The 57,671-nt window shown below is 44.1% G+C and carries 54 protein-coding genes (2 of these 54 cut by a window edge); all 54 read left to right on the top strand.

Annotated features, from left to right (window positions below; translation table 11 throughout):
• Positions 1 to 587, top strand: partial view of a flagellar biosynthetic protein FliR gene (gene fliR / locus BP97_RS0118525; protein ID WP_028550438.1) — the 3' portion only. 193 nt of this gene lie to the left of the window's left edge; the window shows 587 of its 780 coding nt (coding positions 194-780); its start codon lies off the left edge, out of view; the stop codon is at positions 585 to 587.
• Positions 588 to 606: 19 nt separating this feature from the next.
• The gene (gene flhB / locus BP97_RS0118530) at positions 607 to 1,698 is read left to right on the top strand and encodes a flagellar biosynthesis protein FlhB (protein ID WP_028550439.1); all 1,092 of its coding nucleotides are present in this window, start codon (positions 607 to 609) and stop codon (positions 1,696 to 1,698) included.
• Positions 1,699 to 1,721: 23 nt separating this feature from the next.
• Complete coding sequence (gene flhA, locus BP97_RS0118535) at positions 1,722 to 3,755, top strand: flagellar biosynthesis protein FlhA (protein ID WP_028550440.1); 2,034 nt, start codon at positions 1,722 to 1,724, stop codon at positions 3,753 to 3,755.
• Positions 3,752 to 5,065 carry a flagellar biosynthesis GTPase FlhF gene (flhF, locus tag BP97_RS0118540; RefSeq protein WP_028550441.1) on the top strand — a complete coding sequence of 438 codons (1,314 nt, stop codon included), beginning with the start codon at positions 3,752 to 3,754 and terminating at the stop codon, positions 5,063 to 5,065. The genes flhA and flhF overlap by 4 nt, the downstream gene beginning before the upstream one ends.
• Entirely contained in the window at positions 5,058 to 5,939 is an 882-nt protein-coding gene (locus tag BP97_RS0118545) for a MinD/ParA family protein (protein ID WP_028550442.1), read from the top strand. Before flhF ends, BP97_RS0118545 begins: the two co-directional genes overlap by 8 nt.
• Positions 5,940 to 5,987: 48 nt before the next feature.
• On the top strand, positions 5,988 to 7,112 hold the full coding sequence (locus BP97_RS0118550; RefSeq protein ID WP_028550443.1) for a protein-glutamate methylesterase/protein-glutamine glutaminase: 1,125 nt from the start codon (positions 5,988 to 5,990) through the stop codon (positions 7,110 to 7,112).
• Positions 7,113 to 7,169: 57 nt separating this feature from the next.
• Positions 7,170 to 9,218, top strand: a complete 2,049-nt coding sequence (locus BP97_RS0118555) for a chemotaxis protein CheA (RefSeq protein ID WP_028550444.1) — start codon at positions 7,170 to 7,172, stop codon at positions 9,216 to 9,218.
• A gap of 50 nt (positions 9,219 to 9,268) precedes the next feature.
• A complete protein-coding gene (locus BP97_RS0118560; RefSeq protein WP_028550445.1) occupies positions 9,269 to 9,730 on the top strand; it encodes a chemotaxis protein CheW in 462 nt (153 codons plus the stop codon).
• A 4-nt stretch (positions 9,731 to 9,734) separates the two neighbouring features.
• A complete protein-coding gene (locus tag BP97_RS0118565) occupies positions 9,735 to 10,355 on the top strand; it encodes a chemotaxis protein CheC (protein WP_028550446.1) in 621 nt (206 codons plus the stop codon).
• A complete protein-coding gene (locus BP97_RS0118570; protein ID WP_028550447.1) occupies positions 10,352 to 10,846 on the top strand; it encodes a chemotaxis protein CheD in 495 nt (164 codons plus the stop codon). The genes BP97_RS0118565 and BP97_RS0118570 overlap by 4 nt, the downstream gene beginning before the upstream one ends.
• Before the next feature lie 3 nt (positions 10,847 to 10,849).
• A complete protein-coding gene (locus BP97_RS0118575) occupies positions 10,850 to 11,275 on the top strand; it encodes a hypothetical protein (RefSeq protein ID WP_028550448.1) in 426 nt (141 codons plus the stop codon).
• Positions 11,276 to 11,293: 18 nt separating this feature from the next.
• On the top strand, positions 11,294 to 12,079 hold the full coding sequence (locus tag BP97_RS0118580; RefSeq protein ID WP_028550449.1) for a FliA/WhiG family RNA polymerase sigma factor: 786 nt from the start codon (positions 11,294 to 11,296) through the stop codon (positions 12,077 to 12,079).
• Between the two features lie 24 nt (positions 12,080 to 12,103).
• Positions 12,104 to 13,510: a DUF342 domain-containing protein gene (locus BP97_RS0118585; RefSeq protein ID WP_036746152.1), complete on the top strand. Its 1,407-nt coding sequence runs from the start codon at positions 12,104 to 12,106 to the stop codon at positions 13,508 to 13,510.
• Between the two features lie 29 nt (positions 13,511 to 13,539).
• Positions 13,540 to 13,863, top strand: coding sequence for a hypothetical protein (locus BP97_RS0118590; protein WP_028550451.1), 324 nt, complete (start codon positions 13,540 to 13,542; stop codon positions 13,861 to 13,863).
• 42 nt (positions 13,864 to 13,905) lie between these two features.
• Complete coding sequence (locus BP97_RS0118595; RefSeq protein ID WP_028550452.1) at positions 13,906 to 14,493, top strand: DUF6115 domain-containing protein; 588 nt, start codon at positions 13,906 to 13,908, stop codon at positions 14,491 to 14,493.
• Positions 14,480 to 14,983: a hypothetical protein gene (locus tag BP97_RS0118600; protein ID WP_028550453.1), complete on the top strand. Its 504-nt coding sequence runs from the start codon at positions 14,480 to 14,482 to the stop codon at positions 14,981 to 14,983. The genes BP97_RS0118595 and BP97_RS0118600 overlap by 14 nt, the downstream gene beginning before the upstream one ends.
• Before the next feature lie 205 nt (positions 14,984 to 15,188).
• Positions 15,189 to 15,887, top strand: coding sequence for a 30S ribosomal protein S2 (gene rpsB, locus BP97_RS0118605; RefSeq protein WP_028550454.1), 699 nt, complete (start codon positions 15,189 to 15,191; stop codon positions 15,885 to 15,887).
• A gap of 90 nt (positions 15,888 to 15,977) precedes the next feature.
• A complete protein-coding gene (gene tsf / locus BP97_RS0118610) occupies positions 15,978 to 16,628 on the top strand; it encodes a translation elongation factor Ts (protein WP_028550455.1) in 651 nt (216 codons plus the stop codon).
• Between the two features lie 199 nt (positions 16,629 to 16,827).
• Positions 16,828 to 17,553 carry a UMP kinase gene (gene pyrH / locus BP97_RS0118615; protein ID WP_028550456.1) on the top strand — a complete coding sequence of 242 codons (726 nt, stop codon included), beginning with the start codon at positions 16,828 to 16,830 and terminating at the stop codon, positions 17,551 to 17,553.
• Positions 17,554 to 17,558: 5 nt separating this feature from the next.
• Positions 17,559 to 18,113 carry a ribosome recycling factor gene (gene frr, locus BP97_RS0118620; RefSeq protein ID WP_028550457.1) on the top strand — a complete coding sequence of 185 codons (555 nt, stop codon included), beginning with the start codon at positions 17,559 to 17,561 and terminating at the stop codon, positions 18,111 to 18,113.
• 58 nt (positions 18,114 to 18,171) lie between these two features.
• A complete protein-coding gene (locus BP97_RS0118625; protein ID WP_028550458.1) occupies positions 18,172 to 18,939 on the top strand; it encodes an isoprenyl transferase in 768 nt (255 codons plus the stop codon).
• A gap of 20 nt (positions 18,940 to 18,959) precedes the next feature.
• A complete protein-coding gene (locus BP97_RS0118630) occupies positions 18,960 to 19,757 on the top strand; it encodes a phosphatidate cytidylyltransferase (RefSeq protein WP_028550459.1) in 798 nt (265 codons plus the stop codon).
• 21 nt (positions 19,758 to 19,778) lie between these two features.
• Positions 19,779 to 20,921 carry a 1-deoxy-D-xylulose-5-phosphate reductoisomerase gene (locus tag BP97_RS0118635; protein WP_028550460.1) on the top strand — a complete coding sequence of 381 codons (1,143 nt, stop codon included), beginning with the start codon at positions 19,779 to 19,781 and terminating at the stop codon, positions 20,919 to 20,921.
• A 172-nt stretch (positions 20,922 to 21,093) separates the two neighbouring features.
• On the top strand, positions 21,094 to 22,347 hold the full coding sequence (rseP, locus tag BP97_RS0118640) for an RIP metalloprotease RseP (protein WP_028550461.1): 1,254 nt from the start codon (positions 21,094 to 21,096) through the stop codon (positions 22,345 to 22,347).
• A 98-nt stretch (positions 22,348 to 22,445) separates the two neighbouring features.
• Positions 22,446 to 23,894: a proline--tRNA ligase gene (proS, locus tag BP97_RS0118645; protein ID WP_028550462.1), complete on the top strand. Its 1,449-nt coding sequence runs from the start codon at positions 22,446 to 22,448 to the stop codon at positions 23,892 to 23,894.
• A gap of 77 nt (positions 23,895 to 23,971) precedes the next feature.
• A complete protein-coding gene (locus BP97_RS0118650; protein WP_028550463.1) occupies positions 23,972 to 28,276 on the top strand; it encodes a PolC-type DNA polymerase III in 4,305 nt (1,434 codons plus the stop codon).
• A gap of 165 nt (positions 28,277 to 28,441) precedes the next feature.
• A complete protein-coding gene (rimP, locus tag BP97_RS0118655; RefSeq protein ID WP_036746156.1) occupies positions 28,442 to 28,918 on the top strand; it encodes a ribosome maturation factor RimP in 477 nt (158 codons plus the stop codon).
• A gap of 39 nt (positions 28,919 to 28,957) precedes the next feature.
• Entirely contained in the window at positions 28,958 to 30,055 is a 1,098-nt protein-coding gene (gene nusA, locus BP97_RS0118660; protein ID WP_028550465.1) for a transcription termination factor NusA, read from the top strand.
• A gap of 32 nt (positions 30,056 to 30,087) precedes the next feature.
• Positions 30,088 to 30,399 (top strand): RNase P modulator RnpM, encoded by a 312-nt coding sequence (rnpM, locus tag BP97_RS0118665; RefSeq protein ID WP_028550466.1) that lies wholly within the window; start codon positions 30,088 to 30,090, stop codon positions 30,397 to 30,399.
• Positions 30,392 to 30,718, top strand: coding sequence for a YlxQ family RNA-binding protein (locus BP97_RS36805; protein ID WP_036746157.1), 327 nt, complete (start codon positions 30,392 to 30,394; stop codon positions 30,716 to 30,718). Before rnpM ends, BP97_RS36805 begins: the two co-directional genes overlap by 8 nt.
• Positions 30,711 to 33,542 carry a translation initiation factor IF-2 gene (infB, locus tag BP97_RS0118675; protein ID WP_028550467.1) on the top strand — a complete coding sequence of 944 codons (2,832 nt, stop codon included), beginning with the start codon at positions 30,711 to 30,713 and terminating at the stop codon, positions 33,540 to 33,542. Before BP97_RS36805 ends, infB begins: the two co-directional genes overlap by 8 nt.
• Positions 33,543 to 33,547: 5 nt before the next feature.
• A complete protein-coding gene (gene rbfA / locus BP97_RS0118680) occupies positions 33,548 to 33,904 on the top strand; it encodes a 30S ribosome-binding factor RbfA (protein ID WP_028550468.1) in 357 nt (118 codons plus the stop codon).
• On the top strand, positions 33,901 to 34,905 hold the full coding sequence (locus BP97_RS0118685) for a DHH family phosphoesterase (RefSeq protein WP_028550469.1): 1,005 nt from the start codon (positions 33,901 to 33,903) through the stop codon (positions 34,903 to 34,905). The genes rbfA and BP97_RS0118685 overlap by 4 nt, the downstream gene beginning before the upstream one ends.
• Positions 34,902 to 35,828, top strand: coding sequence for a tRNA pseudouridine(55) synthase TruB (truB, locus tag BP97_RS0118690; protein ID WP_028550470.1), 927 nt, complete (start codon positions 34,902 to 34,904; stop codon positions 35,826 to 35,828). The genes BP97_RS0118685 and truB overlap by 4 nt, the downstream gene beginning before the upstream one ends.
• 37 nt (positions 35,829 to 35,865) lie before the next feature.
• Complete coding sequence (locus BP97_RS0118695) at positions 35,866 to 36,813, top strand: bifunctional riboflavin kinase/FAD synthetase (protein WP_028550471.1); 948 nt, start codon at positions 35,866 to 35,868, stop codon at positions 36,811 to 36,813.
• Between the two features lie 159 nt (positions 36,814 to 36,972).
• Positions 36,973 to 37,242 (top strand): 30S ribosomal protein S15, encoded by a 270-nt coding sequence (gene rpsO, locus BP97_RS0118700; RefSeq protein WP_028550472.1) that lies wholly within the window; start codon positions 36,973 to 36,975, stop codon positions 37,240 to 37,242.
• A gap of 259 nt (positions 37,243 to 37,501) precedes the next feature.
• Positions 37,502 to 39,604: a polyribonucleotide nucleotidyltransferase gene (gene pnp, locus BP97_RS0118705; protein ID WP_028550473.1), complete on the top strand. Its 2,103-nt coding sequence runs from the start codon at positions 37,502 to 37,504 to the stop codon at positions 39,602 to 39,604.
• A 143-nt stretch (positions 39,605 to 39,747) separates the two neighbouring features.
• A complete protein-coding gene (locus tag BP97_RS0118710) occupies positions 39,748 to 40,797 on the top strand; it encodes a polysaccharide deacetylase family protein (RefSeq protein ID WP_028550474.1) in 1,050 nt (349 codons plus the stop codon).
• 51 nt (positions 40,798 to 40,848) lie between these two features.
• Positions 40,849 to 42,099: a M16 family metallopeptidase gene (locus tag BP97_RS0118715; protein ID WP_028550475.1), complete on the top strand. Its 1,251-nt coding sequence runs from the start codon at positions 40,849 to 40,851 to the stop codon at positions 42,097 to 42,099.
• Positions 42,062 to 42,538, top strand: a complete 477-nt coding sequence (gene dut, locus BP97_RS0118720; RefSeq protein ID WP_197035488.1) for a dUTP diphosphatase — start codon at positions 42,062 to 42,064, stop codon at positions 42,536 to 42,538. The genes BP97_RS0118715 and dut overlap by 38 nt, the downstream gene beginning before the upstream one ends.
• A 128-nt stretch (positions 42,539 to 42,666) precedes the next feature.
• Positions 42,667 to 43,566 carry a dipicolinate synthase subunit DpsA gene (gene dpsA, locus BP97_RS0118725; protein WP_028550477.1) on the top strand — a complete coding sequence of 300 codons (900 nt, stop codon included), beginning with the start codon at positions 42,667 to 42,669 and terminating at the stop codon, positions 43,564 to 43,566.
• Positions 43,563 to 44,156 (top strand): dipicolinate synthase subunit B, encoded by a 594-nt coding sequence (locus BP97_RS0118730; RefSeq protein WP_028550478.1) that lies wholly within the window; start codon positions 43,563 to 43,565, stop codon positions 44,154 to 44,156. The genes dpsA and BP97_RS0118730 overlap by 4 nt, the downstream gene beginning before the upstream one ends.
• Positions 44,157 to 44,189: 33 nt before the next feature.
• A complete protein-coding gene (locus tag BP97_RS0118735; protein ID WP_028550479.1) occupies positions 44,190 to 45,230 on the top strand; it encodes an aspartate-semialdehyde dehydrogenase in 1,041 nt (346 codons plus the stop codon).
• 207 nt (positions 45,231 to 45,437) lie between these two features.
• The gene (gene dapG, locus BP97_RS0118745) at positions 45,438 to 46,655 is read left to right on the top strand and encodes an aspartate kinase (protein ID WP_028550480.1); all 1,218 of its coding nucleotides are present in this window, start codon (positions 45,438 to 45,440) and stop codon (positions 46,653 to 46,655) included.
• 23 nt (positions 46,656 to 46,678) lie between these two features.
• Positions 46,679 to 47,554, top strand: coding sequence for a 4-hydroxy-tetrahydrodipicolinate synthase (gene dapA, locus BP97_RS0118750; protein ID WP_028550481.1), 876 nt, complete (start codon positions 46,679 to 46,681; stop codon positions 47,552 to 47,554).
• 188 nt (positions 47,555 to 47,742) lie between these two features.
• Complete coding sequence (locus BP97_RS0118755) at positions 47,743 to 49,419, top strand: ribonuclease J (RefSeq protein ID WP_028550482.1); 1,677 nt, start codon at positions 47,743 to 47,745, stop codon at positions 49,417 to 49,419.
• Between the two features lie 215 nt (positions 49,420 to 49,634).
• The gene (locus BP97_RS0118760) at positions 49,635 to 50,372 is read left to right on the top strand and encodes a ClpP family protease (RefSeq protein WP_028550483.1); all 738 of its coding nucleotides are present in this window, start codon (positions 49,635 to 49,637) and stop codon (positions 50,370 to 50,372) included.
• Entirely contained in the window at positions 50,369 to 50,590 is a 222-nt protein-coding gene (locus tag BP97_RS0118765) for a YlzJ-like family protein (RefSeq protein WP_028550484.1), read from the top strand. The genes BP97_RS0118760 and BP97_RS0118765 overlap by 4 nt, the downstream gene beginning before the upstream one ends.
• A 109-nt stretch (positions 50,591 to 50,699) precedes the next feature.
• On the top strand, positions 50,700 to 53,213 hold the full coding sequence (locus tag BP97_RS0118770) for an FtsK/SpoIIIE family DNA translocase (RefSeq protein ID WP_442952373.1): 2,514 nt from the start codon (positions 50,700 to 50,702) through the stop codon (positions 53,211 to 53,213).
• Positions 53,214 to 53,367: 154 nt separating this feature from the next.
• Positions 53,368 to 54,156, top strand: coding sequence for a spore cortex-lytic enzyme (gene sleB / locus BP97_RS0118775; RefSeq protein ID WP_028550486.1), 789 nt, complete (start codon positions 53,368 to 53,370; stop codon positions 54,154 to 54,156).
• Between the two features lie 88 nt (positions 54,157 to 54,244).
• Positions 54,245 to 55,528: an EF-P 5-aminopentanol modification-associated protein YfmF gene (yfmF, locus tag BP97_RS0118780; protein ID WP_028550487.1), complete on the top strand. Its 1,284-nt coding sequence runs from the start codon at positions 54,245 to 54,247 to the stop codon at positions 55,526 to 55,528.
• A 3-nt stretch (positions 55,529 to 55,531) separates the two neighbouring features.
• Positions 55,532 to 56,818 carry an EF-P 5-aminopentanol modification-associated protein YfmH gene (gene yfmH / locus BP97_RS0118785; RefSeq protein ID WP_028550488.1) on the top strand — a complete coding sequence of 429 codons (1,287 nt, stop codon included), beginning with the start codon at positions 55,532 to 55,534 and terminating at the stop codon, positions 56,816 to 56,818.
• Positions 56,815 to 57,573: an elongation factor P 5-aminopentanone reductase gene (ymfI, locus tag BP97_RS0118790; RefSeq protein ID WP_442952374.1), complete on the top strand. Its 759-nt coding sequence runs from the start codon at positions 56,815 to 56,817 to the stop codon at positions 57,571 to 57,573. The genes yfmH and ymfI overlap by 4 nt, the downstream gene beginning before the upstream one ends.
• Before the next feature lie 79 nt (positions 57,574 to 57,652).
• Positions 57,653 to 57,671, top strand: partial view of a DUF3243 domain-containing protein gene (locus BP97_RS0118795; protein WP_028550490.1) — the start only. Its footprint extends 230 nt past the window's final position; the window shows 19 of its 249 coding nt (coding positions 1-19); its start codon is at positions 57,653 to 57,655; the stop codon falls past the right edge of the window.

Consider the following 57,671-nt stretch of genomic DNA (forward strand, 5'->3'; position numbering starts at 1 on the left):
ACTTGCTGTCGGTCATAAGGGAAATATTAGTCGGTCTTATGCTTGGTTTTATCGCTTACATGTTCTTTCAGATTGTTCTTATTGCGGGGGCATTCATCGATATCCAGATGGGATTTGGTATTGCTAACGTTATCGATCCGATGACAGGCGCGCAAAGTCCGATCATGGGCAACCTGAAGTATATGATATCGATTCTGCTGTTCTTATCCTTTAACGGTCATCACTTGTTATTAAAAGCTATAATGGAGAGCTATGATTGGATTCCCTTATCGAATTCTCTGTTCGCCAAGATGTACAGTGGAGACATTGCCGAATTTATGGTCAGAACGTTTACCAGCGTGTTCAGAATTAGCTTTCAAATGGCAGCGCCATTGGTCGTCGCTCTTTTTCTTACGGATGTGGGGCTCGGATTTCTTGCCAGAGTAGCTCCTCAGTTCAATATCTTTGTAGTGGGGATGCCAATAAAAATCATCATTGGTTTTATCTTGTTCACCTTGCTGTTCTCTGGCTACCGATACGTCTACACAGATATGTTTACGTCGATGCTGGACTCCATGCAAAAATTTATAGGCTTGCTTACAGGATAAATGGGAGGACTGGAACGACTTGGAAACCTTTCGTTTGAAGCTGGATTTACAATTGTTTTCCCAAGAAAAAACGGAACCGGCCACCCCGAAGAAGCGGCAGGAATCCAAGCAAAAAGGGCAAGTAGCCAAGAGCATGGAATTACCTGCTGCATTTATCTTGTTTTTTGCCTTTCTTTCGTTTTACATATTCGGCGGTTATATGAAAGAACAGCTTGTACATGTATTTCGATCCATCTTCTATGATTACTTGACATGGGACATTACGATGGAAAATATTTGGGTGCTGTTCAAGCAATTGTTTATGCAGAGCATGCTGATCATAACCCCAATCATGTTGGTCACTGTGGTCACTGCGATTTTTAGTAACTACCTACAAATCGGTTTTCTATTAACAGGCGAGCCTTTGATGATGAAATTTAATAAAATCAATCCCATTGAAGGAGCAAAGAGATTATTTGCGATTCGAGCTTTGGTTGACTTTGTTAAATCGATCTTGAAGATGTCGATCATCGGTTACATCGTATATTCATCGTTATGGTCTGAGAAAAGCCAACTGATGGATTTGGCAAGATTGCCTTTGGAAAATGTAGTATTGTTTACTTCGTCCATCACATTGAAATTGGGAATTAAAATTGGGCTTGTGCTCATCGTTCTGGCGCTGCTCGACTACATGTATCAAAAGTATGAATTTGAAAAGAGCATTCGCATGTCCAAGCAGGACATCAAAGATGAATATAAGAAGACAGAGGGCGACCCTTTAATTAAAGGGAAGATTCGTGAAAAACAAAGAAGAATGGCTTTACAGCGGATGATGCAGGATGTACCCAAAGCTGATGTTATTATTACGAACCCGACACACTTTGCCGTAGCACTGCGCTACGATGCCAAGAACATGCAAGCACCTACCGTAATAGCGAAAGGAACGGATTATATCGCTTTGAAAATAAAACAAGTTGCAAAGGAACACCAGATTATAACGATGGAAAATAAGCCTTTGGCCCGGGCGCTGTATGCTCAGGTAGAAATTGGAGAAAGCATTCCAGCGGATCTATTCCAGGCTGTGGCCGAAGTATTAGCATATGTATACAAGGTTAGAGGTAAGGCTAATTAATGGAGGAAAGGAGGACATCTGCAATGAAAATGAAAGACTTAGTCGTGTTGATTGGCATCATCGGTATCATACTAATGATGGTTGTACCTGTACCCATATGGTTGTTAGATGTCCTGCTAATCATTAACATTTCGATTGCGCTAATGATTATCCTCGTAGGAATGAATACGCAGGATGCGCTGCAGTTTTCCATTTTTCCCTCTTTATTACTCATTACCACGCTGTTCCGATTAGCGCTCAACGTCTCGACAACCCGCAATATTCTTGCAAACGCCGAGGCCGGTAATGTGGTCAAAACCTTTGGTTCTTTCGTTGCCCAAGGGAACATAGTTGTAGGCTTCGTTGTATTTATTATCCTTGTGCTCGTTCAATTTATCGTTATTACCAAAGGTTCTGAGCGCGTTGCCGAGGTAGCTGCTCGATTTACCTTGGATGCTATGCCTGGTAAGCAAATGAGTATTGATGCCGACTTGAATGCCGGCTTAATTAACGAACAGCAAGCAAAAGAACGTCGTGAGAAGATCTCCCGAGAAGCGGATTTTTACGGAGCTATGGATGGTGCCAGTAAATTCGTTAAGGGGGATGCTATCGCAGGGATTATCATCCTGATCATTAACATTTTGGGTGGCCTCATCATTGGGATGACTATGAAAGGAATGGACATTAAGGAAGCAGGGTCCATTTATTCGATTCTAACAATCGGTGACGGTTTGGTCAGTCAAATCCCTGCATTGTTAATTTCTACCGCGGCAGGCTTGATAGTAACCAGGGCTTCCTCGGAGGGGAACCTTGCTCATGATCTGACATCTCAAATTTTATCGTACCCTAAACTGCTCTATATTGTTGCAGGAACCATTACTTTACTTGGTATCTTTACACCGATTCACTTATGGACAACATTACCAATCGCGGCGCTTCTAGCCTATGCAGCTACCAAAATGCAGCGTAATCTTGTGCTTAAGCAAGCTCAGGAGGATCAATTAGAAGAGGAACAGCAGATCGAAGAAGTTCGCAGTCCCGAAAGTGTTATCAGTCTGCTCCAGGTTGATCCTATCGAATTTGAGTTTGGTTATGGATTAATTCCTTTAGCAGATACACAGCAAGGTGGGGACCTGCTTGACCGTATCATCCTGATCCGTCGTCAGTGTGCTCTTGAATTGGGACTTGTCGTTCCAGTCATTCGTATACGGGATAACATCCAATTAAAGCCTAACGAATACGTAATCAAAATTAAAGGGAACACGGTTGCTCGAGGTGAGCTGCTGTTAAATCATTACTTGGCTATGAGTCCAGGAATTGATGATGACTCCATCACAGGTATCGATACGTTGGAACCGGCTTTCGGTTTACCGGCGTTATGGATTGATGAAGTGATGAAGGAGCGCGCAGAGCTTTCGGGTTACACAGTTGTTGATCCTCCTTCGGTTGTTGCGACCCATCTGACGGAAGTGATTAAGAAACATGCTCACGAGCTGTTGGGTCGTCAAGAGACGAAATCGCTTATCGAAAATGTCAGAGAAAGCTATCCGGCTCTCGTGGACGACTTGATTCCGAGCGTTTTGTCGATTGGCGATGTGCAGAAGGTGCTGGTCAAGCTGCTGCGTGAGAAGATTTCCATCCGTGATCTGGTCACTATCATGGAAACATTGGCTGACTATGGTACATACACGAAAGATCCGGAAATCTTGACCGAATATGTTAGACAATCGTTGTCACGGCAAATTACTCAGCAGTTCGCAACAGGTAGTGATTCATTGAAGGTAATCACTGTTGGGCCTTCATTAGAGAAGAAAATTGCCGAGTCCGTCCAGCAATCTGATCAAGGCAGTTACTTGGCGTTAGATCCTTCTTCAACACAAATGATTTACCAACGCATTACGGACCAAGTGACGAGACTCATTCAATCCGGTCAACAGCCTATCGTCCTGACTTCACCAACGATTCGGATGTATCTGAGACAGCTGCTTGAAAGAACCATGCAAGATATCCCTGTTTTGTCATACAGTGAGCTAGAACCCAACGTAGAAATTCAAAGCATGGGGGTCGTTAATCTATGAGAGTGAAGCGTTATGTCGTTGATTCCATGCCGGATGCTTTGCAAAAAATTCGATCTGACCTTGGTAAGGATGCTGTCATATTGAACACCAAAGAAATTCGCTCCGGCGGATTTCTAGGCATGTTCGCAAAGAAAAAAATTGAAGTGATAGCTGCCACAGATTCGGCGGCAGCTGCGGCATCGCCGACGATTAACAAAGATTCCGGTGACACAATCGTACCACTCTCAAAGCCGGTAGCAAATAAAGTTTCAGAGGTTATAACGTATACCAGACCGACCTCAATGAAAAAGAGTAACTTATCAGAGGATAAATCAAACTTAGCTTTTCCGGATGTACCTGATGTTCTTGATCCTGAGGCTGCTCCAGAGCCTAAACAAGTACCTCAGCCTTCGGTAATAAAGCCAGTTCAAGCGGCTAGTTCGCAGTCCAGAGATGACTTGCTGCTTCAGGAAATAAAGCAGATGAAGCAGTTCATGCATCAGTTATCCGTACAAGGTCATCCTGCCGTACCTATGGATCCTATCTTAGAACGACTGCAGCAGCGCCTGCTGGATCAGGAAGTGGATCCAGAAATTGTAGATCGTCTTATAGCAAAAGCAGCGGAAGAGGCTGAAGCGGGAGGCATTCCCCTTACGGAAAAACACGCACGGCTTTCTTTGGAAAGACAACTGAATGAGTTGTTTGTAACGGGAACGAACAAACGCTTGGATCATGATACGAAAGTAGCTCATTTTGTAGGTCCTACGGGTGTAGGCAAGACAACGACCATTGCTAAGCTGGCTGCAGAGCAAGTGCTGAAATATCATCGGAAAGTTGGATTTATTACTTCCGACACGTATCGAATAGCTGCTGTAGAGCAATTGAAAACTTATGGGACGATTCTCAATGTTCCATTAGAGGTTGTCTTTTCACCACAGGATTTACCGAGAGCTTTTGAACAAATGAAAGATCGCGACATTATTTTCATGGATACTGCGGGACGCAATTTTCGCAATGAAATGTATGTTTCCGAGCTGAACGCCCTACTTCAATCGGAAGGGAAGAATGAAACATTTCTAGTGCTGAGCTTGACGACCAAGTATAAAGACATGAAAGCTATCGCCGAGAACTTTACGAAGTTCAAGTTAGATAAAGTATTGTTTACGAAAATGGACGAGACGGATACTTATGGTTCCATTATTAATTTGGCGAATGATTTTCAGCTGCAGACGTCATATGTCACACATGGCCAAAGCGTTCCCGAAGACATAACGGAATTAGGTGAACAGCAGATCATTGACCTGATACTGGGGGTTGAGCAGGATGAATGATCAGGCTCAAGGGCTGCGAAATCTAATCCTGAATCAACATCAGCAGAGGCAGCGTGAGTCAACCAGGACACGAATCCTTACAGTGACTAGCGGTAAGGGTGGGGTAGGCAAATCCAACTTTACACTGAATTTTGCATTAACTTTACAGAAAAAAGGATTCAAGGTTCTTGTTTTTGACGCTGACATCGGGTTAGCCAATATAGATGTTCTGATGGGGGTCACAGCCAAATACAGCCTTTATCATCTCTTGAAAAAAGAAAAAACGATTTGGGAGATCATCCAGCAAGGTCCTAATGGATTGCAATTTATTGCTGGAGGCTCTGGTTTCCAAGATTTGATCCGGTTAACGGAGGAGCAGCTCGACTATTTTGCTGATCAGGTGCAGCAATTAAACGGAACAGTTGATTTCATTATTTTCGATACGGGCGCCGGCTTATCTAAGGAAACATTGAAGTTCATTTTATCAGCGGAAGAGACGATTGTTGTAACGACTCCTGAACCCACATCCATTACGGATGCTTATGCAATTATTAAAATGATAAGTTCAATGGAAGAGTCGATTCGTTTTAAATTGGTTGTGAACCGTGTGACCGATTGGAAGGAAGGAAGACAAACGGCGGATAAAATCAGCATGGTTGCAAAACAATTTCTGAAGCTGGATATACCAACCTTAGGCTTTGTTTATGACGACAGCAATGTATCCAAAGCAGTCAAAAAGCAAGTTCCTTTTACAGTTCAATATCCTTCCTGTCCTGCCTCACAATCGATAAGCAGATTGGCTGACGATTTTATTTCTAGACAGTCACAGTCGGAGCAGCCTGAGGGTGCAGTGAAAAATTTCATGTCTAAAATGATGAAATATTTGAGACATTAGCAGCCTCTTACTAACAAATCAGACAACCTGTGGGGGGAGAGACTTCGTATGAGAACCTATAACGTACTAGTTGTCGATGATTCGATTTTTATGAGGAAGATCATCACTGATCTGATCTCTGAGGATCCTCAGTTCCGGGTCGTAGCAACAGCCAAGAACGGCATGGAAGCTGTAGAAATGGTCAAAACGTTAAAACCCGATGCCGTCACTATGGATATTGAAATGCCAGTGATGAACGGGCTAGACGCATTGAAGAAAATTATGACGGAGCATCCGACTCCAGTAATCATGCTAAGCAGCCTAACTCAAGAAGGTGCTAGAGAAACGATCATTGCACTAGAGAGAGGTGCAGTCGATTTTGTAGGAAAGCCTTCAGGTTCCATTTCGTTAGACCTTCATAAGGTTAAAGTTTCGTTACTTGAAAAACTTCATATTGCTGTGAAAACAAACGCTGCCAAGTTTACAGCTAATCCATTAAGAAACACAATTTTCGATAGACTTAAGATGGCTAAAGAGATCATAACGAAGAAGGAGTTGGCTGCGGCTTCCGAGATTTCGAATCCATCCAAAACGAACTCGGCTTCAGCTACACAAGTACAGCAGTTAGTTGCAATTGGGACTTCAACCGGAGGGCCTCGTGCTCTTCATCAGGTCATCTCCAATATCCCGGCTGACTTTCCCGCTCCTATTGTTATTGTTCAGCATATGCCTCCTAATTTTACGAAATCGTTGGCTCAAAGGCTGGATTCGGTATCCGAGCTGCATGTAGTGGAAGCAGAGAATGGCATGGTTTTAAATAACGGATGTGCTTACATCGCACCGGGTGGTTTTCATATGATGGTTGCCCGGAATGGTCCAGGGATGTACAAAATTTATTTGAGCAAGGAAGATCCGAGAAACGGACATCGACCTTCGGTTGATGTATTATTTGAATCTCTTTTACCGTTGAAGGAATTAAAGCGTCACATTGTTTTGATGACAGGAATGGGTTCTGACGGTGCCAAAGGAATGCTTTCATTAAAACAGGCAGGAGCCGTAACCACGATTGCTGAGTCAGAAGACACTTGCATTGTCTATGGTATGCCTAGGGCTGCGGTAGAGCTTCAATGCGTTACACATATATTACCTCAACAGGAAATAGCCCAACAGTTAACACAGGCTGTGATTCATTAGTCCTTGTTCTTTGGGTGTACATATAGGGTTGGATTAAATTGACGGAGGTGTGTGGTTATGGAATTAAATCAATACTTATCGATGTTTATTGATGAATCCAGAGAACATCTGCAGGCGATGAACGACAATTTGCTAAGCTTGGAAAACAGCCCCGAGGATGTAAGCATAGTACATCATATCTTTCGCTCGGCGCATACGCTTAAGGGTATGTCGGCAACCATGGGATTTGAGGATTTAGCGTCCTTGACTCATGAAATGGAAAACGTACTAGACTTGGTTCGTAATCATAAGTTGAAAATGGACTCGTTTATTTTCGATTGTACCTTCAAGAGCTTGGATGCATTGGAGGCCATGGTAGAGGATATTATTCAAGGCGGAACCGGTAAGCTGGATGTTCAAGAGATTGTAGCTTCACTGAAATCTATCGTTAGTGGTGATTATTTAAAAGCCGGAGCAGCTTCAACTACTGGAGCAGTTAAGCAGGAGTCATCGCAAGAAGCGGCATTGGATGAATTCCAACTATCCATTATTCAACAATCGATAGAAGCCGGTTTGTCGGTCTGCCTCGTTGAAGTAGGGGTTCGTGAAGACTGCGTCCTTAAAGCAGCGAGAGCTTATATGGTTTTTAACATTTTAGAGCAAAACGGAGAGGTCATCAAATGTTCTCCTTCGGTTGAAGACATCGAGCAGGAACGGTTTGATAATCATTTCTCTGTATTCTTCATTTCTCACATCGATAAGGATAGTTTGGAAAAGCAAGTGGCCAGTGTTTCAGAAATTGAGAAGGCAACCGTCACTTTGTTGGATCAAGCTAAGCTGGATGAACTAATGAAGCCGCCTGTGCAGCAAGCACAGTTGGAAGTTGCGGCTGCGGTAGCTGAACCGGTGGCACATCCACCTGCATCAGCGAATACGGAAGCCAAAAAGCCAGCAGCAGCTGCCAACGCACCTGTTGCGAATCGGACGATTCGGGTTGATATTGAGCGTTTGGATGCATTGATGAATTTATTCAGTGAATTGCTGATCGATCGCGTTCGTTTGGAGCAGTTGGCCAGTGAAGTGAAAAGAAGCGACTTAACTGAAACCGTTGAGCACATGAGTCGTGTTAGCAGCGACTTGCAAAATATTGTATTGAAGCTTCGAATGGTTCCTATTGATACGGTATTTAACCGATTCCCACGTATGATTCGTGACGTAGCCAAAACGCTGAATAAAAAGGTGGATCTGATCATTACGGGAGCAGACACCGAATTGGATCGTACCGTTATTGATGAAATCGGTGACCCACTGGTGCATTTGCTTAGAAACTCTGTAGACCACGGCGTTGAGCCAATAAGTGATCGTACCAGTGCTGGGAAGTCGGAAACAGGAACGATCCATTTGCGAGCTTTCCATAGCGGAAACCATGTCTTTATAGAGATTGAGGATGATGGTCGAGGAATTAATCGTGAAAAAGTGCTAAGCATTGCTGTTAAAAACGGTGTTATTCCACAAGATCAAGCAGCTAAAATGTCGGATGAAGAAGTGTACATGCTTTTATTCGCATCCGGGTTTAGTACTGCAGATAAAATTTCGGATATTTCTGGTCGTGGAGTTGGATTGGACGTTGTAAAAACGAAGATTGAGAGCTTGGGAGGAACAGTACAGGTTGAATCGAAATGGGGAAAAGGCTCGAAGTTCTCTGTACAGCTTCCGCTTACTCTATCCATCATTTCGGCGATGCTAATCCGGCTGAGCAATGAGAAGTATGCGATTCCGCTATCTTCAATTGTTGAGACGGCTGCTATTAAGCAGGATCAAATTCGTTTCGTGCACGGCAACAAAATGGTTAATTACCGCAACAGTGTTATTCCATTAGTTTCTCTTGGTAAGCTATTCGACGTACCGAATACAGTTGAAGCGACTGAGGGTGAGACGCAAATCGTTGTCATCCGCAAAGGGGAGAAGCTTGCTGCTCTTGTAGTCGACGAGTTTATTGGACAACAGGAGATTGTTTTGAAATCTCTTGGGAAATATTTAACGAACTTGTTCGCTATTTCTGGCGCTACGATATTAGGAGACGGCCAAGTAGCTCTTATCATCGATACCAATGCATTAATTAAGTAATTAGTCATAGCGTTTCCTAATCGATACACATTCTAAGGGAGGCAAGGAATATGGGAGAAGAAATCAAAGTCATTGTTTTTGCTCTGGCACATGAGGAATATGGCGTAGAAGTAGAGAAGGTACGCACGATTGAACGGATGCAGCCAATGACAAGGGTGCCTAAGACACCTGAGTTTGTCAGAGGGGTCATTAACTTGCGAGGTGTTGTGACTCCAGTTATCGATCTACGTGGACGATTTGGATTCAAGGAAAGCGAATTTACGGATAGCTCACGGATTATCATTGTCGCTGTGAATGATATCGAAGTCGGATTAATTGTAGATTCGGCTAATGATGTTATCGATGTGGATACAGATAATATTGATGATCCGCCAGAAATTGTTGGCGGCATTAAAGCAAAATATTTACACGGAATTGCTAAGGTGAGTGATAACAGGTTGCTAATCCTATTAAATTTACAAGAAGTATTGAATAAGAGTGAAATTATCCAACTAGAAAGCCTAGAGGAGTAATCACGTGGAATTATTCAACCGACTAGCAGATTTTCAAATGGATGTTCTGAAAGAAGTCGGCAACATAGGTGCGGGGCATGCGGCAACGGCTTTATCCAAACTTTTGGATAAGCCCGTTGATATGCTTGTACCTAAAGTGCGAGTAGTTGCATTCGAAGAAATCGCTGACAGCGTTGGCGGTGCGGAAGAGGTCGTTATCGCTATTTTCCTTCGTGTAGAAGGGGAGACACCTGGTAATCTGTTTTTTATTATGACGATGGAGTCCGCAAAAAAATTACTTCGCAGTTTAGTAGGAATTATGGCGACTCATGACGAAAATTATACAGAGATGGAACTTTCTGCTCTATGCGAGATTGGCAATATTTTAGCAGGGTCCTATTTGTCCTCACTTGCAGATTTCACGCAATTGGCTATGTCACCTACGGTTCCTTCTATAGCTATTGATATGGCAGGAGCAATCCTAAGCTTTGGTCTCCTTCAATTCGGTCAAATGGGTGATCATGCATTATTAATTGATACGAAGTTTTTGGATGGTAATGAGGAAGTGAAGGGTCATTTCTTTTTAATTCCTGATCCGGAATCATTCGATAAAATTTTTAAAGCTTTGGGAGTAGAATCGCCATGATCCAGGACAATTACATCAAGGTGGGCATGGCTGACCTGAATGTTACTCACTTGACCGGAGTGTTGAAGACGACGGGTTTAGGATCTTGCGTAGGACTTACTCTATATGATGCTAAAGCAAAAGTAGCCGGAATGGCGCATGTGATGCTGCCGACCTCGGAAATAGCGAGGGAAGGAAAGCTCAATATTGCGAAATATGCCGATACGGCCGTTCCTGAGATGATTCAGAGAATGGAGGGCTTAGGCGCTTCTATTAAAAGAATGGAAGCCAAAATGGCTGGAGGCTCCCAAATGTTTGCATTTGGTGGGAACTCTGACACCATGAGGATCGGACCGAGAAACGTGGAGTCCTGCAAAGAAATGTTAAAGCGGTATTTAATACCTTTGAAGGCTGAAGATACGGGTGGCAACTACGGCAGAACGATTGAATTTGACTGTGAGACAGGCACTCTATTTATTAGAAGCGTTCAACAGGGAGTAAAGGAGCTTTAGCTTATGATTGGAACTATTCGATGGAACGTTATGCTTGGTCTTATTTCATTAGTTATAACGTTCCTAAGCTCTATCTCAACAAATGTTTGGATGACGAGCTTGCTTAGGAGTGTATACAGTTTTTTCATTGTTTTTTTTCTCGTCTTTCTGTTTCGGTGGATTCTTGGCACGATTGCAGGGCTAAACCAGTTACAAACTGAGCCGAAGAATACTGCTTTAGAGGATGAAAGCAAAGGTACCGCTTTCGATGTGCAGACACCAGATGACGAGGCATCCATTCATCAAATGTTAAAGGATTCGCTTGATCCTAAAGCACCCGCGATGGATTCCGGTTTTGCACCGTTGAATCCACCGAAGCTGTCCAGCAAGACTAACAGCATGGAACCAGGAGAGATGGCACAAGCGGTACGTCGTATGACGGAAGAATAAGGGTGGTGACAACCGGTTATGATTCAACAAAAATCGCATTTACAAAATATCGATGTATGGAAACAGTGGAAGGAATTCGGTGTAATTGAAGCAAAACAGTCACTGATTGAAAATTATTTGCCACTGGTCGAATATGTATCGAACCGTCTGTCTATCGGCCTGCCCAAAAATGTATCGAAAGACGATTTGGCTAGCTACGGAGTCATGGGTCTTATCGATGCTATTGAGAAGTTTGATTATGAACGCGGACTGCAGTTTGAGACCTATGCATCTTGGCGGATTCGTGGTGCTATCATTGATGGATTACGTCAAGGGGACTGGGTGCCTCGTTCGATCAGAGAAAAGTCCAAAAAAATTGAAGAAGCATATCAGATGCTAGAACAGCAATATTTGCGTTCAGTTACGGATGCAGAAATAAGCTCTTATCTGCAAGTAAGCGAGAATGAATTTCACCAAATGGTTCAGGAAATTGCGATTACAACGGTTTGCTCGATTGATGATCCCATACGTGAAGAAGATTCTGAGACCCGGCTGTCTCTATTGATTGACGAGAAGGCCAAGAACCCTGAGTATAAGGTCAATGAGTTTTACTTAAAAGAAACATTGGCAAAAGCGATTGAGCGTCTGACGGATAAGGAACGAACAGTCGTCTCTCTATTTTATTACGAGGAGCTATCTTTAAGTGAAATAGCGGAGGTCATGAGTCTATCGCCATCAAGAATCTCACAACTTCATTCCAAAGCGATTCTTCGTCTACGCGGCTCTTTAGGCCGGTTTAAGACACAGTTATTTCAAGAAACTTGATCGGAAAGAAAGTGGGGGAGAATAATGAGTGAATCTTCAATTCCGCTAAGTTATTATGCCGAGATTTCATTGTCGGATGATAAGGCGCAGGCTTATTTGCAATTTAAGCACAATGAAGAAGGTATCAATGTGTCATTAACTCAGTTGGAAGAGTTGCTCAATTCCTATAAAATTGTTCACGGCATTGATTTAGATATGCTCAGCGCGATTGCCCGCAATCCAAAAGCTTACTTTCAGGCCAAAACTTTAGTCGCGAGCGGAACGTCGCCTGTTGCTGGGAAAGACGGTTATATCAAACTTACATACGAAGTTGCGAATGAAACGAAAAAACCGGTTGAGCTAGAAAGCGGAAAAGTTGATTTTAGAGAAATTACAACGATCAGCAATGTCCGTAAAGGGCAATTGCTTGCCCAGAAAATGCCGGCAACCGCTGGAACTCCAGGAAAAGCGGTTACCGGTGAAGTACTTCCTGCAAAAGAAGGCAAGGAAGCCCGTCTGAAAATTGGTAAAAACGTTGTAGCAGATCCTGAACAAAAAGCATTATACGCAGCAATCGATGGCATGATTGTCAAAACCGAGCGGGATAAAATTAACGTATTTCCTATTTTTGAAGTCAATGGGGATGTCGATTACAACGTTGGTAATATCGACTTTGTCGGTTCCGTCGTCATTCGTGGTAACGTACTCAGTGGATTTAAAATTAAAGCATCAGGGGATATCCGGATTACCGGCAGCGTGGATGGCGCAGATCTTGAAGCGGAAGGATCTATTGAGATCAGTGCGGGGATTCTCGGTCATAATAAAGCTATAATTCGTGCAGGAAAAAGGGTTAAGAGTTCTTTCATCCAAGATGCTACAGTAATAGCCGAGGAAATCTTTGTTACGCAAAGCATTATGCATTCTAACATCCGAGCGTCCAAAAATGTAGTTGTAAAAGGAACTAAAGGATTAATTGTAGGCGGAATTATTCAATCGGGAGAGAACGTAGTAGCCAGAACGATTGGTAATTCTATGTCCACTGCAACCGTAATTGAAGTGGGAGTACTCCCTGAGCTGCGTAACGAGCTAGTCCAGCTGCGTGTTCAGCTTAGGGCCGTTAATGAGAACTTTGACAAAACGGAGAAAGCGCTAGCATTGCTCGATCAATTAGCGGCAGTGGGGCAGCTTAGTCCGGATAAAGTGGCTATGCGAATCAAACTTAACCACACAAAGAAGCAAATTGGGGAAGAACAGGCAGGCTGCAAGGAACGTATTTTCGAAATAGAACGCTCGCTTGAAGATTCCGATAAAGCTAAAGTAGAAGTTGTTTCTACTATATATAGTGGAGTTAAGATTGTTATAGGCAGGTACACCAAATTTATAAAAGATCATGTGTCCCATGTGAAGTTTCAATTAGCCAATGGAGACATTGCCATGATTCCTATTACATAATGAATGAACAAGCCTAGGGAGGGATTGCGATGAGCTTGAGGCCCGTAGAGCTGCAGTTTGTGTTACATAAGAATGATGAAGCCGGTTTGAAACAAAACCAGTTGAATCAAAAGCCAGTCCAAGATCAAGCGTTACTTGCCGATGATGCGTTGAAACATACGGAAAAAGAACGTCATTTAACAGGGAAAAGCGAAAATCCCCACAAAGCAACCCTTTTTGAGAAAGACAAGGAAAAATCAGAGCATCAAAATAAAAAGTCTCCTAGAAAAAAAGAGAGTGCTAGTTCATCGTCTACTCATCCAGAGAAGAGCGAGCACCCTTTTAAAGGAAAGCACATCGATTATTCACTATAAACAGCTCAGATGTAACGTGACTAGCAGAAAAAGGTGATTGGTATGTATCAACCTTGGGTATATATTGTTCTGGTGGGCCTAGTTCTTATTGTATATGCCACGCTTGTACCAAAGTCAAGCTCATCCAAAGCCAAGGCAGCTCCAGGCATAGACGAAATTGAACAAACCATGGAGCATTTTGCAGGAGAGTTAGAGGAACAAAATGAGGCATTAATCCGGCAACTGGCAGACATTAAGAAGGATAACGAAGTTCATCAAGCCAAGCTGTCCTCAAAAATGGAGACGTTGGAAAGTCAATTCGCACATTCTAATCAAGAGCTTATGAAGCTTGGTCTGGCTTATGATGAGCTTCAAAAAAAGCTGGATCAACAAATAGATTCGAGAGTTAGCAGTAGAAACGAAGTTGTAATGGTGCAACCAGATGAATTGGATGCTCTAGCAACTGATGACGAAGTACAGCCAGAAGCAACGGGAATGAATATCCGGAGTAGATATGCTGAATTGTTCGAGCTTTACGAGCAAGGTAAATCTACTGACAGTATTGCCAAAAAAATGAACATGAACAAAGGTGAGGTCAACCTGATCCTTCAATTAGCCAAGCAGGAGGAACAGTTGAATGCTCAAAAATAGATCATTGCTTCTTGGGCTGGGTACAGGATTGATAGCCGGCGCTCTATTGCTTCAAGTAATGAATATTGCAGCATCACCTGAGCAGATGGCTAAAGGCATGGAACTGCAGGAGATGGATAAGCAGAAGCTGAAGGAAGCCGCGGCTAAGTACTATCAAGTGAACGAATTGGATCAAAAATTATACAATCAGACGCAAGCGGATGCTCTTGTTCAGCAGAAGTTGAAGGAAGAGCAGGATAAGCAAGCAACGGCGGCTCCAGCGCAGACATCTAAAGAAACGATGAAGGAAACCTACATTTTTATATCTAAGGGCCTTACAGCGGGCAATGTAGCCGATTTACTGCAGCAGAGCGGAGTTATTGCGGATCGTAAAACGTTTGAGGATGCTATGTATAAACAGCAGCTCAATGATAAGATTGTAGCTGGAGTTCATGTATTTAAAGGCCCCCAAGACCTGACACAAGTGCTTACAAATTTAACTTCACAATAAGAGTCTAACCTTGTTTGAGGTTAGGCTTTTGTTCTAATAATAGAAGATGTTGCATACGATAATCAGTTGTGGTATATTTATTGACGGTGTTAAAACGCACGCAGGTCAATTCGCGTAATGGTGCTGCCGATTCCGGTAGTTTTATGTCGAAAATGCGACCTTGCGGAGGAGACCCAAAAAACCAATTTAGAGGAGGTGTGTGAAGATGGCAGTAATCTCCATGAAGCAGCTTTTGGAAGCTGGGGTACACTTCGGTCATCAAACCCGTCGTTGGAATCCAAAAATGGATCGTTACATCTTCACTGAAAGAAACGGAATTTATATTATCGACCTGCAAAAAACGGTCAAGAAAGTGGAAGAAGCTTACAACTTCGTAAAATCCGTTGCTGACGAAAACGGCACGATTTTGTTCGTAGGTACCAAAAAGCAAGCTCAAGATTCCGTTGCGGAAGAAGCTGAGCGTTGCGGTATGTACTACATCAACCAGCGTTGGTTGGGTGGTACACTGACTAACTTCCAAACTATCCAAAAGCGTATTGATCGCTTGAAACAGCTTGAGAAGTGGGAAGAAGATGGCACATTCGAAGTGCTGCCTAAGAAAGAAGTTATTATTCTTCGCAAGGAAAAAGACCGTTTGGAAAAATTCCTTGGTGGAATTAAGAATATGAAAGGTCTTCCGAGCGCATTGTTCGTAATTGACCCTCGTAAAGAGCGCATTGCAGTTGCAGAAGCTCGCAAATTGGGTATCCCAATCGTTGGTATCGTTGATACTAACTGTGATCCGGACGAAATCGATTATGTTATCCCTGGTAACGACGATGCAATCCGTGCGGTGAAATTGTTGACAGCTAAAATTGCTGATGCAGTTATCGAAGCACATCAAGGTGAACAAACAACAGCTTAATTGCTGAATAGGAAAGGGTGGTTCAAAGGTGCAAAATCCTTTCACCGCCCTTTTTTTAGGGTCATAGACAAATTATAAGGAGGCCAAATCATGGCGGTTAATGCAGCATCGGTAAAAGAATTGCGTGAAAGAACAGGAGCAGGAATGCTCGATTGTAAAAAAGCGTTGGAAGAGGCTAATGGTGATTTGTCCAAAGCAGCTGATATCCTTCGTGAGAAAGGCTTGTCCGCAGCGGCTAACAAAGCAGGTCGTATCGCTACTGAAGGCACTGTAGAATCCTACATCCACGCTGGCGGCCGTATCGGCGTATTGGTAGAAGTTAACTGTGAAACAGACTTCGTTGGTAAAACAGATCAATTCCGTGAATTTGTTAGAGACGTTGCTATGCATATTGCAGCTTCGAGCCCGCTGTATGTTCGTCGTGAAGAAGTTCCTCAAGATGCTTTGGATAAAGAGCGTGAAATTTTGACTGCACAAGCTTTGAACGAAGGCAAACCAGCTAACATCGTTCAAAAAATGGTAGAAGGCCGTCTTGGCAAATACTACGAAGAGTACTGCTTGATGGAGCAGCCTTTCGTTAAAGATCCAGACAAAACCATCAGCCAATTGGTTAACGAAAAAGTATCAACAATCGGTGAGAACATCACGATCCGTCGTTTCGCTCGTTTTGAACTGGGCGAAGGCTTGGAGAAAAAACAAGAGAACTTTGCTGAAGAAGTAATGGCTCAAGTGAAAAAATAATCGAGATACTTCATTCGACGTATCTTAGCTTATAGCTTTGGGATTTCATCTACGGTAAATGATAAGGTTTCACCAAAATGGAAATTTATCATTTACCGTACATAAATACGGAAAAGAAAAACGTGGGAACACTTAGTGTTCCTTCTTTTTTAAACATAAACAGGCAAGATAGCTGATTTACGAACGGGGGTAGTAAAGCTTGGTACAGCCAATCTTTAAGAGAGTCATATTGAAACTGAGCGGAGAAGCACTGGCAGGTCAGCAAGGATACGGAATCGATTCCGATATGATTTCCTCGATCGCAGCGCAAGTTAAAGAGGTTGTTGATCTAAATGTGGAGGTCGCTATTGTTGTAGGTGGCGGAAACATTTGGAGAGGAATCGCAGGTAGTGCCAAAGGGATTGACCGTGCTACGGCGGACTACATGGGCATGCTGGCAACGGTTATGAATTCCTTGGCTTTACAAGATGCATTGGAAACGATCGACGTACCGACACGCGTGCAAACATCCATTACCATGCAGCAGGTTGCAGAACCTTATATTCGCAGAAGAGCGATTCGTCATTTGGAAAAAGGCCGTGTTGTTATATTTGCTGCCGGCACAGGGAATCCTTATTTCTCTACAGATACGACTGCAGCTTTAAGAGCGGCTGAGATTGAAGCGGAAGTCATTTTAATGGCGAAAAATAAAGTGGACGGAGTATACTCTGCTGATCCATTTAAAGATGCAACAGCACAGAAATTCGAAACACTGACCTATATGGAAGTGTTAAGCAATAACTTGGGTGTAATGGATTCCACGGCTTCATCACTTTGCATGGACAATAATATTCCGTTAATCGTGTTTTCCATTACCGAGAGCGGCAACATTAAAAAGGTTGTTCTCGGAGAAAAAATAGGTACGATTGTAAAAGGGAGTGTTTAACGATTATGCCACAATCCATTAAAAAGAGTGCGGAAGACCGCATGGAAAAAGCAATCGGTTCATTAAAAAAAGAATTGTCCAGCCTTAGAGCAGGCAGAGCAACTCCCGCATTGCTGGATCGTGTTCAAGTTGAATACTACGGGGCTATGACGCCAGTTAATCAATTAGCTAATATCAATACACCGGATTCCCGTACTCTTATGATTCAACCATGGGATAAAAGCTCCGTTAGCGCTATTGAGAAAGCAATCATGAAATCGGACTTGGGCTTGACTCCTTCTAACGACGGTTCAATGATTCGTATCGTTATTCCTGCACTAACTGAAGAGCGTCGTTCCGAGTTGGTGAAAATGACACGTAAATTCGGAGAAGAAGCAAAAGTTGCTATTCGTAACGTGCGCCGTGATGCGAATGACGATATTAAAAAGCTGGAGAAAGCAGGCATCTCCGAGGATGAGTCGCGTAAGCATCAAGAAGATATCCAGAAGTTCACGGATAAATTTATCGGTGAAGTCGAAAAAGTACTAGCTGCTAAAGAAAAAGAAATCATGGAAGTATAATGATAGAAGACCCCCTTTCGAGGGGGCTTTTACACTTTCCTTATTGGAGGAAAAAGAAATGATGCCTTTCAAAAAATGGTTTGGAAGCAAGGCTCAGAATGACGAGTGGACAGAACGTATCGACGCCGATAATATTCCGAACCATGTTGCGGTTATCATGGATGGCAATGGACGATGGGCTCAGAAGCGGGGCTTGCCGCGCGTAGCAGGGCACCATTCAGGAATGAAAAATGTAAAGAAAATTACAATGGCAGCGAATTCAATCGGCGTGAGTGTGCTAACATTGTATGCTTTTTCAACGGAAAATTGGAAAAGACCCAAAGAAGAAGTCGAGTATTTAATGAAGCTTCCTCTTGAATTTTTCCCAAAAGAAATTGATGAGCTGATCGCGAATAACGTGCAAATTCGGATGACGGGATGGCAGGAGGGACTGCCAAGCTATACGTTGGAGTCCATTCAAAATGCGATTGAGCAAACGAAAAATAATACGGGCCTTATTCTAAATTTTGCATTGAATTATGGTAGCCGAAAGGAAATGCTATCTGGCGTCAAGAAGCTCACTGAGGATGTTGCAGCCGGGAAAATATCATTGAATGAAGTGGATGAATCGGTCTTTAGTCAATATTTATTAACCCACCCTCTACCAGATCCCGATCTGCTGATTCGTACGAGTGGTGAGCTTCGTATCAGTAATTTTATGATGTGGCAGTTAGCCTATTCGGAATTATGGTTTACGGACTTGTGTTGGCCAGAATTTTCGGAGAAGCATTTTTATGAGGCGATTCAGGAGTATCAACGACGGGCTCGTCGATATGGTGGATTGTAGCAGTTATTGGAGGAATGGATTTGAAACAGCGAATCATTACAGGAGTCATCGCCGGATTAGGGTTTATGATTCTGTTGTATCTAGGCACATATTGGTTTGCCGGATTGATTGTCATTCTGTCTCTGATCGGCTTTAATGAGTTTTTGCGAATGAACGGGCTCACAAAGTATAAAATAACCGCTCTTTTCGGGTACATAGGTACAGCTTGCTTAACGATACCTTGGAATTCGTTTGAACTCTCTTCAGTAGGTTCCATGGACCGTTGGATATGGTTATTTATGTTTATTTTATTGTGCGCTACAGTTGTTTCGAAAAATAAAGTAACCATAGATCATGTTGTCATGATGTTTCTAGGGATGGTATACGTCGGTATCGGTTTCCATTATATGATTGAGACTCGTGCTTTGGATCATGGGATGTTCTGGACACTTCTTGTCTTTTTTTGTATTTGGGGAACGGATTCAGGAGCGTATTTCACTGGATCGGCTATTGGGAAGCATCCATTGTGGCCGACGATTAGTCCTAAGAAATCCATTGAAGGGGCTATAGGTGGCGTCATTATTTCCATCATCGTGGCCATTTGTTTTTCATTGGTATCGCCTGAACTGCTGTCATGGCAGCAAGCACTGCTGCTTGGGATCATTATTGCGGTAGTCGGACAGATGGGAGATTTAATTCAATCTGCATATAAACGAGTAAAAGGTATTAAAGATACGGGGGCTATATTGCCCGGACATGGCGGTGTGCTGGATCGGGTAGACAGTTGGTTAATCGTATTCCCGATTGTTCATTTGCTGTCATTAATTCCCCCTGTATAAATCGATGGCTTGAGGTGAAACATGAAGCACATTTCCATACTTGGCTCCACTGGTTCGGTTGGAACACAGACGCTGGACGTTATCTCTCATTACCCGGATCAGTTTAAAGTCGTAGGTTTGGCAGGCGGACATAACGTGAAGCTGTTATTGGAACAAGCGAACAAATTCCGTCCCTCTAAGGTATCGGTAGCGACCAAAGAGCTAGCCGAAGAATTAAAGTTATGGATACCGACTGGTACCCAAGTGTTTTATGGGGATCAAGGACTTTTGGAAATTGCTGCAGGTACCGATGCGTCCGATGTGGTAACTGCTGTTGTAGGTAGCCAAGGTCTTCAACCTACGCTTGCAGCTATCCAAGCTGGCAAAAATATCGGGCTAGCAAATAAAGAAACCTTGGTTAGCGCAGGACATCTTGTTACGGCTGAAGCCAAACGTTATGATGTTAAATTGATTCCGATTGATAGCGAGCATTCTGCTATTTTCCAATGCTTAAACGGTGAATCCAAGAAAGACATTCGGAAAATTATGCTGACGGCTTCAGGAGGTTCCTTTCGTGATTTTACGCGCGATCAGTTAAAGAATGTAACGGTGGAACAGGCGTTAAAGCACCCTAACTGGTCTATGGGCGCAAAAATCACTATTGATTCTGCAACAATGGTCAATAAAGGCTTGGAAGTTATTGAAGCACATTGGTTGTTTGAGCTCCCGTATGAGCAAATTGAAGTTCTTGTACATCCGGAAAGCATCATTCACTCCTATGTCGAGTTCGCCGATTACAGCATTATTGCCCAATTAGGCAATCCAGACATGCGGGTTCCAATTCAATATGCCCTTACCTATCCGTCCCGGATGCAAACACCGACACAACCTTTGGATTTGGCGGCTATAGGGAAGTTAACGTTCCGCGAAATGGATTACGTACGTTTTCCTTGCCTTAAAATGGCGTTTGACAGCGGCAAAGCAGGAGGGACGACGACTACAGTATTTAATGCAGCCAACGAGGTTGCCGTTGCTCGGTTTTTAAAAGGTGAAATCGGATTTTTACAAATTGAAGATATTATTGCAGACGTGTTGGAAAAGCACGAAACCGTCTCACTTCCAAATCTGGAGCAAATCACAGCCGCTGACACATGGGCTAGACAGACAGCACGAATAGGAAGGTAATATGAATGAAATGTGAATTCCCTAGCATCATTTCATTGACAAGATAATATGTTCATAACATGGCTCGGCTTGTATTCATATCGCAAATAATGTTAATCTTAATGAAAAGAATGAGCCTAACCATGGAACTGGTCTTTGACTAATCGCGATGCTTAAAGGGAGGACGTTCGATTTGGCTACATTGCAAATTGCGTTTCAAATTGTTCTGTTATTTTTTGTTCTGGTGACGATACATGAGTGGGGACACTTTTATTTTGCCAAAAGGGCAGGCATCCTGGTAAGGGAATTTGCCATCGGTTTCGGACCAAAGCTGCTTTCGTTTAAAAAAGATGAGACTCGCTATACGCTGCGTTTGCTGCCTATCGGCGGTTTTGTGCGAATGGCGGGGGAAGATCCTGAGATCGTACAGATTAATCCTGGTCAACGCCTCGCTTTGGCATTGAACGGTAACCAAGTGACCCACATTTATTTAAATGATTTTGAAGATCGTTCTGACTCCGTTGTCGGTGTCGTCGAAGATATTGACTTGGAACGCCGTCTGTTTATTAAGCTGGATTTGGATGGAGAAATGAAACAGTTTTCCGTGCATCCTCAAGCAATGATGGTGAGTAAAGACAAAGAGACACAGATCGCTCCGTGGGATCGCCAATTCGGAAGCAAAACGGTGGGACAGCGTGCAATGTCAATTTTTGCTGGTCCTATGATGAATTTCATTCTAGCGTTCATTTTGTTTGTTACTGTTGCTTTTATGGCAGGGGTGCCTGACAAAGTGAAAATTCAAAGTACCGTTGCAGGTTCACCTGCGGAAAAAGCGGGACTAATGGCGAATGATATTATTATTTCCGTCAATAATGAGCCGATCGGATCAGATCGCAATAAATTAACTTCTTTAATCAAGCAGTCTGTGAACAAGCAGATGATTTGGATTGTAGAGCGGAATAAGGAACAGATCCGCAAAGAAGTGACTCCAGAAGATAAAGGCGGCGGCTTGGTTGGTGTCAGCCTTATCTCTGAGAACCGCGAAGCTTCGTTTACAGATGCAGTTAGTAACGGGTGGAGCAGTCTCTCGTCCGCAACGGTCTCTATACTCGATAGCTTTGGCAAGCTTGTTACTTTGCAGGTTAAAATGGATGATTTGGGCGGACCGGTCCGCATTGTAGAATTCACGAGTGAACAAGCAAGCGCAGGTTTGCCTCAATATACATTCTGGGCCGCCATTATGAGCCTATATCTCGGGATGTTTAACTTGCTGCCTTTCCCTGCTTTGGATGGAAGCCGATTGGTATTCTTGGGCTTTGAAGCGCTGCGTGGGAAGCCGGTTGACCCGAGTAGAGAAAGCATTGTGCATTTTGTCGGGTTTGCCATGCTGATGCTGCTCATGATTGCAGTCACCTACAACGACATTTTAAGACTAATAAAAGGCTAGTTCATGCTCAAGTCATAGCCTTGCTGATGCAGGGCTATGTTTATGTTTACACAGCATGCAAACTTTCTATCGAAAGTTTTTAGGAGGAGAAGCACTACATGTCCAAAGATAAACAGTTTGTAAAGGAGATCACGCCTCAAAGCGAGGATTTCTCCAGATGGTACATCGATGTCATCAAGAAAGCGGATTTAATGAGCTACTCTCCTGTTCGTGGATGTATTGTATTTAAACCGGATAGCTATGAAATCTGGGAGAATATCCAACGCGAATTGGATGCCAGATTCAAAGAAACAGGTCACCGCAATGCGTATTTTCCTATTTTCATCCCAGAGAGCTTTTTTCAAAAAGAGAAAGAGCATGTCGAGGGCTTTAATCCTGAACTCCCGTGGGTAACTGAGGCAGGCGGAGAAAAGCTCGAAGAGCGTCTTGCCATCCGTCCTACATCGGAGACTATGATTGGTCACATGTACTCGGAGTGGATTAACTCTTATCGTGATCTTCCGCTGCTGATCAATCAATGGGCTAACGTTGTTCGTTGGGAGAAACGGACGCAGCCATTCCTACGGACAAGTGAGTTTTTGTGGCAGGAAGGCCACACGGCACATGAAGACGAAGCGGATGCACGTCGCGAAACGATGCAAATGCTTGAAACGTATCGTGATTTTGCCGAGAACTTCCTTGCTATTCCGGTTATCGTTGGGCAGAAGACCCCGTCGGAGAAGTTTGCTGGTGCTGTGGACACCTATTCTATCGAAGCGATGATGAAGGACGGCAAAGCAGTTCAAGCCGGAACCTCTCACTACTTGGGTACCAACTTTGCAGTGGCGTTCGATATTAAATACTTGGATCGTGAAAATCAGCATACATTTTGCCATACGACTTCGTGGGGCGTAAGTACACGTCTTATCGGAGCCTTGATTATGGTGCACGGTGACGACAGAGGATTGGCTTTACCTCCTAAAGTTGCTCCTACACAGGTTATTATGATTCCAATCGGCCCTCCTAAAACGAGAGAGCAAGTCGTTGGACGTGTGGACGAATTATATGCTCAACTGAAGCAAGCTGGCGTTCGCGTAAAAGTGGATGATCGTCCGGATCAAAGCCCAGGCTGGAAGTTCAATGAATATGAAATGCGCGGCGTACCCATTCGTGTAGAACTGGGACCTCGTGATATGGAAAACGGACAAGTCGTTCTTGTTTCGCGAATTTCCGGGGAAAAACGCGTGGTTCAGCAGGATCATTTTGTCGAAGAAGTGCAAAATATGCTGGCAGAAATTCATCAACAAATGTATGATAGAGCTAAGCAGTTCCGTGACGAGAATTTCACTTCGGTTGATAGTCTGGATGAATTCCAATCGTTCCTAGAGCAAAAACGCGGCTTTGCCCTTGCAGGATGGTGCGGGTCGGATGCATGTGAAGCTCAGGTTAAGGAAGAAACAGGCGCTACAAGCCGCAATATCCCGTTTGAGCCGGGTGAGCATAAGACAACGTGTATAGCTTGTGGAGAAGCGGCTAAACATACCGTAGTATTTGGTAGAGCGTATTAATTGCAAGGATATTAAGGGCAAATCGGAAAGCAACATCTCCTGTTTGCCCTTTGTATGTTTTACGGGGGAGGAAGTTCATGAGCAGTACGGCAGTGAAAAGAGAACGGTTTGAGATGCTGATGCAGCAGGCCCACGTGCCTGCGGATGTAGTGAACTCTTTTTTTCAGGATGGATATATCGATAGAGTAGAAACAACCAGGAAGAATAGGGAATGGACTTTTTATATCGTTAAAAGCACGATCGTTCCTCATGAGGTATATCGTTCTTTTTGCAAAATGATCCGGGACAAGTTTGCTCATATTGCAGCGACTAAGTTTATGTTGAAATATACGGACGAGGTTGAACCGGAAATAGTAGCTCGAGAATATTGGGGAATGTTTATCGAATGGGTACAGCGGGAAGCGACATCCGTCAACGGCTGGATGAGCAGAGCCAAAATTGATGTGCAGGGGCACCAACTAACCCTTATGCTGCTGGATTCCATAGGTCTGGAGCTTGCTAAGAAGAAAAATATCGGACAGTGGATTCAAACCTATTTCTCCGATTTTTTTGGAGTGGAGTTCCAGGTGCGATATGCAGTGGATGAGAACAGGGAAGCCGAGTTCGAGAAATTCGCCAAGAAGATTGAAGAAGAAGAGAAAGTAGTTACACAGGAAATCATGACTTCAATCGAAGTGGAGGAAGCAGAATCTCTTCCTGAAGCAGATCTTAAGCTTATGGTGGGTTATGAGATTAAAGATCCTCCAGTACCGATTCAAATGGTTCAAGACGAAGAAAAGAAAGTTACGCTGCAAGGCGCCGTATTCGGATTGGAAATGAAGGAGCTAAGAAACGGCAGCACCTTGTTTACGTTTAATATAACGGATTTTACCGACTCGATGATGATCAAAGCCTTCGCGAAAACAAAAGAGGATGTTAAAATTTTTAGTTTGATTCAAAATGGAACATGGGTTAAAGTGCGCGGGAAAGTGGAATATGACCGTTTTATGCAAATTCCTGAGCTGGTCTTGATTCCGAATGATGTCAATGAAGTGATGGCACCTCCAGATCGCAAAGATGACGCGGCGGAAAAGCGGGTTGAATTCCATCTGCATACGACAATGAGTACCATGGATGCAATTACGCCGATTGATCAATATGTCAAAATGGCGGCCAAATGGGGACATAAAGCCATTGCCGTTACCGATCATAGTGGTATCCAATGCTACCCCGATGCAAACAAGGCTGCGAAGAAGCATGGTATTAAAATGATTTATGGTCTTGAAGCCAATGTAGTTAACGATGGAGTGCCTGTAGTTGAGAACGCACGTTCGATGGAGTTGAAAGATATCGAATACGTTATTTTTGACATCGAGACGACGGGATTGTCTATCGTCAACAACAGGATTATTGAAATTGCCGGTGTGAAAATGAAGGATGGCAAAGAGATTGACCGTTTTGCTACATTCATCAATCCACATGAGCGTATACCCTACAACATTCAACAGTTGACAAACATTACGGACGATATGGTGAAGGATGCGCCTGAACTGGCAGAGATGCTTCCCAAATTCATCGATTTTGTCGGTGACTGCGTACTTGTAGCGCACAACGCGAGATTCGATATGGGCTTTATTCAGGCTAATTGCAAGCAGCTAGGGCTACCGGTTGTTACCAACCCTTCTCTCGATACATTAGAGCTGGCAAGACTTTTGTTCCCTACAATGAAAAATCACCGACTGAATACTCTTGCTGATAAATTCAAAGTCGGTCTTGATAATCATCACCGTGCGATTGACGACTCTATTGCACTGGGCTATATATTATTTCATCTTATCAAAGAGGCAAATGAACGCGGTATTACCGATTTGGAACGTTTGAATGATAATGTCGGCAAAAATTTGAAAAACACCCGGCCGTTCCATTGCTGCATTTATGCTACGAATATGATCGGGAAGAAAAATTTATATACTTTGGTTTCCTTGTCTCATACCGAATACTTTCATAGAGTGGCATGTATTCCTAAAAGTTTGCTTGCTAGCATGAGGGAAGGATTAATTATCACTTCAGGCTGTGAGAAAGGTGAATTCTTTGAAGCGGTATTGAATAAGTCCGTGGAAGAGGCAGAGGAAGTTGCGCAATTCTACGACGTGCTGGAAATTCAACCTACAGGTGTTAATATGCATTTAGTGGATAAAGGCCTTGTAGGGAGTAAGGAACAATTAGAGGATGCCACACGAAGAGTGTTGGATATCGGACGCAAGCTGAATAAACCGGTTATTGCCACCGGCAATGTTCACTATTTGCAGCCTCGGGATAAAATTTGCCGCGATATTACGATTAACGGAATTACCGGCTTCAGTCCATTGAAGGATATGAAAAAGCCGGATGTTCACTTTAGAACAACGAAGGAAATGCTTGCAGAATTTCAGTTTCTAGGTGAAGAAACCGCGTTCGATGTCGTAGTCAAAAATACGAGCGATCTGGCGGATCAGTTCGAGGATTTGGAGTTGTTCCCGGATAAACTGTTTGCTCCGATTATTGAAGGGGCGGACGATGAGATCCGATCCAAATGCTACGACACGGCCAAACGCATTTACGGTGAACCGATACCGGAAGTAGTTACGGCTAGATTGGAAAAGGAACTAGTACCTATTATCAAATATGAGTTCTCGGCGAACTATTTGGTATCAGAGCGTTTAGTTAAGAAATCCAACCAAGACGGTTATTTGGTAGGTTCCCGTGGTTCAGTAGGCTCGTCTGTCGTTGCAACGTTCCTTGGCATTTCCGAAGTAAATCCGCTGCCTCCGCATTATGTTTGTCGATCCTGCCAGTATAATGAATGGTTCCTCGACGGAAGCATCCCAAGCGGATTTGATCTTCCCGACAAGGACTGCCCTAACTGTGGAGAAAAGCTTAAGGGTGAAGGCCAGGATATCCCGTTTGAAACGTTCCTTGGCTTTAAAGGGGATAAAGTTCCCGATATCGACTTGAACTTTTCCGGTGAATATCAGCCTGTTGCTCATAACTATACGAAGGAATTGTTCGGGCCTAAAAATGTATTCCGAGCAGGAACCATCGGTACGATCGCCGAAAAAACCGCTTTTGGTTATGTGAAGAAGTTTGAAGAGGAGCAAGGGAAAAAGTGGCGTGGTGCAGAGGTTAGTAGACTTGCCTCAGGCTGTACCGGGGTAAAAAGAAGTACAGGTCAGCATCCCGGCGGTATCGTCGTTGTGCCGGACTATATTGACGTGGATGACATAACTCCTGTTCAATTCCCAGCGGATGATGTGAATGCCGAATGGAAGACAACACACTTTGACTACCATGCTTTTGATGCGAACTTGTTGAAGCTCGATATACTCGGTCATGATGATCCGACCATGATGCGGATGCTGCAGGATTTAACTGGTGTCGATCCTACGACGATTCCTATGAATGATCCGAAGGTTATGAGCATGTTCAACTCGACTAAAGCGCTGGGTGTCTCTCCACAGCAAATACGCAGCACGGTAGCGACTTACGGAGTTCCCGAGATGGGGACGAAATTCGTTCGTCAAATGCTTGATGAGACGCAGCCTTCGTCTTTTGCCGACTTGCTCCAAATATCCGGTTTGTCCCACGGAACAGGTGTTTGGCTAGGCAACGCGCAGGAGCTAATTAAGAAAGGCACATGTACGATCAAAACCGTAATTGGTTGTCGTGATGAGATCATGCTCTACTTGATCTATAAGGCGGGTATGGATGCCGGACTTGCTTTTAAAATTACGGAGAGCGTTCGTAAAGGTAAAGGTTTGACCCCGGAGTGGAAAGAGGATATGAAGAAGCATAAAGTTCCTGCGTGGTACATCGAGTCTTGCGAGAGGATCGAGTACATGTTTCCGAAGGCGCATGCCGCCGCATATGTTATATCTGCGGTTCGCACCGCTTACTTTAAACTGTACCATCCGATTGCTTACTATGCGACCTATTACACGGTTCGTGCGGAGGACTTCGAGCTTGATTTGCTCTGCCAAGGTTATGATGCGATACTCCGCAGGTTGATCGAAATTGAGGAGAAAGCATTCCAGGCGACGCCAAAAGAGAAGGCCATGATCTCAATCCTTGAGATGGCTCTTGAAATGACGGCCAGAGGCTTCTCTTTCAAAAGTATCGATCTGTATAAATCAGATGCAACTAAATTTTTGGTCGATGGCGACTCATTGATTCCTCCATTCTCCGCTATAGGGGGGATAGGGGTGAATGCCGCTAAAAATATTGCCGCTGCTAAAGATGACGGACCCTTTCTCTCAATAGAAGATTTCCAAACACGTAGTAAAGCATCGAAAACGATTGTTGAGTTGTTGGGCTCCATGGGCTGCTTCCGCGGTTTGCCGGAATCCAACCAGCTTTCGCTTTTCTAGGCATTGTATCTTTAAATGAAGCAAGCCGTCCTCATATTGCATACCTATAAGGCTTATGGTATAATCTTCTTTGGTAACAACCGTTATAAGTTCGGATCTTAGAGAGTGGGGAAACCCACTCTTTACATTTTGTTACAGAGATGAAAGCATTAGGCTTTCCATTTGATGATAGGAGGTTGCAGGTTGATTTCGCAAATTAAACCTATAGTTGAATCACTTCTTCAGCCTTTTTTAGACGAAAACAGCTTTGAATTAGTGGATGTTGAGTATGTGAAAGAAGGCAGCAATTGGTTTCTGCGAGTTTATGTAGACAAAGAAGGCGGCATCGATATCGACGATTGCGGCCGTATTAGTGAATTCCTTAGTGAAAAATTGGATGAAAAGGATCCGATTCCTACCGCTTACTTCTTGGAAGTATCCTCTCCTGGGGCAGAGCGTCCGTTGAAAAAGGTGCAGGATTATCATAAAGCAGTAGGACAACATGTGTTTGTTACTACCTATGAGCCGGTAGACGGGCTTAAAGAATTCGAAGGAATGCTGCTGTCGTTTGACGAGCAAACCGTGGTCGTTGAAATCGGAAAGAAAAAACACGAGATTCCATATAACAAAGTAGCTAGCGCTAGATTGGCGATCGTGTTCTAAAACTGTGGTGGATTTTATGAGAGGGGGAGCTCCGTTCAAATGAATATGGATTTTATTGAAGCATTGTTGGAAATCGAAAGGGAAAAGGGAATAGCTAAGGAAGTGCTGATTGATGCTATTGAAGCGGCACTGATCTCCAGCTATAAACGTAATTTTAATACAGCTCAAAACGTTCGTGTAGATATTAACCGCCACACCGGCTTAATTAAAGTGTACGCTCGTAAAACGGTGGTAGAGGATGTTTTGGACCCTCGCTTGGAAATATCTTTGTATGCGGCACGTGAAATGAATCAAAATTATCAATTGAACGATATTGTTGAAATCGAGGTTACACCTAGAGATTTTGGACGTATCGCGGCACAGACTGCCAAGCAGGTCGTTACTCAACGCATTCGCGAAGCGGAGCGCGGACTGATTTATAACGCATTTGTCGATAAAGAAGAGGATATCGTGACCGGTATTGTGCAAAGACAGGATTTGCGCAATATTTATATCGATTTAGGCAAAATTGAGGCAGCACTTCCCTTAACTGAGCTTATGCCGACAGATAAGTTTAAACAAGGCGATCGTGTTAAAGCTTATATTACTAAAGTTGAAAATACGACTAAAGGCCCGCAAATCATTTTATCGCGTACACACCCGGGTCTTTTAAAACGTTTATTTGAGCTTGAAGTGCCGGAAATTTTCGACGGTGTCGTTGAAATTCGTTCCGTTGCCCGCGAAGCAGGCTTCCGTTCCAAAATTGCTGTATTTTCACGCAACGCGGAAGTGGATCCTGTCGGTTCTTGCGTAGGCCCAAAAGGGATGCGCGTACAAACTATCGTCAATGAGCTGAAAGGCGAGAAAATCGATATTGTGCGTTGGGTCGAGAATGTGGATGAGTACGTTGCTAACGCTCTCAGCCCTTCTAAGGTGCTTGAAGTGAATGTATTTGAGAACGAGAAGATGGCTCGTGTTATCGTTCCTGATTATCAGCTATCGCTTGCCATCGGCATTAAAGGGCAAAACGCTAGATTAGCTGCCAAGCTGACTGGTTGGAAAATTGATATCAAGAGCGAAACTCAAGCAGAACAAGAATACGGCCGTCCTAAAACATACACCGAGGAAATGCACCAGGATTCGGTCAGTATTGATTAGTATAAGCAGCTGACAAGTAGAAGGTGATCTAGATGAAGCAAAAGAAAATCCCTCTTCGCAAATGTGTAGCATGCCAGCAAATGATGCCCAAAAAAGAGCTGATTCGTGTCGTGAAAACACCAAATGACGAAATCATCATTGATTTAACGGGTAAAAAAGCGGGACGTGGAGCTTATTTGTGTGGAAAGCTGTCTTGCTTCAGATTGGCCAAAAAGAGCAGAGCATTGGACCGCGCGTTGAAGCATTCAGTCAGCGCAGAGATTTACGATGCTTTGGAACAGGATTTCATTAAAGTAGAAGATGAATTCATTGCCGGCAAAGAAGCGGCGGTGGACGATGAATAATAAATGGTTTAACCACCTAGGATTGGCCATGAGAGCAGGCAAAGTCATTACGGGTGAAGACACCGTCATTGATTCTGTTCGTAAGGGCGAAGCCAAGATGGTCATTGTAGCAGAAGATGCCTCCCCCAACACTTTGAAAAAAGTGAGCGATAAATGCAGTACGTATCGGGTTCCCATACATCAGTACGGCAGCCGTGAGCAATTAGGAGCAAGTATCGGAAAAGAAACGCGGGTTGTCATAGCCGTAATCGATGCTGGATTTGCGAAAATGCTGAAGAAAAGTCTGGAAAATCGTACGGAGGTGGACAGTATTGAGTAAACAAGAGAATAATAAGGATAATAAACTCAGAGTATATGAATATGCCAAGTCTTTAAATATGAGCAGTAAAGAGATCATTACAATCCTTAAAAGATTAAGTATTCCGGTTAACAATCATATGAGCGTAATGGAGAACGATACAGTGGAGAGTGTGGAAAAATTTTTTAAAGACGTAAAAGCAAACGCAGCAGCCAAACGAGGAACTAATGAAACGGGGAATGCTTCTATCAGTACGAATACGAGTACAAATACAGTGAACAAAGACGCAAACGCACAAGCACAAACACAAGCTGGACAACAGCCTAAGACGGAAACTAAGCCTCAAGCTCCGCAAGGCCAGTCGAGTAATCCACAAGGCCAATCGAGTAATCAGCAAAGAACAGGCTCCAGCCAACAAGGTCAAGGCTCGGGCCAATCCAACCGCGAACATAGCGGACAACGTTCAGGCGACCGTAGACCTGACCAACAAGGTCAAGGTAGCGGCAATCGCGGACAATATGGTGATCGCAGACCGCAAGGACAAGGGTCCCAAGGCGGAGGCTACAACAACCAGCAACGCAGCGGCAATCAACAAGGCGGAGGCTACAACCAAAACCGTGGCGGCAGTCAACAAGGTGGAGGCTACAATCAAAACCGTGGCGGTCAACAAGGCGGAGGCCAAGGTGGCCAAGGTCAGAACCGTCCAAGCGGTGGTTATAACCAAGGTCAAGGTAACCGGAGTGGAGCACCAAGCGGAAGCAACAATAGTAACCGCCCTGGTGACCAACGTTCCAGCCGTCCACAAGGCGGGTTTGAGCAACGTAAGCCGTTCGAGCAGCGTGGAATGGGTCAAGGGGCTCCTAATTCATACAATAAATCCGTTGGTGCGGGTCCAGCAAGAACTGGTGCACCTGTAGATGTGGATATGGATGACGCTTCAAAAGGCAAGACAACCAAGAAGACAAAACCGAATCAAAAGCGTTTTGACGATAACAGAGTGAGCTCTTCCAGAGGTCCTCAAAATAGAGGTAACAACCGTAATCAAAAAGGCAGATACCAACAAGAGCCTGTGAAAAAAGAGAAGATCGACAATACGCCTAAAAAAATTATTGTCCGCGGCACAATGACGGTCGGCGAATTGGCTAAAGCTCTGCATAAGGATGCTTCGGAAGTTATTAAAAAGCTATTGTTCCTGGGTATTATGGCTACAATTAACCAAGAACTTGATCTCGATGCGATCCAATTGCTTGCTGGCGACTACAACGTAGAAGTTGAACTGAAAATTCCGGTTGAGGAAGATAAGTTCGAACAGTTCGAAGAAAAAGATGATGAAGCAGATTTGCTTGAGCGGCCTCCTGTTGTAACCATTATGGGTCATGTTGACCATGGTAAAACGACTTTGCTGGATGCGATTCGTAAAACGAGCGTAACAGAAGGCGAAGCAGGCGGAATTACTCAGCACATCGGTGCTTATCAAGTGGAAGTTCACAATAAGAAGATTACATTCCTGGACACTCCGGGTCACGAAGCGTTTACATCCATGCGTGCTCGTGGTGCACAAGTTACTGATATCACGATTATCGTAGTTGCAGCTGACGACGGTGTTATGCCTCAGACTGTAGAAGCCATCAATCACGCAAAAGCTGCTAAAGTTCCGATTATTGTTGCAGTTAACAAAGTGGATAAGCCGGACTCCAACCCTGACAAAATCAAGCAGGAGCTTACAGAGTATGAATTGGTACCGGAAGAATGGGGCGGAGATACCATCTTCTGCAACATTTCCGCTAAACAGCGCATTGGACTTGAAAACTTGCTTGACATGATTCTGCTTGTGGCTGAAGTTCAAGAGCTGAAAGCCAATCCGAACAAACGTGCTAGAGGTACAGTGATTGAGGCTGAGCTGGATAAAGGTAAAGGCCCAGTTGCACGCGTTCTGATCCAACACGGTACGCTTAAAGTCGGAGACAGCTTCGTTGCCGGCGTATGCTTTGGTCGCGTTCGCGCCATGGTTAATGACAAAGGTAAGAAGCTGAAGGAAGCAGGACCTTCAACACCAGTCGAAATTACTGGTTTGACTGAAGTACCTCAAGCGGGCGATCCGTTTATTTGTTTCGAGGATGAGCGTAAAGCCAGAGCCATTGCCGAGAAACGTGCCGTTACTTTGAGACAGTCTGAAATGGGCGCGAACGTTCGTGTTACTTTGGATGATTTGTACAAACATATTAAAGACGGCGAAATCAAAGACTTGAACGTTATCATCAAAGGGGACGTACAAGGTTCTGTTGAAGCACTGCGTGGTTCTCTTGAGAAGATCGATATTGAAGGCGTACGTGTCAAAATTTTGCATAACGGCGTAGGTGCTATTACTGAGTCTGACGTAATCTTGGCTTCCGCATCCAATGCGATCGTTATCGGATTCAACGTCCGTCCTGAACCGCAAGCAAAAAATACGGCGGATCAAGAGAAAGTGGACATTCGTCTGCACAGCATTATTTACAAAGTGATGGAAGAAATTGAACAGGCTATGAAAGGGATGCTGGATCCGATCTTTAAAGAAAGTGTTATCGGTCAAGCAGAAGTTCGTAACATCTTCAAAGTTTCCAAAATTGGCGTTATAGCTGGTTGTATGGTCATTTCGGGTAAAATTTCCCGTAATGCACAAATGCGCTTGATTCGCAACGGAATCGTTGTATTTGAAGGCAATATCGATTCCCTCAAACGTTTCAAAGACGATGCCAAAGAAGTGGCTCAAGGTTACGAGTGTGGTATATCTCTGGATAAATTCAACGATATTAAAGAAGGGGATATTATCGAAGCCTTCGTGATGGAAACTGTTGAGAGGTGATCTGAATGGCGCGTATTCGCGTAGGTAGAGTCGGTGAACAAATTAAAAAAGAACTAAGTCAAATCATTCAGTCGGAGCTTAAAGATCCTAGAATCGGATTCATTACGGTTACAGGTGTCGAAGTAACGAATGATTTGTCTCAAGCTAAAATTTTCCTGAGCGTTCTCGGTACCGACGAGCAAAAGGAAGAAACTTTAAAAGCACTTGGTCGCGGGAGCGGGTTTATCCGTTCGGAACTGGGCAAACGGATTCGATTGCGCAAAATTCCTGATCTGATCTTCCGCTTTGATGCATCTATTGATTACGGTAGCCACATTGAAAAGCTGTTGAGCCAGATCAATGGGGAGAATGCACAACCATGACGGCATTATCTCAGCAGAATGATTACGCTGCGCATCTAGAAGCTGCAGCGCAATTCATTCGCGCGAACAATGATTTTCTGGTGGTGTCCCATATTCACCCGGATGGGGATGCCGCCGGATCAACCTTCGCGGTAGCTTGGATATTGACATCTCTAGGCAAACGTTTCACCCTGATTAATGAAGGGAGTACGCCAGAGAAATACATGTTTATGGCAGCCCAAACGCAAAAGATTATCAATTACGAAGCTTCTGAAGGTACGATAAGTGGCAAGTTCACACATGTCATATCCGTGGATTGTGCTGACTTTTCCCGTATGGGCAGCGTAAGCAAGCTATTTGCCGATGATATCCAATTGCTAAATATAGATCATCATGCAACTAACGATCGCTTTGGCAGCTGCAATCTAGTCGTAAATGATGCCGCGGCGACAGTTGAAGTGCTATATGATCTGTGCGAAACAATGAATATTCCGTTTTCACATGAACTGAATGTGTGCATTTACTCAGGGCTTTTGACAGATACGGGCGGTTTTCGGTACGCCAATACTACTCCAAAAGTAATGCGCATTGCGGCTGATATGCTTCAGCGTGGGGTTAAAGGCCATGAGCTCGCAGAGCATTTGTTGGAGAAGCTCTCTTATCCACAAATCTCACTTATTAAGAGCAGTCTGTCCACCTTATCTTTCGCTCATCATAACCAAGTAGCTTGGCTTTCAGTCACCTTATCGGAGCTTGAGCTAAGCGGTGCGAGCAATGAGGATCTGGATGGATTGGTCAACTACCCGAGAAATGTGGAAGGTGTTGAAGTAGGCATTTTGTTCAAAGAACGGGAAGACATCGTTAAGGTGAGCCTGCGTTCCAATGGGAAAGTTGATGTGGCACAGGTCGCCAAATTGTTTGGCGGCGGAGGACATGTACGTGCTGCAGGATGTGCTGTCAAAGGAACATTGAATGAAGCTATTGAACGTGTTGTTAGGGAAGTAGGTTTGGCACTGGAATGACAAATGAAGCATTGGAAGGAATACTCCCAATTTGGAAGCCAGTTGGATTCACATCCCACGATGTAGTGGCTAAAGCTAGGCGTATTCTTAGAATAAAAAGGATTGGCCATACAGGTACTTTGGATCCTCAGGTAACGGGGGTGCTGCCTTTATGTATTGGGCGTGCTACCCGGCTTGTGGAATATATCCAAGAGCTTCCCAAAGAGTATGAAGCCACTCTAAAGATCGGATTGGCAACCGATACGGAGGACGCAAGTGGTCAAGTGATCGAGCAAGTAGATCAGGTTCATTTGACGGAAGAACAGGTACGTAAGACGCTGCATTCTTTTGTAGGTGAAATTGAACAGGTGCCTCCGATGTATTCTGCGGTTAAAGTAGATGGTAAGCGTTTGTACGAATTAGCACGCCAAGGTGTCGAAGTAGAGCGCAAATCCCGTAAAGTAACCATTTACAGTATAGAGATTTTAGAAACGAATCTTGAAATGAATCACCCGGAAATTCGCTTCCGTGTCCGATGCTCCAAAGGAACCTATATCCGTACTTTATGTGTGGATGTAGGGAAAGCGCTCGGCTATCCGGCTGTCATGTCGCAGCTCGTTCGCACCTCCACCGGCAGCATTGGTCAGGAGCAATGTCTTACCTTGGAGCAGCTGGAGCTGCTTCAACAGCAAGGCGGGTTATCGGACAAGCTAATTCCGGCCGAGACTGCTTTAGCTCATATGCCGACGGTGCGTTTGAGTGAAGGACAGACTCGCAAGGCACTGCTTGGGCAAAAACTGACCTTGACTCCTTCGGAGCAGACGGCTTTGATGGATGCTGCCGAGCTTAATTATGCGGTGTATAGTGAAAGCTCCCGCTTTGTAGGGATTTTTCAGTGGGATCGCGATAAACGGGAACTGCAGCCTGTTAAAGTATTTTCGTAGTAAGCTTCGTCTGAAAAGAATGCAGGTGACATATTGGATGCAATCGATACATTTAAACTACCCTATAGTCGAAGGCAAGGATACGTTGGCTATGACGCCGCAAGTACTAGCAATTGGGGAATTTGACGGTATTCATCTCGGCCATCAGGAAGTGATCAGACGAGCTCTGCAGACGGCAGAACGTATGCGCATTCCCGCATCGATCATGACCTTCCACCCACATCCCAAAGAGGTGCTGGGCCAGCAAAAGTATACTCAACTGCTCACCCCTACTGCACAAAAGGAGCAGGTGCTCTCCAAGATGGGGTTAGATAATAGCTATCTTGTAGCTTTTGACCCTAACTTTATGAAGGTGACACCTGAAGAGTTCGTTGAAAACATGCTGATCCCTATGAATGTCAATACGGTGATCGTAGGTTTTGATTTCACCTTCGGCTTTCGAGGTGCAGGAACACCGGATACGTTATGCGAGCTTGCTGCAGGCCGCTTTGCTGTAGAGGTGATAAGGCCGTTTCAACTGAACGGTTGCAAGGTAAGCAGTACACTTGTTCGGGAGTATTTACAAAATGCTCAGCTAGAGGAAGCTAACCGCCTACTGGGGCGCCCTTACACCATTACAGGTACTGTTGTAACTGGAGATGGTAGAGGACGTACGATCGGGTTTCCAACGGCTAACATTGAAATGTCAGAGCCGTTCGTTATTCCCACACTTGGTGTCTATGCCGTGAGGGTGACATTGGATGGCGAAGTTTACAATGCAGTAATGAATGTTGGTAAGAAGCCTACCTTTGTTGAAGATTTGGAAAAGCCTACGTTGGAGGCGCATCTCTTTGATTTCTCTCGTATGATTTACGGGAGCGCACTCTCTGTAGAGTTTATTTCATTCCTTCGTCCTGAACGAAAATTCGGTTCCGTAGATGAGCTGATAACCCAAATTCGTACGGATGCGGACAAAGCGCGCTCGCTTTTATCTGATAACGTTTAATAAATCTTTTCTCTATTTTACATTTATAGTACACCTGTGCTATACTATAAAACGTTGTCGAACCAATATGGGTCCGGCATGAACCATGGCATGGAGAATCGACTACTCCGGCGCTCTCTGGGCCATAGGGGATATACAATTGATGGAGGTGAACGAACAATGGCATTGACACAAGAACGTAAGCAAGAATTGATCCAAACGCACAAAACTCATGAGTCCGATACAGGATCTCCTGAAGTGCAAATCGCGATTCTGACTGAAAATATTGTGAACTTGACTGGCCATTTGAAAACGCACAAGAAGGATCACCATTCTCGTCGCGGTCTTTTGAAAATGGTAGGTCAACGCCGTAAACTTTTAACTTATTTGAAAAACAAAGACGTTAAACGTTACAGCGCCCTTATCGAAAAGCTTGGTCTTCGTCGATAATAGGATTGACTTCAAAGGAGCAACCTCGGTTGTCTGCTGTTCGGGTCCAGATTGGGCTTGGACAGCCGCAGCGCGGTTGCTTTTTCGTATGTTTCTTTTAGGTGAAGCGAGATTTATTTCGAAAAAGAAGGAAATACTAGGCATTATGAAGAAGTGTTAGTAGAACCATTCAGCAGCGTGTAGGAAGAAAGTTTCTTGGTTAAACAGAAGCTATCGCTTACGTAGAAAGTTTCTTAGCAGAAACTCTTAGGAGGATTTTATGGAAAAAAGAGTACAAATGGATTTGGGCGGACGTCCGTTCATTCTTGAAACCGGACGTTTAGCCAAGCAAGCGAATGCTGCCGTAACCGCACGTTATGGGGATACAGTGGTGCTTTGTACGGTAACGGCTTCTGCCGAACCAAAGGATCTTGATTTCTTTCCTTTGACCGTGAATTATGAGGAACGCCTGTATTCGGTTGGTAAAATTCCAGGAGGGTTCATTAAACGGGAGGGACGTCCTAGTGAAAAGGCGATTCTTGCAAGCCGTTTGACAGACCGTCCGATTCGACCGTTATTCCCTGAAGGATTTCGTAACGATGTCCAAGTAGTCGCTATTGTTATGAGCGTGGATCAAGAATGCTCACCAGAGATTGCAGCGATGATTGGGGTTTCCGCAGCGCTGAGCATCTCTGACGTACCGTTCAACGGACCGGTAGGTGGAGTTATTGTAGGTCGTGTTAACGGACAATTCGTTATCAATCCGACTCTGGAACAAGCGGAGAAAAGCGACATTCATCTCGTTGTAGCTGGAACCAAAGACGCTATTATGATGGTTGAAGCAGGAGCCGATGAAGTACCAGAAGAAGTGATGCTGGAAGCGATCATGTTTGGTCATGATGAAATCCGCAAAATTGTAGCTATCCAAGAAGAATTAGTGCAAGTTGCCGGCAAGCCGAAGATGGAAGTCAAGTTACATAGTGTGGAAGAGAGTGTTAGCCGTGAAGTGCGCGCTTTCGCTCAAGAACGACTCGTTGAAGCGGTTAAAATTGCAGAGAAGCACGCAAGACAAGAAGCGATTGATGCGATCAATGCAGAAACCGTGGAACATTTTAACGTGCAATACGAGGAAACTCCTGAGAAGCTGAAGGATGTCAAGGAGACCTTGTACGACATCGTTAAGGAAGAAGTTCGTCGCCTGATTACTCATGATAAAGTAAGACCGGACGGACGTGGATTAGATGAAATTCGTCCGATTGAGTGCGATATTAACCTGCTGCCGCGTACTCACGGTTCAGGATTGTTTACACGCGGCCAGACTCAAGCGTTAAGTATTTGTACTTTAGGCGCTCTTGGCGACGTACAAATTCTAGACGGTTTGGATTTGGAAGAAACCAAACGCTTCATGCACCATTACAATTTTCCTCCGTTCAGCGTAGGGGAAGCAAGACCGCTTCGTCCTCCAGGTCGTCGCGAGATTGGCCATGGTGCTTTGGGTGAGCGTGCTCTTGAGCCGATTATTCCATCAGAAACCGATTTCCCGTATACCATTCGCCTTGTATCCGAAGTTTTGGAATCTAACGGTTCAACTTCGCAAGCAAGTATTTGTGCAAGCACATTGGCAATGATGGATGCAGGGGTACCTATTAAAGCGCCTGTTGCAGGTGTTGCTATGGGTCTGATTAAGGACGGGGAGCATTTCTCAATCTTAACGGATATCCAAGGTATGGAAGACCACCTCGGTGATATGGACTTTAAAGTTGCAGGAACTGCAAGTGGGGTAACAGCGCTTCAAATGGATATTAAGATTGACGGTATTGATCGTGCGATTCTTACGCAAGCATTGGAACAAGCCAAAAAAGGTCGCATGCACATCTTGGGCAAAATGCTAGAACGTATTCAACAGCCTAAGCCGCAATTGTCGCAGTATGCACCAAAAATTCTCACTATGCAAATCAACCCGGATAAAATCCGTGATGTTATCGGCGCTGGTGGTAAAATCATTAACAAAATTATTGAAGAAACCGGCGTGAAAATCGATATCGAACAAGATGGCCGCGTATTTATCGCATCCTCCAATGAGCAGATGAATGATAAAGCACGTCAAATCATCGAAGGTATCGTGAAAGAAGTTGTAGTAGGAGAAACGTACCTGGGTACAGTTAAGCGCGTTGAGAAATTCGGTGCCTTCGTAGAAATTTTGCCTGGTAAAGAAGGTTTGGTACACATTTCCCAGCTTTCTACTGAGCGAGTGGCTAAGGTTGAGGACGTTGTAGCAGTTGGGGATACCATTACTGTGAAAGTGACCGAAATCGACCAGCAGGGCCGCGTGAATCTGTCTCGTAAAGCTGTATTGACAGCACAAGTGCCTGCCCAATCGTAATGTACAGCTCATATAGCAAGAACGATAAAGAGTCAGAGTCGTCTGTCTCTTTTTGTTTTGTCTGAAAACCTACTGATTCTGTCATAATCTTGTCCGCTGACGCATATGAATGGGACAAACGATCTAACGACAGGAGCAAGGTTATGAAACGAGTTCAGGTGTTAGTATTGTCCGGACTATTTGCAGCTGTTTTCTTAGGTATACAGCAATCGGAGAACATACAGCTGTTTGTCCAGAATGCCAAGCTTAACGGTGAATTGAGTGCCGAAGCTATCCCTCATCATTGGGATATTTCATCAGTCGCAGCGTCTGTTTGGGGTGGAACAAGACAGCAGCAGGAGGACAAGCGTGAACTGCTGGAGCAGAGATTACGCCAGGAAGCACAGAAACGATATATTGCGCCTATTAACGCTAAGGTAGACCGCGTCTGGAAAGCCATTCCTGGTTATAACGGTCTCGAGGTCGATATTGAGCAATCACTTGCATTAACAGAACAGCAGACAAATACGGACAATCTGAAAATAGTTACAAAAGAGATCAAACCAGCTATTGGACTCGAACAGCTTGGGGCACAGCCCATCTATAAAGGAAATCCGAACAAGCCTATGGTATCGTTAATGATCAATGTTGCTTGGGGAAATGAGTATCTGGACAAAATGCTGGATGTGCTGGAGAAGGAGAAGGTCCACGCAACGTTCTTTTTTGATGGGAGCTGGTTAAAAAATAATATCCCTACAGCACAGCGCATTAAAGAAAAAGGGCACGAAATGTCCAATCATGCGTATTCCCACAAAAACATGAGCGAGATATCCAATGCAAAGGCAGTCGAGGAGATAACAAAGACACAGGTGCTGCTTGAAAAAGAATTGGGTGTTCAAAACAAGCTGTTTGCTCCTCCATCCGGTGATTTTAACCAGGAAACTGTGAATATTGCTCATAGCTTAAAATTGCAAACGATTCTTTGGACCTTAGATACTGTAGATTGGCAGAAGCCCGAGCCTATGACAATCGTTCGTAAAATAGCTACGAGAGTGGAGCCGGGGTCTTTAATACTGATGCATCCTACCGCATCCTCGAGCAACGCGCTTCAACAAATGATTGAAGTGATCAAAAGCAAGGGGCTTGTTTTGGGGACGGTTAGCGAGTTAATTTCTTCGAATCGTGTTCCTGAAGTTGAGTCTGCTCAACAATAATGGTAATATCATTAAGATACATTCAGAGAATTTCCGAGGAGGCTCCTTTCATTGAATAAATACGTATTGAACAATGGGCTGCGGGTCATCGTGGAACCAATTCCTACGTGCCGCTCCGTATCTTTCGGGATTTGGGTGAAGACAGGTTCGCGCAATGAGCAAGTGCAGAACAACGGAATCTCCCATTTTATCGAGCATATGCTGTTCAAAGGGACAGATCAATATTCCGCCAAAGATATTGCCGAAATTTTTGATGGCATAGGCGGTAATGTAAATGCGTTTACTTCCAAAGAATATACATGCTATTACGCAAAGGTGCTTGACGAGCATTTACCTATTTCGGTTGAAGTTCTGGCTGATATGTTTTTCCGTTCTTCGTTCGACCCAGCTGAGCTGGAAAAAGAGAAAAATGTCATTTTCGAAGAAATATCCATGTACGAGGATACACCGGATGATATGGTTCATGATTTGATTGCAAAAGCTACCTTCGACGATCATTCCTTGGGTTATACCATTATTGGTACGGAAGAAAACCTTACAGCCATGGATTCGAATACACTTCGTCAATATATGAAGGAACAATACTCTATAGATCGTACGGTTATTGCTATCGCGGGTAATGTAGATGATAGCTTAATGACTTTAATAGAGAAGCATTTCGGGGAATTTCACAACAATGGGGTAGAACAAACCTTAGTTGCTCCTTCTTTTGCCGGAAATCTTATGTTTCACGAGAAAAAGTCCGAGCAGAATCACATTTGTCTCTCTATGCCAGGCTTGTCTGCAAAAGATGACCGGCTATACGCCATGGTATTATTGAATAATGCGATCGGTGGGGGAATGAGCTCTAGGCTGTTCCAAGAAATTCGCGAAAAAAGAGGCATGGCCTACTCTGTTTATTCTTATCATACTTCATACCAAGATGGCGGTATGTTTACGGTGTACACCGGCACGGCTCCAAAGCAGACAGCAGATGTTTTAAAAGTGACGATGGAAATTTTAAACGAGATCAAAGATAAAGGCCTGACTGCTGCCGAGTTGAAAAAAGGTAAAGAACAAATGAAAGGCAGCTTGATTCTCAGCCTTGAAAGCACAAGCAGCCGGATGAATCGTTTGGGCAAAAACGAGCTGATGCTCGGTAAACATAATACGATGGATGAAATCATCGAACGAATCGAAAGCGTACAGCTTTCCGATATTCAGGATATGGCTCGTCATATGATGTCAGTACCATTTGCTCTTGCTATGGTCGGGCAAAAAGACGATGTTATCGACGGCTTCAGGAGGGATCAACTTGTATAACGTTCAAATCAAGCGCCTTCCGGGGACCGAGGATATTCAGCTTCCACAGAAGATGTCATCTTTGGCGAGCGGTTTCGATCTGCATGCTGCTGTAAATGAACCCGTTACTTTGCAGCCCGGAGATCGGATGCTGATACCTACCGGATTTGCACTTGCTATGCCGGATGAGCTAGAAGCACAAATTCGCCCACGAAGCGGGCTTGCATACAAGAATGGAATTACAACATTAAATTCACCGGGGACCATAGATGCCGACTATCGAGGAGAAGTCAAAGTTCTTCTGATTAATCATGGTAGGGAGCCTTTTACGATAGAAAGAAACGAACGGATTGCTCAGATGGTATTCCAAGTCGTGCCTTCAGTCCAACTGAATGAGGTAGACGAACTGTCCGAGACGGTACGAGGTGCCGGAGGCTTCGGCCATACTGGAACCAAATAAAGCAAAACACCTTCCTGTTTAGGGAGGTGTTTTTTTATTGCTAGGCATCAACCTCATGTCTGTAACCCATCCATGGGCGACCGCATAAGATGAGTTATCGAAAGCGACTTAGAAAGAGGTGAGATTGAATGCTTACAGGAATTCAAGTGGCTCTCATCGGTGGCGATGCACGCCAGCTTGAAGTTATTCATAAATGCTCTGAGCTTGATGCTTCCATTGTGTTGATCGGTTTTGATAACCTGCAAAATCAATTTAGCGGGATCACCAAAACGGAGCTGAGCCCCGAAGCTCTTGAGGCAGTAGATGCAATCATACTACCAGCTGTAGGTACCGATGATCACGGAAATGTAGAAAGCATTTTTTCTACGTCTGAATTGCGGCTTACCGAAGAGCATTTCAAAGCTTTACCGAAGCATGCTAGGGTCTTTACAGGGATGGCAAAGCCATATCTGCGCAAGCTGTGCTCGCAGTTCTCCATTAGATTGGTCGAATTGTTCGATAGGGATGATGTTGCTATTTACAACTCGATTCCAACAGCTGAGGGCGCCATAATGATGGCTATTCAGAACACCGATTTTACTATTCATGGCTCTAATTCCATGGTACTTGGGTTTGGCAGAACCGGGATCACGGTAGCGAGAACCTTGCAAGGTTTAGGGGCAAAAGTAAGAGTGGGAGTTAACAAGCCGGAGTACTATGCAAGGGCTTGGGAAATGGGCTTCATCCCTTTCTACACACAGGATTTGTATTCTCAGGTGGCGAATATTGACTTGCTTTTTAACACAATTCCGTCTATGATAATCACAGCACAGATTATTGCCAATATTCCACATCGTGCAGTGATCATTGACTTGGCCTCAAAGCCCGGCGGAACAGATTTTCGTTTTGCTGAGAAGCGGGGGATCAAGGCTTTGCTTGCGCCAGGACTCCCTGGAATTGTTGCGCCGAAAACAGCCGGTCGCATCATTGCCGACACCTTGAGCCGAATTATTCTTGAGGATGCAGGACAGAGGAGGAATGTGGAATGAATTGGCAGGGAAAGACCGTAGGTTTTGCCTTAACAGGATCACACTGTACGTTTGCTGAAGTAATGCCGCAAATCCAACGATTTGTTGATGCCGGAGCCAAGGTGGTTCCGATCGTTTCGTTTACGATACTTACTACAGATACGCGCTTCGGTACGTCTGAGAACTGGCAGAAACAATTGAAAGAGATAACTGGGAACGAAATTATTGCTTCAATTGTGGATGCAGAACCGCTAGGTCCGTCTAAATTGCTGGATGTACTTGTCATTGCCCCCTGCACAGGGAATACGACTAGCAAGTTAGCTAATGCAATGACAGAAAGTCCTGTCTTGATGGCCGCGAAAGCGCAAATGCGCAATCATCGGCCTCTCGTTTTGGCTATATCCACCAATGATGGTCTTGGTCTGAATGCTATGAATATCAGCAAGCTGCTGATAACCAAAAACATTTACTTTGTTCCGTTCGGTCAAGATGCTCCGACAGCTAAACCTAATTCTCTCGTCGCTCGTATGGATCTAATTATGGAAACTTGCGAAGTCGCATTAGAGGGAAAACAGCTTCAGCCTATGGTTATTGAACGGTTCAATTACTAATAATGATTTTTGCATAGGGGAGAGACAAACTAGATGTCGAGTCAAAAATTATTCAACGTTGCGGTAGTTGGAGCAACAGGAGCAGTAGGAGAACAGATCATTCGTTTGTTAGAAGAACGAAATTTCCCTATTCAAGAACTCAAGCTATTATCTTCGTCTCGTTCCGCTGGAACAAAATTGAACTTTAAGGGTCAAGAGGTTACTGTTCAAGAAGCAACTCCAGATAGCTTTAAAGGAATTGATATCGCCCTGTTCAGTGCTGGGGGAAGTGTGAGTCTTGAATTGATTCCGGAAGCTATTAAACATGGAGTGGTTTGTATCGATAATACAAGCGCGTACCGTATGGATTCGGAAACTCCTCTGGTCGTACCAGAAGTTAATATTGATAAAATCAACGAACACAAAGGGGTTATTGCTAACCCTAACTGCTCCACGATTCAAATGGTTGCAGCTCTTAAACCGTTGTACGATCGTTATGGCATTTCCCGTATCATAGTTTCCACTTATCAAGCGGTTTCTGGTGCTGGAGCGCGAGCTATTGATGAAATGCTGCGTCAATCCAAAGAGGTTTTGGCTGGAAACCCAGTTGAACCGCAAATTTTGCCGGTGGGTGCATTGCCGGTTAAACATCAAATCGCATTTAATGCGATTCCGCAAATTGATAAGTTTACAGAAAATGGATTCACTTATGAAGAAATGAAAATGATCAACGAAACGAAAAAAATTATGGGCGATGAGTCGCTGGAAGTTACGGCTACTTGCGTACGCATTCCTGTAGTTTATGGACATTCTGAATCGGTTTATGTCGAATTGAAAGAAGATTTCGACATTGAGGAAGCAAAACAGCTGATCGCTGATGCTCCAGGAATCGTTCTTCAGGATAACCCAGCAGAACAACAATATCCTCTTGCTGCGGATGCTGCAGGAAAGCTAGAAACATTCGTTGGTCGTGTACGCCGCGATTTAAGCAATCCACGTGCCTTGAATATGTGGATCGTTTCCGACAATCTGCTAAAAGGCGCTGCATGGAATGCTGTGCAAATCGCAGAATATATCGCTATCGAGCAGAAGTAATAAAGCAGGCTTCCAAACGGAAGCCTAGCTTTTCTTTTATAATGAACCGCTTTCGGGGAGGAAGACAGCTTACGAGAGAAGGCTGTTGACTTCCCTTTGGGAGTGGAATGAAAGCTTGCATTATGCTAACGAAGATGGCTTTCTATCGAAAGCTCAGTATATGCTTACGAAGATAGCTTTCTATCGAAAGCTCTTAGGAGGGACCTCATGAAAATTCTGGTTCAGAAATTCGGAGGCACGTCCCTTTCCAACGTCGAAGCAAGAGCACTCGTCCTAGAACATATTGAAGAAGCCTTAGCACAAGAATACAAGCTAGTAGTCGTCGTATCGGCAATGGGGAGAAAAGGCGAGCCTTATGCTACAGATACTTTGATTGATTTTATTAATCAGAATGGCAACCATTTGCCGCCACGCGAAAAAGATATGCTCCTTTGCTGCGGAGAAATTATATCAGCGGCAACCCTATGCAGCTTGCTTCGTGCAAAAGGAATCCCCGCCAGCGCACTTACGGGAGCACAAGCAGGAATAACAACGAATAACGATTTTGGCAATGCCCAGATCTTATCCATTCAGCCTACGCGTATTTTAGAGTTGTTAGAAGGCGGGCAAGTTGTCATAGTAACAGGATTTCAAGGCCAAACCAAGACGCATGATTATACAACCTTGGGCAGAGGCGGCAGTGACACGACCGCAACAGCGCTAGGCGCGGCATTAAAAGCGGAAATTGTTGATATATTTACCGATGTAGATGGAATATTAACGGCAGATCCCCGCATTGTAGAAGATGCCAGACGTCTTTCTATTGTTTCCTACTCGGAAATATGCAATATGGCTCATCATGGAGCCAAGGTGATTCATCCAAGAGCGGTTGAAGTGGCCATGAATGCCAGTATCCCGATTCGGGTTCGTTCTACATTCAGTAAAGACTTGGGAACTTTAGTTACCCACTCTGATGCGATTGAGCACAGTAGAGATGCTATTCAAGACCGTTTCGTAACGGGAATAGCGAGCTTTTCGAGCACTTCGCAAATACAAGTGGCTGCGGGCGATGGGGTTTACGATTTACAGCTGCAAGTTTTTAAAGCAATGGCTCAACAGCATATTAGTGTTGACTTCATCAATGTGAATCCATCCGGAGTCGTTTATACAGTTTATGACCATGAACTGGACAGAGCAGTCCATATTTTAAATGAGCTTGGATATAAGCCGCAATGTACTTCCAATTGTGCCAAAGTCTCTATAATCGGCGGAGGAATGAATGGTGTGCCGGGGATAATGGCGCAAATTGTCGAAGCGTTGACGGAAGAAGATATAAGCATTTTGCAATCAGCGGATTCCAATACGACCATATGGGTGCTTGTTCAAGGTATCGATATGGTGAGAGCGGTCCGTGCATTACACAGAAAATTTGAATTACATCGATAAGAGAAAAGTAGGAGGAGTTTGTCGTGGATTTCGGAAGACTCATTACGGCAATGGTTACGCCATTTGATGCCAATTTACAAATTGATTGGGATCAAGTTGCAAAACTAATGGATTATTTGATTGAAGAACAGACAAGCGACAGCTTAGTAATTAACGGTACAACCGGGGAGTCGCCAACACTGACTGAAGAAGAGAAGCTGCAGCTATTTCACTTTGCAGTGAAGCATGCTAATGGACGCGTTAAAATCATCGCCGGTACAGGAAGCAATGATACGGCGCATTCGATCCATCTTTCTAAAGAAGCTGAGAAATTAGGCGTAGATGCCTTGTTGTTAGTAGCGCCCTACTACAATCGTCCGTCCCAGGAAGGATTGTTCCAACACTTCAAAGCAATCGCTGAGGCAGTATCAGTGCCTTGTATCATATATAATGTACCTAGTCGAACCGGAGTCAATATTAATGTAGATACAACGATTCGTTTATCGCATATCTCGAATATTGTTGCTACGAAAGATTGCGCTGACCTCGATCAGCTTACACAAATTGCTCATGGAGCTGCTCCAGGTTTTCTTGTATACAGCGGGGAAGATAGCATGACATTGCCTGCTCTTGCTATTGGTGCTCACGGCATTATCAGTGTGGCGAGTCATGTGATTGGAAAAGATATGAAGAATATGATAAACTGTTATTTACAGGGAGATGTTCGTGAAGCAGCACAAATCAATTCCAGACTTCACCCTATTTTCAAAGGTTTGTTCGAATGTCCTCACCGTGTTCCAAGCCCTGCTCCTGTGAAGTTTGCATTGAACCACAAGGGGATTGAAGTGGGAGGAGTTCGTTTACCGTTAATAAATGTAACCGAAGAAGAAGGACGATTCATTGCTTCGTTATTTGAGTGATATGTCTAAGAAAATCGGTGCGTTTTTTAGCATCGATTTTATTTTTTAAGGCTACATTACGGTCTAAAAAAGCATAAACTTGTAATTGCAGTTTTTCTTCATGTATAATGGTGGCAAGTGACTGGTGCGGTTTTTGGTTTTTGGCTCATACAAAAATTCGTCGTCAATTTGAATTAGGAGGTATTTCTTTGTCAAAGAAAAATATTGATAAACTTTCGATCTTTGCTCTGGGCGGCGTGGGCGAAATCGGAAAAAATATGTATGTTATACAGTATGCCAATGATATTGTGGTCGTCGATTGTGGTTTGAAGTTCCCTGAGGAGGACATGCTCGGTATTGATATCGTCATTCCTGATATCACATATTTATCGGAGAACCGGGATAAAGTCAGAGGAATTATCATAACGCACGGACACGAGGACCATATTGGTGGATTGCCTTATGTTCTTAAACATTTGAATGTTCCTGTATACGGTACCAAACTTACGCTAGGGTTAATTGAAACAAAGCTGAAGGAAGCGAATTTGTTAGGTGAAACGAAACGAATTCTCATTAACTCTGAAAGCGAATTAAAGCTTGGAACCATTGCTGCTACATTCTTTAAGACTAATCACAGTATTCCTGATTCTGTAGGTGTATGCCTGGAGACTCCGGAAGGTAATGTCGTTCATACGGGAGACTTTAAATTCGACCAAACTCCTGTTAACGAGCAATACGCTGATTTGCATAGTATGGCAGCTATCGGGAAGAAGGGTGTATTGGCACTCCTCTCGGACAGTACCAATGCAGAGCGTCCAGGCTACACTGGATCTGAAAGAAGCGTAGGTATTCAAATTGAGGAAATATTCCGCAGAGCAAAGCAGCGGGTTATTATTGCCACCTTTGCTTCGAATATTCATCGGATTCAGCAAGTTATTGACGCTTGTGAGGTTACTCGGAGAAAACTAACAGTAATTGGCCGCAGTATGGTCAATGTCGTGGGCATTGCTCATGAACTCGGATATTTGCGTATTCCTGATGGAATGCTGATCGAGCCGGAGGAAGTTAACAAGCTTGCTGCGGATCGTGTTGTTATCCTGTCTACAGGAAGTCAGGGAGAGCCGATGTCAGCGCTCACTCGTATGGCGAGATCCACTCATCGTAAAGTGGATATTTTACCGGGAGATACGGTTATTATCGCGGCAACGCCAATTCCTGGAAACGAGCGTTATGTGGGTAGAACTGTCGATGAATTGATGCGTATTGGCGCTCATGTCATATATGGTCCCGGTTCCGTTACGGGAGTCCACGTTTCCGGACACGGAAGCCAAGAAGAGCTCAAGCTGATGTTAAATATCATGAAGCCTAAATACTTTATTCCGATCCACGGTGAATACCGTATGCTTCGTCAACACGGCACACTCGCCGAATCCGTTGGTATCGCCAAGGAAGACATATTTATTGTAGACAATGGTGAAACGGTTGAGATTCAAGACGGTGTTGCTCGCAAAGGATCCAAAGTAACGGCGGGTAATATTTTAATCGACGGTCTAGGAGTCGGAGATGTTGGGAATATTGTTCTTCGCGATCGGAAGCTGCTCTCGCAAGATGGTATTCTAGTCGTAGTTGTTACACTTAGCAAACAAGACGGTGCCATTTTATCCGGGCCTGATATTATATCCCGAGGTTTCGTGTATGTTAGAGAATCGGAAGGCTTGCTGGATGAAGCAAACCGGATCGTGACAAGCACATTGAATCGTTTAATGAATGAGAATGTAAATGAATGGGCTTCCTTGAAGACTCATGTAAAAGATGCACTTGGACGATTTTTGTACGAACAAACCAGAAGAAGACCTATGATCCTTCCAATTATTATGGAAGTATGATCAAAAACCACCAGTCAATAGCTTGAAACCTTTTATAATACAGGTGTTTGCATCGATCACTATAAAGAGATCACTTAGAGAATTTCTCTATGTGATCTTTTTTTATTTTTGATGGCATGTTCCATTTAAGATCGTATAACGTCTGCATATTTTTAACCTCTCGATCCATACTATGGGGGATGATGTAACCATAGAATAGGGAGGATTTTCCTTATATGAACAATTTCACTCAAGATACGCAGCCACAACAGCCAAACCCGGACGAAGCCAAGAAAAATCCAACTGTCGAGAATATTCAACAGTTAGGTCAAACGGTTACGCCGCAAGCGGAATCGAATATTTTTTGCATGACCATTATTGGACAAGTAGAGGGACATTTAGTACTGCCACCTCAAAATAAAACAACCAAATACGAACATTTGATCCCACAGCTTGTTGCTGCAGAACAAAACTCCAAAATTGAAGGTGTTCTGATCATTTTGAATACCGTCGGTGGTGACGTTGAAGCAGGCTTGGCTATAGCCGAAATGATAGCAACTCTCTCCAAGCCTACGGTCACACTCGTATTAGGAGGAGGACATTCCATAGGGGTTCCGATAGCGGTATCCTCGAATTACTCCATCATTGCAGAAACAGCGACGATGACAATACATCCAATTCGTTTGAATGGATTGGTTATTGGAGTGCCTCAGACCTTTGAGTATTTGGATAAAATGCAGGAGAGGGTCAATCGATTTATTACACGTCATTCCAGGGTAACAGAGGAGAAATTGAAGGAACTGATGTTTAAAACCGGAGAATTAACGAGAGACATTGGAACGACCGTTATCGGACCGGATGCAGTTAAATACGGTTTAATTAATGCCATTGGTGGCGTAGGTGATGCCATTCGTGAATTGAACCGTCGTATCGAGGAGAAACGTAACACCCAGACTGGGGGCATGGTGCAATGATTCAGTATACAGTAATGCCTCTTGAGGTTGTAATGGAAGGCATTGAAGAAATGGAGTCCAACCAGATGGAGATTGTAATGAATGGGATCACAATGCAGGTTCAGCCATTGAATTCGACTCAAGCAACCATAGTTCGATTGATAAGCGGAAACCCGCAAGATTTTTTGAATCCGCAATTCACTCCTGGACGTGTAATTGAGTTTCAGCCGAGGATCTAGTTCTAAGGTCTGATGTTTTGCCATCATATTAAGGTTCTATCCAAAGTATGGTATAATTTGTACTTGGGGGTGAGCCGCGTTGGCAAGGCCAAAGAAGAGAAGTAAGGTTATGAAAACGAATTTGAAGTATGAGCTGTATGGCATTGTCATCTTGACATTGTCTGTCATAGCTATATCCCAAGAAGGCCCTGTCTCCAGATCCTTTAAGTACTTGTTCCGTTTTTTGATCGGGTCGATGGAATTTATTATTCCGCTTGTTTTCATCTACATAGGACTTTATGTTTTGGTGAAAAGATCATGGCCTGTGTGGAGGACGACTCGTAAGGCAGGGATTTTGCTAATTATTCTCGCGTTCATCCTCATGAGTCACATCACGTTGTTCGATGATTTGTACCCAAAAGGGAAGATCACGGCAGGAATGATTATGTCACAATCATGGTCCAGCTTGATGACAGCGATGGAAGCCTCAGAGAGAGGTAGGGCTGCGCTTGACCGTGAAGTGGGCGGGGGCATTATCGGAGCATCTCTGTACAGCATGCTGTACTTTTTGTTCGCGAATCTAGGAGCAAAGCTGATACAATACATGCTGATTCTCATTGGCATTCTGTTAGTGACGAGATTGTCCATCGGCGATATCGTTCAGAAAGTAAAAGGTCGCCGAAAATTCGCGGATACGCTGCTTGGACAATACATACAGAGGAAAATGCTTGCCCGCAAACATAAGCCGATACCTGTAGCAGTAAAGAAAAAGCCTGCGGCTATACCGTATATTCCTGAGGATAATGAGTTTGATGAGGAAACATTGAAGCCGGAACGAAAAGAGAAGAAAAATGGGAAGAAACGTTCCTTATTTTTTGATCTTATACAGCCTAAAGCTAAAACAGAGCCGTCAGCTCAACAAGCTTTTGGTCAGGATGAGGTATCTGAAGAGTTCGAGCATACAACAGACCAAGTCAAACCAACGAAGGAACAAACCGTATATCATGCTGCTGATGAAGCGGAAGAAATCGAACATGAGCCGGTTATTCCTGTCATTCGCGATTTTCAGGAGCATGTTAAGCAGGAGTCATTCAACCCACAAGATGACCAAGCGGTACAAGCAGCTCCAGTGACAGCTAAGGCGAAATCAACGGGTGCAGCTGCTACAGAAGATGAAGGTGGAGCACCTGAAGATTTTGATATTCTGAATCAGCCTCTCGCAGCACCTTATGAGCTTCCATCTTTTCAGTTGTTGTCCAAGCCTAACCTTGCAAAAGGGGCTGAATCATTGGATTACAAAGCGGTTGCTCGCAAGCTGGAAGCAACACTTGAAAGCTTTGGTGTAAGGGCGAAAGTATTGGAAGTTGTAAGAGGACCTTCTGTTACACGATATGAAATTCAGCCGGATGTTGGGGTAAAGGTAAGCCGAATAGTAGGATTAACAGATGATATTGCACTGGCCTTAGCGGCTAAAGATATTCGGATGGAAGCTCCTATTCCTGGAAAATCCGCAATCGGGATTGAGGTTCCGAATACGGAAGTTTCTATTGTCACTATGCGTGAAGTTATGGAGACTACAGCTTTTCAGGAGTCAAGCTCTAGGCTCTCTATCACGTTTGGTAGAGACATATCCGGACAACCTATCGTCGGTAATTTGGCGCGCATGCCACATATGCTGGTTGCAGGTGCAACAGGATCAGGTAAATCCGTTTGTATTAACGGGATTATTACGAGTATTTTGTATAAGGCTAAACCGGATGAAGTGAAGTTTTTGATGATTGACCCGAAAATGGTTGAGTTAAACGTATATAACGGTATTCCTCATTTGCTAGCACCGGTCGTTACGGATCCTCGCCGTGCGTCTCTGGCCTTGAAAAAAGTTGTAGTTGAGATGGAAAAACGCTACGAGCTCTTCTCAAAGAGCGGTACGCGGAATATTGAAGGCTACAATAATATGCTGGTGGAAACCCAGACGGGTGCGCCGCTGCCTTACATCGTAGTCATTGTCGATGAGTTAGCCGACCTCATGATGGTGGCTGCCAATGATGTAGAGGATGCGATATGCCGCTTGGCTCAAATGGCACGGGCCGCAGGGATTCACTTGATTATAGCGACTCAGCGGCCTTCTGTAGACGTCATTACGGGTGTTATCAAAGCCAATATTCCTTCCCGGATCGCCTTCGGGGTATCGTCACAGGTCGATTCTAGAACGATTCTGGATATGGCGGGCGCGGAAAAATTGCTTGGACGTGGGGACATGCTTTATCTCCCAATGGGTGCATCGAAGCCTGTGCGCGTTCAAGGAGCTTTTTTATCAGATAATGAAGTGGAGTCCGTTGTTAACTTTGTAAGGACACAAGGTCAGGCCAACTATGTGGAAGACATGGTACCACAAATCGAAGAGCAGACCGAAGCACCCGATCAAATGGAAGACGAGCTCTATGATCAAGCCGTACAAATCATTTTAGAAGCGAAACAGGCATCCGTATCGTTATTACAGCGCCGTATGCGCGTTGGCTATACCCGTGCGGCCCGGTTGATCGATTCTATGGAAGCTAAGGGAATCGTCGGCCCATATGAAGGAAGCAAGCCTAGGGAAGTGCTTGTCTCCCTTGAGCAATATCAAGGAAGGCTTTCGTCATAATTATAGAAGAGCATACCGAATAGGTGTGCTTTTTCTTTTGTCCATTTTCCAGTCCCAGTACTTTCCTTATTTAGCTGAATAGAAGCTTACTTCCTTTCTCATAATAACCTTAAAAAGGTTGCCAATATGAATGTGGGAAAGGTGAGGACAGTTGATGAACAAACGTCTTGTTTTTATTACGTTCTGTTTGGTTTTTGTTTTATTTGCAGGCTATCAAGTCAAACACCGGCTGGAAGTACAGCAAACCTTTAGTAAAACGGATGTTCACTATGGAGCCACAGGAAAAGATGTATATGAACTGCAAGGAAGACTTAAGCTCTTGGGCTTCTATAGTGGCTCAGTAGATGGAGACTTTGGCTACAACACGCTTCGGTCATTGAAATGGTTCCAATCGGAGTTTGGTTTGAAGGTGGACGGGATTGCAGGGTCCAAAACGAAATTAAAGCTTTGGGAAGCGACTAAGCACTATCGTCCGACAGCAGATGAACTGCCCCAATCGGCACAAACCGGAAATGCAGGTGCAGGTCAAGGTGGGGGTGGAGGTGGTGGTCAAACGACGAATTTGCCTGCTACCAATCATCTCGGCTTGTCTGAGCAAGACTTAAACTTAATGGCGAACGCGGTGTATGGTGAATCAAGAGGTGAGCCTTACATAGGGCAGGTTGCTGTAGCGGCGGTAATACTCAATCGTGTTAAATCGGCTAGCTTCCCTAATACCGTCTCCGGTGTTATTTTTCAACCAGGAGCATTCACAGCAGTAGCTGACGGACAAATTTGGCTGACTCCTAATGAAAATGCTAAAAAAGCCGTGAGAGACGCTTTAAACGGAAATGATCCGAGCGGCGGTTGCATATATTACTTTAACCCAGAGACTGCAACCTCCAAATGGATTTGGACCCGTCCTCAGATCAAGCAGATCGGTAAGCATATTTTCTGCAAGTAATGTTCTGCGAGAAGTAACCCTTGTGGTTGCTTCTTCTGTTTATGAAGGAATATAATGGAATAAAGCCAATGAAAGGAGCAATGTCCCGTTGAAAAACATTCAATTTGAGCGTGGCACCATAAGAAACATCCGAGTACATGTGCTGCCTACAGAACAATTTAAGACTTATGCATTATCGGTATACATCGGTACTCCCTTGGAGGAGCAGTCTGTTACTCCAACGGCTTTCACTCCTTTCGTGCTGCGCCGCGGCACACAGAAGTACCCGGAAACCAAACAATTTCGGGAACGGTTGGATGATCTTTATGGAGCAGGCTTCGGTTTTGATATTTACAAGCGTGGCGACTATCAAATGGTTCAGTTTCGCATGGATTTGATTCAAGATCATTTTGTGAATAGTCCTGAATCACTTCTGCAAAATGGCATCGAGTTTCTTGGCGAAGTCATCACCAGACCCGCCCTTGAAAATAATCGATTTGTCGGTAAGTATGTTGAGTCAGAGAAAGTCACGCTGCAAAAAAGGATCGAATCCATCATTAACGATAAAATCAGATATGCAGCCGAACGTTGTATTGCCGAAATGTGCAGCCAAGAACCTTACAGACTGCATCCATTAGGCAGCATCGACCAATTGCAGCGGCTGACACCTGAAACATTGTATTCTTATTATCAGCAGTGGCTTCAGAACTCGGTAATTGATATATATGTCGTAGGTAAAACCAATCTTGAGGAAGTTATGCCGCTAATTGAAAGAAGCTTTGTAGTGGAAAGATCACAAGCCGGAAAATATCTGAATAAGCCTGGACATCGTCAAGTCGAGCAGGTGAAGGAAGTGGTGGAGCGGCTTGATGTCAACCAAGGCAAGCTGAATATGGGCTTACGAGCCTATTCAACCTATGCGGATCCTACATATCCAACGATGCTGATGTACAACGGCATACTTGGAGGCTATCCTCATTCCAAGCTGTTTACTAACGTGCGGGAAAAAGCCAGTCTCGCCTATTATGCTTCTTCTCGATTGGATGGGCATAAAGGGATTTTAACGATACAATCAGGCATCGAGATTCAAAACTTTGAAAAGGCGGTAGCCATCATTCGTCAACAGTTGGAAGCTATGACGAAAGGCGAAATTAGCGAGACGGAGCTTCAGCAGACAAGAGCCATGATAACTGGACATTTGCGTGAAATGCAGGATTCTGCCTTTGAGCTTGTCTCCTTTGATTTTAACAATATATTGTCGGGTGTTGAGCGTTCCGTTCCATCCCTCATTCAAGATGTACTTAACGTGGATAAAAAAGATATCCAAGAGGTAGCCAATCAGGTCAAACTAGACACGATCTACTTTTTGCGCGACCGGAAGGGAGGAGAATAGAGCATGAAGGCAATTCCGTATCCTAATGTGAATGAAACCTTATATGTGGAGCAGCTTCCCAATGGATTATCGGTATTTCTTTTGCCAAAGGAAGGCTTTCAAAAAACGTACGCTACCTTTTCCACCAAGTACGGCTCAATTGATAATCATTTTAAGGTACTGGGCGGACAAGAGAAGCGGGTTCCTGACGGCATCGCTCACTTTTTGGAGCACAAAATGTTTGAGGAGCCTACAGGTGATATTTTTGCCGTATTTGCTTCCAATGGTGCTTCAGCGAACGCATTTACAAGCTTTGATAAAACGACTTATTTATTCTCGGCAACAGAGCATATCCATGAGAACTTGAAGACACTTATCAATTTTGTGCAAAACCCGTATTTTACGGACGAAAATGTTGAAAAAGAAAAAGGGATTATCGGGCAAGAGATTAAAATGTATGAGGACAATGCCGATTGGCGCTCTTATTTCGGTCTGATCGAAACGATGTATCATAAACATCCCGTTCACATTGATATAGCAGGGACAGTCGAATCGATTTCTCATATTACGAAAGAGCTTCTGTACGATTGTTACCACACGTTTTACCACCCGAGCAACATGAGCTTGTTTGTCGTAGGTGGTATAAATCCTGAGGAAATCATGGAGCTAATTCGAAACAATCAGGCAGAGAAAAATTACAAGACGCAAGGGGATATCGAACGTTTCTTTGACAATGAGCCTTCAACAGTCAAACAAAAAGAGAAGGTTACCGTACTACCTGTTTCTCTACCCAAATGCTTGTTCGGGTGTAAGGAACCTGACCAAAAAGCGTCTGGAAAAGAGCTGCTTGAACGAGAGCTTTCCATGAAGGTGCTTCTGGATATTTTGCTAAGCCCTAGCTCCGACATTTATCAGAAATTGTATGACGAACAGCTGATTTCGGATAACTTCGGCAGTGAGTATAATATCGGAGAGAATTATGCTTTCACGGTTATCGGCGGCGATACGAAGGATCCTGATCGACTGATCGCAAGAATCCAAGAAGAAATCGACAAAGTCAAGGAACAGGGAGTTCCTGCAGCAAGCTTCGAGAGAAGCCGTAAGAAAAAAATAGGCGGATTTATGAGATTGCTCAATTCTCCTGAAGCCATTGCCAATGAATTTACAAAATATCGCTTTAAAGGGATTGATCTCTTTGATATTTTGCCGGCTTATGAACAAATGACACTTGAACAAGTAAATGAACGTCTTCGTCAGCACTTTAACTGGAATCAATTGGCGGTTTCCATTGTAAGAAGCGAACAACAGTGAGTATTATCCAGCGGCCCTTCACCGATCAAACGGTGCTTATCACAGGGGCTAGCAGAGGGATTGGAGCGGCTATTGCTGAACGATTTTCCTCCGTTGGGATGAATGTAGTAATTCATTACTTACAATCTCACGAGGCTGCCAACGAAACGGCTCGCAGCTGTATGAAGCACGGCGCCAAGGTGCTGACGGCTGCTGCCGATTTGCGGAGCAGAGAACAAATACTGCGATTACAGGAAAAATTGGATCATCATGGTATGATGCCGGACATTTTAGTAAACAATGCCGGCATTTCTCACTATGGTTTGCTATCGGATGTGACTGAGGACATGTGGGACGAAGTGATGGACATCAATCTTAAAGGTACCTTTTTGACAACGCAGCAATTTATGAAGCCGATGATCAGCCAAAAGTATGGAAGAATCATCAATGTTTCTTCCATTTGGGGGATTTCGGGCGCATCATGTGAAGTAGTTTATTCTACAGCGAAAGGCGGTATGAATGCCTTCACGAAAGCGTTGGCCAAGGAGTTGGCTCCATCGGGCGTAACCGTAAATGCTGTAGCTCCAGGTGCTGTGGATACATTAATGATGGCTAATTTCGATACAGAGGAAAAAGCCGCACTGGAGAATGAGATTCCAGTTGGACGATTTGCGCAGCCAAATGAAATTGCCTCACTGGTCTATTTCCTGGCTTTACCGGAATCAGGGTATATCACCGGACAAATCATCAGTCCTAATGGGGGCTGGCTTACCTGATTTTCCTGAATATTTAGGCCTCCTTTTGCGAAGATTAGTATTTGTAGTGATACTATATACTTAAGGGAGGCTAACACTGATGGCAACAGCATTGAAGG

The organism is Paenibacillus sp. UNC451MF (assembly GCF_000686845.1).
In the GTDB taxonomy this organism is placed as follows: Bacteria; Bacillota; Bacilli; order Paenibacillales; family NBRC-103111; genus Paenibacillus_S.

Bases quoted from the DNA above. Each gene is read 5' to 3' on its own strand.
- BP97_RS0118650 (WP_028550463.1), top strand. From the start codon at position 23,972: ATGAGCAGTACGGCAGTGAAAAGAGAACGGTTTGAGATGCTGATGCAG.
- pnp (WP_028550473.1), top strand. From the start codon at position 37,502: ATGGAAAAAAGAGTACAAATGGATTTGGGCGGACGTCCGTTCATTCTT.
- BP97_RS0118600 (WP_028550453.1), top strand. From the start codon at position 14,480: ATGCTCAAAAATAGATCATTGCTTCTTGGGCTGGGTACAGGATTGATA.
- truB (WP_028550470.1), top strand. From the start codon at position 34,902: ATGACAAATGAAGCATTGGAAGGAATACTCCCAATTTGGAAGCCAGTT.
- dapG (WP_028550480.1), top strand. From the start codon at position 45,438: ATGAAAATTCTGGTTCAGAAATTCGGAGGCACGTCCCTTTCCAACGTC.
- BP97_RS0118710 (WP_028550474.1), top strand. From the start codon at position 39,748: ATGAAACGAGTTCAGGTGTTAGTATTGTCCGGACTATTTGCAGCTGTT.
- BP97_RS0118545 (WP_028550442.1), top strand. From the start codon at position 5,058: ATGAATGATCAGGCTCAAGGGCTGCGAAATCTAATCCTGAATCAACAT.
- frr (WP_028550457.1), top strand. From the start codon at position 17,559: ATGCCACAATCCATTAAAAAGAGTGCGGAAGACCGCATGGAAAAAGCA.
- BP97_RS0118760 (WP_028550483.1), top strand. From the start codon at position 49,635: ATGAACAATTTCACTCAAGATACGCAGCCACAACAGCCAAACCCGGAC.
- proS (WP_028550462.1), top strand. From the start codon at position 22,446: ATGTCCAAAGATAAACAGTTTGTAAAGGAGATCACGCCTCAAAGCGAG.
- BP97_RS0118765 (WP_028550484.1), top strand. From the start codon at position 50,369: ATGATTCAGTATACAGTAATGCCTCTTGAGGTTGTAATGGAAGGCATT.
- BP97_RS0118770 (WP_442952373.1), top strand. From the start codon at position 50,700: ATGAAAACGAATTTGAAGTATGAGCTGTATGGCATTGTCATCTTGACA.
- rimP (WP_036746156.1), top strand. From the start codon at position 28,442: ATGATAGGAGGTTGCAGGTTGATTTCGCAAATTAAACCTATAGTTGAA.
- BP97_RS0118555 (WP_028550444.1), top strand. From the start codon at position 7,170: ATGGAATTAAATCAATACTTATCGATGTTTATTGATGAATCCAGAGAA.
- BP97_RS0118730 (WP_028550478.1), top strand. From the start codon at position 43,563: ATGAATTGGCAGGGAAAGACCGTAGGTTTTGCCTTAACAGGATCACAC.
- rbfA (WP_028550468.1), top strand. From the start codon at position 33,548: ATGGCGCGTATTCGCGTAGGTAGAGTCGGTGAACAAATTAAAAAAGAA.
- BP97_RS0118625 (WP_028550458.1), top strand. From the start codon at position 18,172: ATGATGCCTTTCAAAAAATGGTTTGGAAGCAAGGCTCAGAATGACGAG.
- BP97_RS0118585 (WP_036746152.1), top strand. From the start codon at position 12,104: ATGAGTGAATCTTCAATTCCGCTAAGTTATTATGCCGAGATTTCATTG.
- BP97_RS0118575 (WP_028550448.1), top strand. From the start codon at position 10,850: ATGATTGGAACTATTCGATGGAACGTTATGCTTGGTCTTATTTCATTA.
- dut (WP_197035488.1), top strand. From the start codon at position 42,062: ATGTTATCGACGGCTTCAGGAGGGATCAACTTGTATAACGTTCAAATC.
- sleB (WP_028550486.1), top strand. From the start codon at position 53,368: ATGAACAAACGTCTTGTTTTTATTACGTTCTGTTTGGTTTTTGTTTTA.
- BP97_RS0118695 (WP_028550471.1), top strand. From the start codon at position 35,866: ATGCAATCGATACATTTAAACTACCCTATAGTCGAAGGCAAGGATACG.
- rpsO (WP_028550472.1), top strand. From the start codon at position 36,973: ATGGCATTGACACAAGAACGTAAGCAAGAATTGATCCAAACGCACAAA.
- tsf (WP_028550455.1), top strand. From the start codon at position 15,978: ATGGCGGTTAATGCAGCATCGGTAAAAGAATTGCGTGAAAGAACAGGA.
- BP97_RS0118560 (WP_028550445.1), top strand. From the start codon at position 9,269: ATGGGAGAAGAAATCAAAGTCATTGTTTTTGCTCTGGCACATGAGGAA.
- BP97_RS0118550 (WP_028550443.1), top strand. From the start codon at position 5,988: ATGAGAACCTATAACGTACTAGTTGTCGATGATTCGATTTTTATGAGG.
- dpsA (WP_028550477.1), top strand. From the start codon at position 42,667: ATGCTTACAGGAATTCAAGTGGCTCTCATCGGTGGCGATGCACGCCAG.
- BP97_RS0118735 (WP_028550479.1), top strand. From the start codon at position 44,190: ATGTCGAGTCAAAAATTATTCAACGTTGCGGTAGTTGGAGCAACAGGA.
- BP97_RS0118570 (WP_028550447.1), top strand. From the start codon at position 10,352: ATGATCCAGGACAATTACATCAAGGTGGGCATGGCTGACCTGAATGTT.
- rpsB (WP_028550454.1), top strand. From the start codon at position 15,189: ATGGCAGTAATCTCCATGAAGCAGCTTTTGGAAGCTGGGGTACACTTC.
- BP97_RS0118590 (WP_028550451.1), top strand. From the start codon at position 13,540: ATGAGCTTGAGGCCCGTAGAGCTGCAGTTTGTGTTACATAAGAATGAT.
- BP97_RS0118635 (WP_028550460.1), top strand. From the start codon at position 19,779: ATGAAGCACATTTCCATACTTGGCTCCACTGGTTCGGTTGGAACACAG.
- yfmH (WP_028550488.1), top strand. From the start codon at position 55,532: ATGAAGGCAATTCCGTATCCTAATGTGAATGAAACCTTATATGTGGAG.
- flhA (WP_028550440.1), top strand. From the start codon at position 1,722: ATGAAAATGAAAGACTTAGTCGTGTTGATTGGCATCATCGGTATCATA.
- rnpM (WP_028550466.1), top strand. From the start codon at position 30,088: ATGAAGCAAAAGAAAATCCCTCTTCGCAAATGTGTAGCATGCCAGCAA.
- BP97_RS0118595 (WP_028550452.1), top strand. From the start codon at position 13,906: ATGTATCAACCTTGGGTATATATTGTTCTGGTGGGCCTAGTTCTTATT.
- BP97_RS0118580 (WP_028550449.1), top strand. From the start codon at position 11,294: ATGATTCAACAAAAATCGCATTTACAAAATATCGATGTATGGAAACAG.
- BP97_RS36805 (WP_036746157.1), top strand. From the start codon at position 30,392: ATGAATAATAAATGGTTTAACCACCTAGGATTGGCCATGAGAGCAGGC.
- nusA (WP_028550465.1), top strand. From the start codon at position 28,958: ATGAATATGGATTTTATTGAAGCATTGTTGGAAATCGAAAGGGAAAAG.
- BP97_RS0118685 (WP_028550469.1), top strand. From the start codon at position 33,901: ATGACGGCATTATCTCAGCAGAATGATTACGCTGCGCATCTAGAAGCT.
- flhF (WP_028550441.1), top strand. From the start codon at position 3,752: ATGAGAGTGAAGCGTTATGTCGTTGATTCCATGCCGGATGCTTTGCAA.